A 57,671-nucleotide genomic window follows, 5' to 3' on the forward strand; every position below is an offset into this window, starting at 1 on the left:
GTCTGTGACGGAGCGAAGACCAACGAACTACGCGGATGTATGTATTTCCGGGCGCGACAACGAAAAGGCCCCCGAACCGTTAGCGGTTCGGGGGCCTTCGGCTAGGTCAGCGGAACTCGCTGCCGAAGCCGTAATCGTCGAGAGGAACGGCGGCACCGCTCGGGGCACCGAAGGTGCCGTCCGGGCTGTAGTAGGTGTCGTCGTAGGTCGGCAGAGCGTAAGCGGCTGCACGAGCCTCTTCCGTCGGCTGAACCTCGATGTTGCGGTAACGGTTGATGCCGGTACCGGCCGGGATCAACTTACCGATGATCACGTTCTCCTTGAGGCCGACGAGCTTGTCGCTACGGCTGTTGATAGCCGCATCGGTCAGCACGCGAGTGGTCTCCTGGAACGACGCGGCCGACAGCCACGAGTCGGTGGCCAGCGAAGCCTTCGTGATGCCCATGAGGACCGGACGGCCGGCAGCCGGCTCTCCACCCTCGGCAACCACGTTGCGGTTCGCGGCTTCGAACTCGGCGCGTTCGGTCAACGAACCCGGCAGGAACTCGGTCGCACCGGAATCGATGATCGTGACGCGACGCAGCATCTGCCGGACGATCGTTTCCACGTGCTTGTCGTGGATCGACACACCCTGGCTGCGGTACACCTCCTGGACCTCGTTGACGAGGTGGATCTGCACCTGACGCGGGCCCATGACGCGGAGCACCTCGTGCGGGTCGGCAGCGCCCTCAAGCAGCTGCTGACCAACCTCGACGTGATCACCGTCGGCGAGCAGACGCTCACTGCCGTCTTCGTGCTTGAAGACACGCAGACGCTGACGCTTCGAGAGCTTGTCGTAGACGACTTCCTCGCTCCCGTCATCCGGGATGATGGTGATCTTGTAGAAACGATCATCGTCTTCCATGCGGATGCGACCGGAAACCTCGGCGATCGGAGCCTTGCCCTTGGGGACACGGGCTTCGAACAGCTCGGTGACACGAGGCAGACCACCGGTGATGTCGTCACCGACGCCACCCTGGTGGAACGTACGCATCGTCAGCTGGGTACCGGGCTCACCAATCGACTGAGCGGCGATAATACCGACCGCTTCGCCGATGTCGACGAGCTTGCCGGTGGCCATCGAACGGCCGTAGCAAAGCGCGCAAACGCCGGTGCCCGTGCCACAGGTGAGGACCGAACGCACCTTGACCTCGGTGACGCCAGCGGCGAGGAGTGCCTCGATAGCCGGATCGCCCAAGTCATTGCCACGCTCAACGACGACGTTGCCGTCAGCGTCGACCGCGTCGGACGCCAAGGTCCGTGCGTAAGCCGACGTCTCCACGTGTGCATCGCGGATGATGGTGCCGTCGGCCTGCTTCTCGCCGAGCGTCACCAGGATGCCGCGCTCAGTGCCACAGTCGGTCTCGCGAACGATGACGTCCTGCGACACGTCCACCAGACGACGGGTCAGGTAACCCGAGTCAGCGGTACGCAGAGCCGTATCGGCCAGACCCTTACGGGCACCGTGCGTGTTAATGAAGTACTCGGCAACCGTCAAACCTTCACGGAACGACGACTTGATCGGGCGCGGGATGAACTCACCCTTCGGGTTTGTCACCAGGCCCTTCATGCCCGACAGGTTACGCACCTGCGTCATATTGCCGGTTGCACCCGACTTCGGGATCATCGTGATCGGGTTGTCGTCCGGGTAGTAATCCTCAAGCGCCTTACCGACTTCTTCGGTGGCCTGCTTCCAGATCTCAACTAGGGCGTCACGACGCTCGTCGGGGGTCAAGCCACCGCGCTGGAACTTGCGCTCCAGACCGTCGGCCCGCTCCTCGTAACGTTCCAGGATCTCGGCCTTGGCCGGGGGAACCAGAACGTCCGACATCGAGACGGTGACACCCGAACGGGTTGCCCAGTAGAAGCCGACATCCTTCAGCTTGTCGACAGTCTGAGCGACGACAATCATCGGGTAGCGCTCGGCGAGATCGTTAATGATCACGGCCTGACGCTTCTTCGGCATCTGCTCGTCGATGAACGGGTAGTCACGCGGGAGCAGCTCATTGAACAGCACGCGACCGAGGGTCGTGATGGTCTCCCACGCCTGTCCACGGGTCCAGCCGTCGGGGAACTGCTCGGCCTCAACATCGGCCGGCGGACGCTGCTCGGTCAGACGCACCTTGATGCGCGACTGAATCGACAGGGCGCCGCGGTCGACGGCCATGATCGCTTCAGACGGGGTCGAGTAGACGCCGCGTTCCACGTCGTCCTTGGTGGCCGGGGTGTATTCGCCGATCAACCCATCCTTCTGGGTCGTCAGGAAGTACAGACCGGTCACCATGTCCAGGCGGGGCATAGCGAGCGGGCGGCCCGAAGCCGGCGACAGGATGTTGTTGCTCGACAGCATCAGGATGCGAGCTTCAGCCTGTGCCTCCGACGACAGCGGCAGGTGAACTGCCATCTGGTCACCGTCGAAGTCGGCGTTGAAGGCTTCACAGACGAGCGGGTGCAGCTGAATTGCCTTGCCTTCAACCAGCTGGGGCTCGAACGCCTGAATACCGAGGCGGTGCAGGGTAGGTGCACGGTTCAGCAGAACCGGGTGCTCCGAGATGACCTCTTCGAGGACGTCCCACACGGCGGGGCGCTGACGCTCCACCATGCGCTTGGCCGACTTGATGTTCTGAGCCTGGTTGAGGTCAACCAGACGCTTCATCACGAACGGCTTGAACAGCTCGAGAGCCATCAGCTTCGGCAGACCGCACTGGTGCAGCTTGAGCTGCGGGCCGACGACGATGACCGAACGGCCCGAGTAGTCGACGCGCTTGCCGAGGAGGTTCTGGCGGAAACGACCCTGCTTGCCCTTGAGCAGATCGCTCAACGACTTCAGCGGGCGGTTACCCGGTCCAGTGACCGGACGTCCACGACGACCATTGTCGAAGAGGGCGTCGACCGACTCCTGCAGCATCCGCTTCTCGTTGTTGACGATGATCTCGGGAGCACCGAGGTCGATCAGTCGCTTGAGGCGGTTGTTGCGGTTGATGACACGACGGTAGAGGTCGTTCAGGTCGGAGGTCGCGAAGCGACCACCGTCGAGCTGAACCATCGGACGCAGCTCCGGCGGGATCACCGGCACGGCGTCGAGGACCATGGCCTGCGGCGAGTTGCCGGACTGCTGGAACGCCGCAACGACCTTGAGTCGCTTGAGCGCACGCAGCTTCTTCTGGCCCTTGCCGGTGCGGATGGTTTCGCGCAGCGATTCAGCTTCAGCTTCGATGTCGAAGGTCTCGAGCAGACGCTTGATGGCCTCGGCACCCATCGAGCCGGTGAAGTACTCGCCGAAGCGGTCTTCGAGCTCGCGGTAGAGGCGCTCGTCGATGATCAGGTCACCGAGCGACAGCTTGGTGAACTTGTCCCAGATCTCGTCGAGAGCTTCGACCTCACGGTTGGCGTGGTCACGCATGCGCTTGAGCTCACGCTCAGCGGCATCGCGCACCTTGCGCTTGGCGTCGGCCTTGGCACCTTCAGCTTCGAGCTCAGCCAGGTCGGCTTCGAGCTTCTGCTGGCGCTCGTTGAGCGCAGCTTCCATGTCGTCGAGGATCGCCTTGCGCTCCACACCGATCTCAGCTTCACGGGTCGACAGTTCCGCATGGCGGAGTTCGTCGTCGATCGCGGTGATCACGTAGGCGGCGAAGTAGATGATCTTTTCGAGATCCTTCGGAGCCAAGTCGAGCAGGTAGCCCAAGCGACTCGGAACACCCTTGAAGTACCAGATGTGCGTGACCGGGGCGGCCAGCTCAATGTGGCCCATCCGCTCACGGCGGACCTTGGCCTTGGTGACCTCAACGCCGCAACGCTCGCAGATGATGCCCTTGAAGCGGACGCGCTTGTACTTACCGCAGTAGCACTCCCAGTCGCGAGTAGGTCCGAAGATCTTCTCGCAGAACAGGCCGTCCTTCTCAGGCTTCAGCGTGCGGTAGTTGATGGTCTCCGGCTTCTTGACTTCACCGAACGACCAGTTGTGGATGTCGTCGGCCGTCGCCAGGCCGATCTTGAGTTCGTCGAAAAAGTTGACGTCGAGCACTAGTTGCCTTTCAGTGTCTCTTATTGTCAGCGGGCGGTGCGGAGTGTGAACTTCGCACCGGCCCTCCAGGTCGGTCGGTCAGGTCAGTTAGCGAGGTCGTCCACCGTGGCGGCCTCATTACGCGACAGGTTGATGCCAAGGTTGGCAGCAGCGCGCTCGAGGTCCTCGTCGTCGGTGTCGCTCATCTCGATTGCGGTGCCCTCACTCGAGAGGACCTCCACATTGAGGCAAAGCGACTGGAGCTCCTTCAGGAGCACCTTGAACGACTCGGGGATGCCGGGCTCGGGGATGTTCTCGCCCTTGACGATGGCCTCGTAAACCTTGACGCGGCCAACCACATCGTCCGACTTGATCGTGAGCAGTTCCTGCAGGGTGTAGGCGGCGCCGTACGCCTGCATTGCCCAGCACTCCATCTCACCGAAGCGCTGGCCACCGAACTGTGCCTTACCGCCGAGCGGCTGCTGCGTGATCATCGAGTACGGACCGGTGGAACGAGCGTGAATCTTGTCGTCCACCAAGTGATGCAGCTTGATGATGTACATGTAGCCGACGGAGACCGGGAACGGGAAGGGCTCGCCCGAACGACCGTCGAACAAGGTGGCCTTGCCGTCCGGTCCAACCATGACGTCGCCGTCGCGGTTCGGGAGGGTGGAGCCCAGCAGGCCCGCCAGTTCGTCATCCTTGGCACCGTCGAAGACCGGGGTGGCGGTGTTGGTGTTCGGCGGAGCCGAATGCATCGCCTCGGGCAGGCGCTTGGCCCACTCTTCTTCCAACTGCGCGGTGTCGATGTTCCAGCCGGCCTTCGAAACCCATCCGAGGTGGGTTTCGAGGATCTGGCCGATGTTCATACGACGCGGAACACCGTGGGTGTTCAGGATGATGTCGACCGGGGTGCCGTCAGGGAGGAACGGCATATCTTCCTGCGGAAGAATCTTGCCGATGACGCCCTTATTGCCGTGGCGGCCAGCGAGCTTGTCGCCGTCCTGGATCTTGCGCTTCTGTGCCACGTAGACGCGGACCAACTCGTTGACGCCGGGCGCCAAATCGTCGTCTTCGTCGCGGCTGAAGGTGCGGACGCCGATGACCTTGCCGGTCTCGCCGTGCGGAACCTTCAGCGACGTGTCGCGAACCTCGCGGGCCTTCTCACCGAAGATCGCGCGGAGCAGACGCTCTTCCGGAGTCAGCTCAGTCTCGCCCTTCGGCGTGACCTTACCGACCAGCACGTCGCCGTCGCGGACCTCAGCACCAATGCGGACAATGCCACGCTCATCGAGGTCCGCGAGAACCTCATCGGAGACGTTGGGGATGTCGCGAGTGATTTCCTCAGCACCGAGCTTGGTGTCACGCGCATCGATCTCGTGCTCTTCGATGTGGATCGAGGTGAGGGTGTCCTCTTCGACGAGGCGCTGCGACAGAATGATCGCGTCCTCGTAGTTGTGGCCCTCCCACGGCATGATCGCGACGAGCAAGTTCTTGCCCAGCGCCATTTCGCCCTGATCGGTGCACGGTCCGTCGGCCAGAACCTGGCCGGCCTCGACACGCTGACCTTCGTCAACGATCGGAACCTGGTTGGCGCAGGTGCCGTGGTTGCTGCGCTCGAACTTCCGCAGGCGGAAGCTGTCGCGGGTACCGTCGTCGGCCATGATCGTGATGAAGTCGGCCGAAACCTCTTCCACCACGCCAGTCTTGCCGGTGACGATGACATCGCCAGCGTCGACGGCGGCACGCAGTTCCATGCCGGTACCGACAAGCGGCGACTCGCTGCGAACCAGCGGCACTGCCTGACGCTGCATGTTGGCACCCATCAGTGCACGGTTAGCGTCGTCGTGCTCCAGGAACGGGATCATCGCGGTAGCGACCGACACCATCTGGCGCGGCGAAACGTCAAGGTACTCGACCGACTTGGCCGGAACGAACTCGACCTCGGCACCCTTGATACGAACGAGGACGCGCTCATCACTGATGCGACCGTCGGCGTCGTAGTTGGTGTTCGCCTGACCAATGAGGAAGCGGTCTTCCTCATCGGCGGTCATGTACTTGATCTCGTCGGTGAGCACACCGTCGACGACCTTGCGGTACGGCGTTTCGATGAAGCCGAACGGGTTGACCCGCGCATACACCGACAGCGAACCGATCAGGCCAATGTTCGGGCCTTCCGGAGTCTCAATCGGGCACATGCGACCGTAGTGCGACGGGTGAACGTCACGAACTTCCAGTCCGGCACGCTCACGTGAGAGGCCGCCGGGACCCAAAGCCGACAGACGACGCTTGTGCGTCAGACCCGACAGCGGGTTGTTCTGGTCCATGAACTGCGACAGCTGGCTGGTTCCGAAGAACTCCTTGATCGCAGCCACAACGGGCCGGATGTTGATCAGGGTCTGCGGGGTGATTGCCTCGGCGTCCTGGGTGGTCATGCGCTCACGCACAACACGCTCCATACGCGACAGGCCCACGCGAATCTGGTTCTGGATCAGCTCACCGACAGTACGCAGACGACGGTTGCCGAAGTGGTCGATGTCGTCGACCTCGACGGGCACCTCGACGCCGTTCGGGACGGTCATCATGGTCTGCTGGTGCGGGTCGGCCTCGTGCAGACGCACCAGGTATTCGACGGTCGCAATAATGTCTTCGGTGGTCAGCGTCGATTCGCCGACCATCGGGTTAGCCGTGAGACCAAGCTTCTTGTTGATCTTGTAGCGGCCGACGCGAGCGAGGTCGTAGCGCTTGTCCTTGAAGAACAGGTTCTCCAGGAGGCTTTCTGCCGACTCCTTCGTCGGGGGCTCGCCCGGACGCAGCTTGCGGTAAACCTCGAGGAGCGCTTCGTCCTGGTTGGTCGTCGAATCCTTTTCGAGGGTCGACATCATGATCTCGGAGAATCCGAAACGCTCGGAGATCTCTTCGGTCGTCATGCCGAGGGCCTTGAGCAGGATGGTGACCGGCTGGCGACGCTTGCGGTCGATACGCACACCAACGGTGTCGCGCTTGTCGACGTCGAACTCAAGCCAGGCACCGCGGCCCGGGATCACCTTGACCGAGTGGAGCGTCTTCTCCGTGGTCTTGTCGATGCTGGAGTCGAAGTACACACCGGGGCTACGAACCAGCTGGCTCACGACGACACGCTCGGTGCCGTTGATGACGAAGCTGCCCTTATCGGTCATGATCGGGAAGTCGCCCATGAAGACGGTCTGCGACTTGATCTCGCCGGTGTTGTTGTTGATGAACTCCGCGGTGACGAACAACGGTGCCGCGTAGGTCATGTCCTTGTCCTTGCACTCCTCAATGGAGGCCTTGACCTCGTCGAAGTGCGGGTCGGAGAAGGAAAGTGACATGGAAGACGAGAAGTCTTCAATGGGTGAGAGTTCGCGGAGGACTTCCTCAAGTCCGCCAACCGGGTTCTCCTCACCCCTTGCAATCGCCTTTGCGCGCCACTCGGGCGTACCCACGAGCCACTCAAAGGAGTCCAGCTGCAAATCAAGCAGACCTGGAACCTCTAGTGGCTCATCAATCTTGGCGAAGGAAGCGCGCTGCGGCGCGCCCGGGATTGAACCCGCTGTGGTTGAGGTGGACTGGCGGTCGAGTGCCAAGATGCGTCCTTCCAACACGAAGTTTCTCGGTGCGTTGGCCAATGTGGCCTGCGGCGGCTGTGCAACCTGCACAAATCACCACCCGAGGGCCCTCCCAAAAAGGGACGGCTGGAAGGATGAACGATCAGCGGACAGGAGGCAGCCAGCGCAACGTCCAACTGTATCAGAAATTAACGGGGATGTATACCACCCATTGAGTTAGCCTGTCTGCGGCTGCCTGCCCGTGACAATCGGCTGGACACAGATTGACTCGCCTAGGCCGCTACGTCAAGCCATACGCGCCGAAAAGTTCCGATAAAACCACCCGAACAGGCGAGTTTCGTCAGAAGTCGCCGACCTTGGCAATCCGCCAACGATCATCGATCAGTTTCATCGTCAACTGCACGTGCGGCGAAGCATTGCTCGCAATCAGGCCGTCTTGGGTCGTACTAACAAGCAACTGCGTGAGAACCACCGCGTCGTCGCCATTCAAGTACGACACCCCGATGGACTCCACCTGGCAATCCGAGCCGGACTTCGAGTCGACCGCAGCCTTGCGGTTGGTCGCCTCGTAGTCGCGGAACTGCTGAGCGGCTTCCCCGGTCAACGCGTCGCGAACCTTCGCATACGACTTGTCAATGGTGCGGTAGTCAAAGGCAAATGGCGTGCACGCCGCCTGGGTCGCCTCCGAAATCAACCGCGTGGTCGCCGATTGATCGACGAAGGCGACATTGTCGGTGACCGATGCCCCCGGATGGAAGGCGAAGACTGCGGCGATCGCGCCGATAACGGCCGCGATGGCACCCAGCAGGCCTGCCAACCGGTAAGTCGACGCGGTGTCGTGGGCTGCCGGGCCGGCTTCAATCTCGCTGTCCCGGACCTCTTGTTCGGCCTTGGCCGATTGCGCAGCCGCCGCCGCACGACGTTTGCGTTCGACTCCCGAAAGGGTCGAACCACTCGCCGTCGGTGCCGGCTTGTCTGCGCCACTTGCTTCTGGTTCGACAATTGCTGGTTCGGCCGCCGATACCGGATCGACGTCAGACTTAGAGACCGTTACTCGCGGGGCACCGCGACCGGCGACCTTCGGTGTCCGCTTTGAACCGCTGCTGCGTGGTTTACCGGTGGCCATCAGTTACCGCCCTCCGGTTGAGGCTGCTGTGAAACATCCGAACCCGCGTCGCTGTAGGCGACCGCCTGCAACGGGACCACTTTCTCTGCCTTCCGAATACCGTCCACTTCAACCATGGTCAGTAAGAAACCCATTTGGTTCGCCGCAGCCTGTTGGTTCGGCACGGTTGCCTTCACCTTCACGTACACGAGGACGGTGGCGCGATTCTCGTCGGCGTCGACCTCGGTCGCGGCGCTTCGCGAGACCTGCGATTCGATCTTGCCCGGCTTCGATCCGCTCGCCGCGACCTGTCGTTCCACATCGGCGACGACCTGCGCGTTAACTTGCTTCCAAGCATCACCGGTCAACGATGACTCGAGACGCTTCTTCCAGCCCTCGGGGTCGGACGGGTCAACGGTCGTGATGTTGATTGCCGCCTGCTCCGCCGCATCGACTGATTCGGTGCGGAGCGTTTCCCGTGCCGAGTCGGTGGTGTACGCGCGGATACCGGTGTACCCGAAGTAGCCAAGGCATACGACTGCCGCAACCAAAGCCGCAACCGCTGACGCTAACGCCAACGACGCCAGCGGAGACCTGGGCGAAGCGTCGTCAGGGTCCTCTTCGTCCCGGCCATCGTCCGCGGCATCCGTGTCGGCGTCGTCCGCATCCCCGTCATCCGTGTCATCGGCGTCTGCGTCATCGGCGTTTGGGGGATCCGCGGCCGACGCGTCGGCGGCCACCTCGGACGTGGCGTCCGCAACGGTCTCGTCGACGTTTGTCTCGTCCGGTGTGCTGTCGTCGTGTGTCATCGAGCGCAACTGTAGTCACGGCGGGGCTCGCGTCGCCAGTTGCCTGGCTGCGAGCTACCGCGCATGAACACCCATCAGCGCAGCGAGCTGCGTGGCAACGGGGTTGAGGTTGAGTTTGTCGGGATCCTTCTTTGGCTTGTTGTCCCACGGCTGCGGGATGTCCGGGTTCGCCAACGACGCGCGCTCAGCGCCGCGCACCGACGTCGGGTTGCCGACCGGCACGGTGCACTTGGCGTTGGTGTTGAACGGGAAATCGTCGTAGTTGACATCGAAGTTCGGATTCTTCTTCTTGATGTCCGCGATCATCTGCGCCGTTCCCTCGTAGCCGCGAGTACAGCTGACGGGGTTACCGGTCTCCAACACGATGCCAAAGTGGATTTGTCCATCGCCGGGAGCCGGACTGTGACTGCCCGCAGCGAGTGCCGAAAGCATCGCCACCGTGGCCGACGTCGCAAACGACGCAGGCGCCGCCGTATGCACCGTGACCCCGAGCTGATGGATCAGCTTGGTCGCATCCGCACCGTTGTCTTGAATGAACTTCGACAGGGCGGTCGCCGCGTTCGGAGCATTGTCGAGGATTCGTCGCAACGCCGGGTCGGAGCCGGCCAACTGCGCCGTCACCAAGTCCAGGTTGTGGCTCCACGCCAGGATGTCGTCGGACTGCTCGGCCTGGGTTGCCAGGACCGGATTCGAGTTGCGGATGAGTTCGGTGATAGGACCGATGTTCTCGACGCCGTCCTTCGACAGCTTGTCGAGTGAGGCCACCAGGCGGGTGAGGTCGTCGCCCTTGCCGTTGAAGGCCTTACCAAGCTCCTTCACCAACGAACTCAACTCGTCGACCGGAATGGTCTTTGTCAACGTGATGGTGTCGGCGATGACGTCCTGAAGTTTCGGCGGCGTAACCGCACCCTCGATGGTGTCACCGTTCGCCAGGTACGGACCAGCGCTCGATGACGGCTGCAGATCGATGAACTGCTCACCGATGGCCGACCGGTTCGCCAGCACGGCTTTCGCGGATGCCGGGACCTTGGGCGCATCGGAGTTCATCTGCAGGTTCACGTTGACACCGCCGGGAACCATCTCCATTTTGGAGACCAACCCGACTGGCACGCCCCGGTAGGTGACTTCGGCGTTGGTGAAGACACCGCTGGCGTCGGGCATGTGCAACGTGACGTTGTACGTCGAGATTCCCGCAAGTTTGTCTAGGCGGGCGTACTTGGCGCCAACGTAGACGATCGCAAGGAGACCGATCACCACGAAGGCAATCAACTGAATCTTGACAAGGCGGCTAGTCACTGACCTTCGCCTCCGATCATCTCAATGGTTCCGGCGAGGAAGTTCTGCTCCCCGGAAGGCAGCGTCGAGTACTGGTTCTTCTTGTTGGTCTTCTTCTTCGACGCCGGGTTCATCGGGTACGTGCCACCCGAAGGCGGCGTATTCGGTCCCGGTCGCGAGTTCGCGGCGGGCGGCAACAGCGAGATCGTTGGCCAGCCGTAGCGCGGTCCGTTGCCGTTGACGTACGGGTTATTCGGATCCACCTTGGGCGGACTCACCGATGGCGGCGTGTACTTCGGGGTGCCCTGACCGACACCGAGGGCCTCCAACTGGTTCAGCAGTCGCAGGTCGAGGGTCATGAACAGGTTTGTCGAGTCGCCCTTCACACCCGGAAGCAAGTCATCCGGGTAGGGGTGCGTCAGCATCAACGGTGCGGCAGTGACAACGTCCTGTGCCGACTTGGCCAGCTCCGACAGGATCGGCCGCAGTGCCTTCAGATCGTTGATGATCTGTTTGTGCGCCTTACCGAGGATGTCGGTACCGACCTCTCCCAGCGTGTCGAGCTTCGTCAGCAGGTCCACAAACTGCGGACGCTGCTGCTCAAGTACCTCAACGCCTGCGGGCAACTGCTTCAGGACCCGCTCGATCTGATCAGTCTGCTGGCTTGCGCGATCGGAGAGCTTTCCGACGCCGTCGATGGCGCGAACAATGTCGTCACGCTGCTTGTTGAGGCTGCCGATCAACGTCTCCGACTGCGTGAGCAGCGACCGGACCGCATTGGGTCGGTCGCCGAGCGCCTCGTTGAGAGACGTGATGATCGGCTCAAGCTGGTTGATGCCGCCGCCGTTCAACAGCATCGACAATGCCCCGAGCAGTTGCTCAATGTCGGTGACCGTCCGGGTCCGGTCGGAGTTGATTGGCGCCGACTCCGGCTGACGCGGGGTCGCCAGGGTCACGTCCTTCGGCTCCGACAGGGCCACAAACTTTTCACCCAGAAGGTTGGTCTGCTGCACCGAGGCCGACGCCTCGTCGGACAGGTTGACCTCGTTCTTCACCTTGATCGTGACCAAGGCATTCCAGGCACCCTCCGGTACCTCAACTTTGGTGACCTGACCGACGGGAATGCCGTCCATCTTCACCATCGACTGCGGAACCAGGTCGAGAATGTTGTCGAACTCCACCTTGTAGGTGCGCGGGTTGCTGCCAACGTCGACGCCACCGGGCAGCGGAACCGAGCTGATACCCGAGCAACCTGTCGTCACCGCGAGGACCGTGACGAGGGCGGCGCCCATACCGGCCGCGCGTGCGCGCACCGAGCGTTTCACCTTCATCGCTGTCCTCCGGGGAGTTTCGGATCCGGGTTACCCGGTACGGTGCCGGGTGCCGGGTACTTCTGTTCCTTGTTGCCGCTCATGATGCCGAATGGCAACACCGGCAGCATTGGCTCCAGGACACCCTTGGTGACCTGATTGGCGAGGCCCTCACAGCCGTTCACCAGCGGAGCCATCTTGCGACTGAAGTCGACAGCCATGGGATTACCCGGCAACAGTTTGCCCAGATCGAGCATGCGGCACTGGGCACCCAGGAGGTCTTGCAGGTCCGGGATGTTCAACCGCATGGCGAGTGTGCCCGACTCCGCGTCGTATGCGTTGATCAGGTTGTTGATCGTCACCGGCAAGACCGTCAGGATCTCGAGCAAATGATCCTTGTTATCCAGCAAGGCCTGTCCGGTCGGCTGCAAGTCGCGAATCGTATCGCCGATCTGGCTGCTGTTGTCGTTGATGAACCTCGCGACGTCCCCGAGGGCGTACGACAGCGTGTTGAGGGCGCTCCCCAGGTTCTCCCGCTCACCGGCGAGGAACGTGTTGAACGAGGCCATCTGCTTGTTGAACTGGCGGACCTGCGAATCGTTCTCCTTCAAGGCCCCGACAAAGACGTTGAGGTTCTTGATGGTGCTGACGAGGTTGTCGCTGCCATTGGCGAGCGTGCCGGCCGCCTTCGACAGGTTAGTGATCGCCTGACCGAGTTCAGCACCGTTGCCTTCCATGTTCTTGGAGAACACATCGACAAAATCGGTGACTGCGCCGTTCTGGTTGGCACCGTCCGGGCCGAGGGACTTCGACAGTTTCTGCAGGTTGGCGTAGATCGCGTCAATTTCGACGGGCACGCCGGTCTGCTTGCCAGACAATTCCACCTGGCTACCGGCCTCGGGGCCACCCGAGTAAGCCGGGGTCAACTGAACGTAGCGGTCGGCGACGATCGACGGGATGATCTGCACGGCCTTCACGTCGGTGGGCAACTTAACGCCCCGGTTGACGCGCATCTGCACATCAACCACGTCGCCGCGCGGCGTCACCTCGGTGACCTTGCCGACGTCAACACCGAGTATCCGGACATCGCTGCCCTTGTAGATGCCGACAGCACTGGAGAAGGTGGCCTTGACCTTGGTGGTACCGATGAGCGTTGAAGCCCACCAACCACCAGCCCCGATGAGGAGGAGCAGGATGGCACCGAGCGCGGTATAGACAATATTGCGCTTGGAGAACAGCCCGGAATTCTGGTCCTGAGAAGAAGGCGCTGCGTTAGTCATTAGCTGGCCCCCGTTCCACCGTTGTTGAGATTCTTAGTCATGTTCGGCGGGCGCGTCGTGTTCTGCTGCGGCAGCGCCGGCGGCAGCAGGTTCGTGACGGTCGATTCGAACCAGCGACCGTTGCCGAGGACGTTCGCGTACAGGCGGTAGAAGGGTGCCATGTACGTGATGGTCTGGCGAAGGTTCGAGTTCTGGCGAGTCAGCATGTCGGTGACACCCTTGAGCGAGTCGAGGGCCGGGCCGATCTGCGCTTCGTTATCGCGAACGATCCCGGTGAGCGCCTTACTGAGAGTCGTGGTGCTGGCCAGGAGCGCCGAGATGCTCTCCTGACGGGTATTGAGTTCCTTCAACAGGACACCTGCCCCAGCGATCAGCTTCGTGAACTCCTCATTGCGGTCAGCGAGGATCTTCGTCGAGTCCTTGGTTGCCGCCAGCAGCTTCTGGACTTCCTGATCGCGGCTGGCAATCGTGTTCGACAACCGAGAAATACCGGTCAGCGAGGAATTGATGTCCTCGGCGTTTGTTCCGGAGAACGCATTCGACAACGTGCGCAGCGATTTCGCCAGCTGGTTGGTATCGATGTTCTCGATCTGGTCCGCAGCATCACCAAAGGCCTCGATGACGTCGTACGGCGCCACCGTATCGGTGAGAGTCACATCGGGATCGGCCAGTTCACTGCCGCGCGGGTTCAGCGCCAGGTACTTCTGGCCCAGCACGGTCTTGATCTGGATCGACGCCTGCGTCTGATCACCGATCCACGTGTTGTTGGCACGGAAGGAGACGTCGACCTTGTCGCCGGCGAGATTCACGTCGGTGACCTCGCCGACCTTGACACCGGCGACGCGGACTTCGTTGCCCGGCTTGAGTCCCGCCGCTTCTGAGAACTGCGCGGTGTACTTGGCTCCGGCACCCACGAGCGGGAGGTCCTTCAGGTAGAAGGACGACACCGCAACCATGATCAGCATCAGCAAGCCCAGAGCACCAATGCTGACGGGACTGCGGCGACCGGCGAATCGGCGTGACTTCTTCGGTGTTGTCGGCACCGTCGGCTGTGTTTCTTCGCTCGTCATGCTCACGCCCCCGGCTTTCCGTCGCGCCAGCAACGCGTCGCGGCGCTGGTGTACAGGACGTGGTTGATGTTCGGTAGCGGAACCACCGGCTGAGTCAACAAGGTGGACTTGCCGTTACCGGCAACCACATCGATACCGCAGAGGTAGAACTGGAACCAAGAGCCGAAGGTCGCGGCGCGACCGATCTTCTCCAGCTTGACCGGCAAGTTCGTCAAAACCTGCTCGATGTCGCCGGTACGCGAGTTCAGCTGATCCGACAGCGACTTGATCCCGGCAATATCGCCCTGGATAGCCGGCCGCGTCTTGCTAAGAATCGAACCCGTCACGGTGGTCAGATTCGACACCGAGGTGATGGCCGACCCCACCGAGTCCCGCTGCGCGGCGAGACCGGTGATCAGCTTTTCCGTGTTCACCAGCAAGCTCGAGAACTGATCATCGTTCTTGTTCACCGTGTCGAGGACCTTCGTGAGGTTGGTGATCATGTCGCCAATCACCTTGTCCTTGTCGGCGAGCGCATTCGTCAACCCCGCGGTGTCGCTGATCAGGTCGCCGATGGTCGTGTCCATGTCGCCCTGGAAGACCTTGATCATGGTCTCGGCAAGCTTGTTCATGTCTTCCGGCGTGATCTGCTTGAAAAGCGGGCGGAAGCCGTTAAACAGTTCAGTCAAGTTCACTGCGTCGTGCGTGCTCTTATTGGTGGCCGTGTTCGTGAACGTGTAGCCCTTGTTCACGGTTTCGTTGGCAGGCCCGGGCCCCTTGTCGAGCGCCAAGTACCGCAGACCCGTCAGGTTGCGGTATCGGATAAACAACTGGGTGCTCTTGGGCAAGGTGCTGCGGTCGGCACTGAACGACACGAGCGCCTTGTTGCGGTCGGTGATCTCGACGCTCTCAACCTGACCGACGCGTACACCCGCGATGCGGACGTCGTCGCCGGGATTGAGCATCGCGGCATCGTTGAAGACACCCGAGAAGCTCGCCTTGCCGGAGTTGCCAGCGTTCGCGATCGTCAAGCCGAGCATGGCGGTGGCAAAGATGGTGACCAAGGCAAAAACAATCAGCTTTACCAGCGGTGGAACGATGCTTTTCACTTAATCGTCACCTCCGCTCCCTTCAGGGCTCCGCCACCGATGTAGGTGACCCACAGCGGCACGTTCTCCGGTAGTTCTCCGGCCGACGCGCCATAAATCAGACGTAATTGTTTCTGGTAATCGGTCTCGCCGATCGTTCCGCTCGGCGTAGCGCTGAACTGCGGCTGAGGCAGATCCGGCCAGGTTGTCGGGCCACCGTTGCGTGACGGCGGCTGGTACGAACCATCCGGAATACTGCCACCCGGGTACTGCGGGAACGGGCGACCATTCGACGCTGGCTCGTAGCAGCGTGCGGGCGGATCCTTCCACATCAGTCGCGGCTCATCCTGATTCGGCAGGTAACGGCCGCGCGGGTTCACGAACTGCAGGTTCACCCGGACACCCGGGTTCGGGGTGTCCACGCCGACGATCTTTTTCGAATCCGGAATCAGCGTCGCGAAGTTACGGAACGTGCAACCAAACACCGGTGACTGTCGTGCCAGTCCCTTGAGGAAGGGTTCCGAGTCGATGAACAAGTTGAGCATGTCCTTCTTGTTCGTCTTGAGGAACTTGCTGGTGTCGACGGCGGCCACACTCAACGTCGAGATCGTGGTTCGCAGGTCGCCTTGGCGTTCGACGATCGTGTTGCCGGTGACGCGCAGATTGTCGAGCGCATCAATGACATCGGGCAGTGCGTCCGCGTAGGTCTGCGAGAAGGTCGCCAAACCGCGGATCGTGCCCTGAAGGTCGTCCATGTTCGCGTTAACGCGAGTGAAAATCACGTTGAGCCGGTCGACGATCTTGCCGATTTCCTGCCCCTTGCCGCCGATGGCCTGCGAGATGGCGCTCAGCGTCACGTTCAAGTCCTCCGGCGGGATCGCCTTGATGACCGGGAGCAGCGCGTCGAACAGGTCCTCGACCTCAGCCGAGTTGCCCTTGGTGTCGGTGTTGATCTGGCTGCCGTTCGTGAGCGTGGGTCCGCTCGCGTTGGCTGGCACCTGGAGTGCAATGTAGCGCTCACCAAACAGGGTCTTCGGGAGGACCCGAGCCGTGGTCGACGTCGGCAGGTTCTTCAACTGGTCGGGCTTGATCCCCAGGTCGACCGTCACCTTGCCGCCGGTCTGCACGCTGACGTCCTTGACGGTGCCGACGACGACGCCGTTGGCCTTCACGTCAGCGTTCTTGACGAGCGAGTTACCTGCGCTATCTGTTGTCAGCTTCACGATCGCGTAATCGTCGAACGTGCCGCGGAACTTCAGCACCGAGGTTGCCAGCAACCCGAGCACCACAATGAAGAACAGCAGGCCCAGAAGTCTGCGTTTAAGCGTCTTCCCCACGTGCCTAACCTCCCACTCGGATCGACGTGGTTGTACCCCAGATCGCCAGGCCCAGGAAGAAGTCCATCACGGCGATCAGCACGAGGGCTGTTCGCACGGCGTGTCCCACGGCGACACCAACGCCGGCCGGGCCGCCACTGGCGTAGTAGCCGTAGTAGCAGTGGACCAGAATGATGACGAACGCGAAAATTAGCACCTTGCCGAACGACCACAGGACGTCGACGGGAGGCAAGAACAGGTTGAAGTAGTGGTCGTACGAACCGGTCGACTGTCCGTTGAACACGGTGTTAACCGTTCTCGACGCCAGATAGGCGGCCATCAGGCCGAGCACGTACAGCGGGATCACCGCGATGAAGCCCGCGATTACGCGCGAGGACACCAGGAACGGGATCGACGGCACCGCCATCACTTCGAGGGCGTCAATCTCTTCCGAGATGCGCATGGCACCGAGCTGGGCGGTAAAACCACAGCCGACGGTTGCCGACAACGCCAGGCCCGCCACCAACGGCGCAACCTCGCGGGTATTGACGTAGGCAGACAGGAAGCCGGTCAGGGCCTGCGAACCAATCTGGTCGAGCGCCGCATAGCCCTGCATGCCGACCACAACGCCGGTGAAGCCGGACATCAACACCATCACGCCGATGGTTCCGCCGATCACGGCGAGGCCACCGGAACCGAAGGCCACCTCGGCCAGCAGTCGCGTTACCTCACGCGTGTAGTGGACCAGCGTCTTCGGGATGGCCGCCAGAGCCCTCGCATAGAAGGACATCTGCTCGCCAGCACCGTCAAGCATCTTGAGCGGCTTGCCCAACTGCTTGCGAACCTCGTACCAGTAGTACTCGGGGCGACTCTTGGCAATCGTTACACCACGCGTCATTGCTAACCCACCTTCGGCGGAACGATCTGAAGGAACACGGCGGTAATGATCAGGTTGGCGAAGAACAGCAGCAGGAACGTAATCACGACGCTCTGGTTCACCGCATCACCGACACCCTTGGGTCCGCCTTTCGGGTTCAAGCCCTTGTAGGCGGCGATCACACCGGCAAGCACACCGAAGATTGCCGCCTTCAGCGTCGAAATATAGAGGTCCGGGAGTTGCGCAAGCGCACCGAACGACGCCAGGTACGCACCGGGCGTACCACCTTGAACCACGACATTGAAGAAGTAGCCACCGCCAATGCCGACGACGGCCACCAGGCCGTTGAGCAGGACGGCCACCAAAACCATTGCCAACACGCGTGGCACCACCAGTCGCTGGACCGGGTTGATGCCGAGCACCTCCATGGCGTCAATCTCTTCACGAATCGTTCGTGAACCAAGATCTGCCGCCACTGCCGAGCCCGCAGCTCCTGCGACCAGCAGCGACGTCACCAGTGGTGATCCCTGCTGAACAACGACCAGCACCGAAGCAGCACCCGTGTACGACTCAGCGCCGAGTTGCTTGATCAGTGAGCCGGTCTGCAGCGAGACGATGGCGCCGAACGGGATCGCAATGAGCGCGGTCGGCAGAATCGTCACGCTGGCAATAAACCAGGCCTGCTGAATGAATTCGCGCAGCTGAAAAGGCCGCACAAAGAGCTGGCGAGCGACATCGACGAACAACTGAACAATATTGCCGGTCTGGGCAAGTGCGCCCTCTCCAGCCTTGGTCAGCTTATCGACGCCACGCGAGGTGGCACTGGTCATGCCTTGGCACTCCCCTGTCCGTCTGACTCACGAACCGCGGTTTCGATCGCGGAGGTGTCGATGGGTTGCGTCTGCGCGTCGTCATATCCGGCCGCGGCGTCGACGACCTGTGTGTCCTTCTCCATGGCGGGAGTGGTCATCACCTGGGTGGCCGCATTAGCGGCCTGGGCGTCTGCTGCGGCCAGCGAGTTGTCGAGCGCACCCGCCTGACTGAAGTCGGTATTGGCGAGGGCAACGAGTGTGGCAACCGATTCCGGTGACGCTGCGGCGCGAGCATCTTCCTCGGCGATCGATGCACGGATTGCTTCCTGTGCGCTGACCGGGAGTGTCGGCATCATTTGCAGCACGTTGGCACGGTGGCGCAGGGCCGCCTTACGGACCGGCATATCGGGGTTCGGCTGAACCTGCGGAATGATCTCGGAGAAGTCTTCCTGCGTACCGCCGCCGGAAATGCCTGCAGCCTGGAGGGCAGCCTCGGCCGCGGCCACGGTTTCGTCCTTCTCCTCCGACATACCGATCGGTCCGAAGCGGTCACCGGAGAGGAACTGCTTGACGACCGGTTGCTCCGAGGTGAGCAGTTGCTCGCGCGGACCGAACATGACCAGTTCCTTGCGGAACAGCATGCCGATGTTGTCCGGGATGGTGCGGGCGATGTTGATGTTGTGCGTGACGATGAGGATCGTCGCATCGATCTCGGCGTTGATGTCGATCAACAGCTGCGAGATGTAGGCGGTGCGGACCGGGTCCAGACCGGAGTCCGGCTCGTCGCACAGGATGATTTCCGGGTCGAGGACCAATGCGCGGGCCAGGCCTGCGCGCTTACGCATACCGCCCGAGATCTCACCGGGGAGTTTGCCTTCGGCGCCAGCCAGACCGACCAGCTCCACCTTGTCCATCACGATGCGGCGGATCTCGTCTTCCTTCTTCTTCGTGTGCTCACGAAGCGGGAAGGCGATGTTGTCGTACAACGTCATCGAGCCGAAGAGCGCACCGTCCTGGAAGAGGACACCGAACAACTTACGGACTTCGTACAGTTCTTTGGCCGAAGACTGCGTGATGTCGGTGCCGTCGATGATGACTGAACCCTGTTCGGGATGCAGCAGACCGATCAACGTTTTCAGGAAGACCGACTTACCGGTACCTGACGGCCCCAGCAGCGCGTTGACCTCACCCGCGGGCAGGGTCAGCGAAACGTCCCGCCAGATGTTCTGCGAACCGAACGACTTGGTAAGCCCCTCGACCTTTACCTCAACACCCACAGTGTCCCTCCAGACCTTTCATGTGTACCGCGTACGAGATGCGAGGCAATTCCTTCGCCGCGCCCGTAGACGAGTTTTCGCCGCCACTTACCAGAGGCGGCTGTGGCTGCGGTCACTCTAACGCACAGGGAAGCGAAACTGCACTTCGGCCAAGGGCGAGAAAGCTGACACAAAACCGCCACTACCCATCGGTAACATCTTGCTGGGCTGAGAATACCCAAAGAATGGCCGTGGTCCAAAGCGAAATTCACCCACCATCGAGCCGTGGGTCACAGCTCGGATTTGCAGATATGAGCCAGAAGGCCCCCTCAGACTCATCGATCGCCAGGTCTCACAGACGCGCTGGCGCGCCATCTGAACGCCCGACACCAAAACAGGCCGGGAGGGTGCGCTACGCACGCATAGCGCTTTACGCACGAATTTGATCAACGTCAAACAGATGCACAAAAAGAGGCCCGCGGGTTTCCCCACGGACCTCTTTTGCACTCGCAGCTAAGCGGCGAGAAATGCTGTCAAGTTCAGATCACTTGAGCGAGATCTTGGCGCCAGCCTCTTCGAGCTTGGCCTTGGCAGCCTCAGCGTCTTCCTTGCTGACCTTCTCCAGGAGTGCCTTGGGAGCGCTCTCAACGAGGTCCTTGGCTTCCTTCAGGCCCAGACCAGCGACGACCTCACGGACGACCTTGATGACCTGGATCTTCTTGTCGCCAGCCGAGTCGAGCACGACGTCGAACTCATCCTGCTCTGCAGCAGCCTCAGCGGCAGCCGGAGCACCGGCAGCAGCGACGGCGACCGGAGCAGCAGCGGTGACCTCGAAGACCTCTTCGAACTTCTTCACGAAATCGCTGAGCTCCAGCAGGGTCAGTTCCTTGAACTGCTCGATGAGCTCGTCAGCGGTGAGCTTCGCCATGGTGGCGTCCTTCCGTTAAATCCCCGCTTGGCGGGGGCGCCTGCAGTGCAGGCTGGTATATGGGGTTGTCGTCGCCCGCCACAAAAGTGTCGACTGCAGCGGGATCCGAGGGTGGAGCAAAGGGGAACTACGCGGCTTCGCCGGCAGCTTCCTTCTTCTCCTGCAGAGCCGCGGCGAGACGCGCGACCTGCGATGCAGGCTGGTTGAACAGCCCTGCGGCCTTTGCCAAGTTGCCCTTCATGGCACCCGCCAGCTTTGCCAGCAGGACCTCACGGGTCTCCAGGTCGGCGATCTGTTCGATCTCAGCCACGGACAGCGCACGGCCGTCCATGAATCCGCCCTTGATGACCAGGTTCTTGTTGTCCTTGGCGAAAGTCTTGATCGCCTTGGCAGCCACGACCGGCTCGCCCTCAATGAAGGCAATAGCGGTCGGACCGGTGAACAGGTCATCGAGACCCTCGAGGCCCGCCTCAGTGGCGGCGCGCTTCGCGAGGGTGTTCTTGGCGACGGAGTAGGTAGCGCCTTCGCCGAGCGAGCGACGCAACTGCTGGAGCTGCGGCACCGTGAGTCCGCGGTACTCCGTGATCACAGCGGCAGTCGAACCCTTGAAGTTCTCGGTGATCTCTGCAACTGCAGAAACCTTGTCAGCCTTAGCCATACTTCGCCTCCTCTCGTGTCACATTCGTCGTGACCCGGTAAACCGAGCCACCTCTATCCAGAAGGCTCGATGGCCTGGAGTAATCGACGAAGACATCCTGCGAGAAAAGAAAAGCGCCCCGGCAGGAAGCACGGGGCGCACATGGCACGTACCGGAGTACGGCTAAAGTTTCACCACGTTCATCCTGCGCGGGCTGCCGACTCACATCGGGCCTTCGATCGGACTAATCCGATAACCAACGGTCTCTGGTTGAACTTGACGCAACGGGCCTGACTCCAACATCCCCTCGCGGAGACACCTTGCGCCATAACTCATTGCACCGACCAATAGGCTAACTGCCATGACGCGCGAATCCAAATCCCAGGTCGACCTCCTGCAGGCCCGCGCCGGGGCGGCCCAAGCGGCAATCGCCTCCCGCCACCTGCGGCGCATCGGTAAGTGGGTACCCGGAACACGCATCGGTCAGGTCGCGTGGCCGCCCGTCGGACGTCCCCTCTCGAAGGAACGGCTAACCGGCTCATGGAACTACTGGTGGCAGGCTCACCTGGTAGAACTGCTCGTCGACGGTGCCATCCACCGGGACGACCCACGTTGCGCGGCCGACGCCCTCGCACTGCTGCGCGGGATCCGGATTCGCAATATCGGCAAGTGGACCAACAACTATTACGACGACATGGCGTGGTTGGGGTTGGCCATTGAACGCGTCGAACGTCACCTCGGTCCATCACTGCTCAGCACCAGACGACGGGCCGTAAGGAAACTCTCCGACCGGATGTATCAGGCATGGTCGCCCGAACTCGGCGGCGGCATCCCCTGGCGAACGACCGACACGTTCTTCAACGCTCCCGCCAACGGTCCGGCCGCCATCCTATTGGCGCGCACAAGGCACGAGGGCCGCAGCGTTGCGATGACCGACTGGTTAAACCGCGAACTGTCGTTGCCGTCCGGGCTGATTGCCGACGGCCTGTGGATTCGACCAGGCGGCAACCGCGAACTGGATACGGCGGTCTTCACCTATTGCCAGGGCGTCGGGTTGGGGGCGGCGGTCGAAGCCCACCGCATCACCGGCGCGGACGTCTATCTGGAACAGATCGGCACGCTCCTGGACGCAATCGACAAGCACCTGATTATTGACGGCGTAATCAAGTCCGCTGGCGGCGGTGACGGCGGACTGTTTGCCGGGATCCTCGCCCGCTACCTCGCACTCGTAGCCACCGACCTCCGCGACGGTGTCGCCGACAGCCTGCGGGCCCGCGCCAGCCAAATCGTTCTCACGAGCGCCGAAGCCGCCTGGGACCACCGCGCAACGGACCCCGAGGGCCTCCCCGTCTTCGGCCACAACTGGCGACTCGACGCCGTCGTCCCCGACGGAACCGGCACCGCGGCACGAAAATTCGGTGGTGCCGTCGCGGCATCGAGCATCCCCGAACGCGATCTTTCGGTCCAGATTTCGGCCGGAATACTGCTCGAAGCAGCGGTTTCCGTAACAAACCGGTCAAGCGAGCACACCTATTCGGCAACCCTGGATTAACAATCTGGATGCTGATCGTTTTAGATTGGGAGGGAGCTTTGCGTGACTCACACCACATGAGTCATCGAATCGCCCGCGACCTCGCGCTTGTTAACGCAATTAGGGGGACCAGAGTATGACGCTTCAGTTTGACGTGAACGACGACAGTTTGAGCCGCGACCATCTCCACCGCGGGTCCATCTCTGCGCCACGCCAGCAGTCCACGCTGATCTCTGCGCCCAACTACCGCGATGCAGCGGGCGGTGTCCCCGGCCTCGAATGGCGGCGCGCCGTCGACGAAGCGCAGACCTACCCTCGTGTCCACATCGACCGCAGTGTCCGGCTCACCATGAGTGACGGCATCGCACTCCGCACCACCATCGTGCGGCCAGCGAACAGTTTCGGGGTTCCGGTCGCCACGCCGTTCCCCGTGATTCTCAACGTGAACCCTTACAACCGCGCGGTTCTCGACGGAATCGACCATGCCTTGCACGCCCCCGTCATCGGCAAGGCCGTCAAGACCCTCAGTTCCACCCTCACCACCGACGAAGGTCCGCTAGCCGGTGCCACCCGCATTACGCGCAGCCTTTCCAAGGGTCTGTGGGATGTGTTCGGCGTCAACCGGAACCTGGTGCGCTCCGGCTACGTCCAGGTCATCGTCGATGTCCGCGGCACCGGCACCTCCCACGGCAGGTGGGAAATTCTCGGCGCCCGCGAACAGCAGGACAGCGTCGAGATCATCGACTGGATTTCCAAGCAGGACTGGTACACCGGCGGCGTCGGGATGACCGGATGGTCGTACTCGGCCATCAACGCCCTGCAGGCTGCCAGCCATCGACCGGAAGCACTCAAGGCCGTATTCGCGGTTGAGGGCAGCGAGGACGTCGTCCGGGACATCTACATCACCGGCGGCATGCCCTCGGCATTCATTCCGTTCTGGCTGGCCTTGGTGAACGGCATGAAGTGGCTCCCGAACCCGGCCACCGCAGTCGCGGACCTGCTCCGCGGCGACGCCTACCGGTGGCTGTCGTCGCGCATCAAGTCCCCAGCCACCGAGATGCCTTCGCTCCTGTGGGGTTTCCTCACTGCCCGCGACGACCGGATCTTCGACGATCCCTACTTCGACGAACGTGACCCGAAGGTCGAGAACATCGAATGCCCGACGTTTACCGTCGGCGGCTGGCACGACCTGTTTGGCCGCAGCGCCACCCGCGTCTACTCCAAGCTTCAGATGGAACCGGGCCGCAAGCAGATGCTGATCGCCAACGGCTACCACATTGATCCCGGATGCGACCACGAACGTCCCTACTCGCCGCCGCGCCTCGACGTGTTGCAGCGCGCATGGTTCGACCGATGGCTCAAGGGCATCGAGAACGACGTCGACTCGTACGGACCGGTCACCCTCGAACAGCAGGGCGGCGGATGGTCGTGCGGACCGTCGTTCCCGCGCCGCGAGGTGGCGCCGCGCCGTCTGTTCCTCACCGAGGAGCCGACCGGCACCGCAATGCACACCCAGCACGACGGCAGTCTGCGTTCAACACCGGCCGTCCGCCGCCGCTCGCTGCGTATCGTCCCCAGCCTGAAGGGCTTCGTCTCCCGCGATCTTTCCCAGGTCACTGCCGGCCTGGCGATCGTCCTCGGTGAAAAGTTCTCCACCAACGCCCACTACCAGGAGACGAGCGGGTTGTCGTTCACGAGCGAGCCCGTGAAGCGGGCCACGCAGTTGTCCGGCGAGATGAATCTGCGTCTCAACGTATCGACGACGGCGCACGAGGGGATTTGGGCGGTTACCGTCAACGACGTCGCCCCCGACGGGACGTCGACGGTCCTTACCAACGGTGCCTTGACGGCGTCCAACCGCGCGCTGGATCCATCGCGGTCCACCTACACTGCGGACGGTGTCCTGCTCGACGCCTACCATTACCTCTCGCGTGATCGGCGCCTGCCGGTTCCCGCCGACGAACCGGTACGCATCGACATCGACATGGTGCCCACCGACGCCGTACTCAAGCCCGGCCACCGGCTGCGCGTCGACGTGTACGCGGCGAGCCTGCCGCGCTACCTGACGATTGTGCCGGACCTCATCAAGGCCCGCGGTCGTCGCCAACAACTGGTGCTGGACCCGGCGAAGCCGAGCTACCTGACGTTCCAGACCGACGGTGACCTCGGCACCTTGCCGGTCCCGCTCGTCACCGCGGCCAACAACATCGTCTAGAGAAGCCCGCTGTCGCCGAAGATGACGCGGTAGACGAGCGCCGATTCCGGACCGAGAACGGCATCGACCAAATCGATGAGCGTGGTGACGAACGACCGGCCGTGCGAAGGGTCGCCAACCGGGTCCAGGTGATGTGCCAGTTCGTGCACGACTACCAGCTCGCGCAACGCCCAGCGCCCGTCTGAGTTGTCGGGAACAGCGATGGTGCTGGTCAACCGCTCGTAGTGAGCGGCACGACTGCCGCGACGCGCTCGAACCACGACGGGCAACTTCGCCCGCTCAAAACCGTCACGAACTGACCGCAATGCGAGCACGCGGTCGACGTAGACACGCACTTCGTCGAGCGAACCGAACCGCACTTCGGCGGGCACCGTGATTTCGGCGCCGGCGATCTGCACTGTGTGCGCGCCGCCTGCGCGTTCAAACAGCCGGTACACCATCGCCTCCGCCGCATAAATGCGGCCACGTAGCTGGTCCTTGCTCACGACTCGAGCGCGCCCCGAGATCCACCCAGTTCCGGATTGGCACCGATGCGGGCCCGACGACCGGCACGATCGCCCGCTTCACGGGCCGCCGCCGAAAACCCTGCGGTCGCACGGTTTGGTCGCCAACTCCCCCGGGCCTTCGATTCCGCCTTGTAGAAGTCTTTGACCTCGAGTTCCTTGTTACGCATCGCGACGGCCGTCGACACTGGCCTGGCCGCGGCCACGTCGTCGATCCGGGCCTGCTCACGTTGCTCGTCGCGGGCCGCGCGGAGTCGTTCGCCGATCCGTCCGGCAAATGCCGACTGGAAGTTCAATCGCGCGGTGATCGGCGACAGTGCCTTCTCTTCGACAAAGCGACGTCGAACGTAGCCGTTGGTCTTGGTGACCATCTGCTGCGCAGTCTGTCCCTTGTAGGCACCGGACTTCAGGTAGGCGTCGCTGGCTGCCACCATCTGAATCACCAGCGAGGTGTATAGCGCCTCGCAGGTGTCAATGTCGCTCTCGAAGCCGTAGGCGATCACGAACGTGGAGTTGGAGGCGACATCGCACGTGATGTCGTTAGCGACGGCAATCTGCACAAACAGTTGGACGTACGTCTTGAGCCCGCGTTTGCCTGCCTGCCCGATGGCAATCTGCCGGGTGACTGGGACAGCGGTCCGCATGGCTTTGGGATCGTGTGCTCGGGCTAGTGCCAGATCGATCGATGCTGCTGTCGCCAACCGCTGGGCCGCCGCCATGAACGCCTCGGCCTCGTGCTCATTGTCGGTCCCCTCCGCCTGCCGAAGCAGTCCGCCGATCCGGGTTAGGAGTTTGTCGTCGCGCATGCCTGCAACGGTAATACCTGGATCACCGCTGGCCGAGTCGGCCATCCACAGGCTCCCGCACACCGGCTTCGGCCCCCGCATCGCGTCGCATTTCTCGCCGCACGAAGCCGATAGCTCGCTGAATGTCCTGCGCGACGTCTTCAGCCCGGCCGAGCGACATCGCCGTTCCGCCCTTCGTGAGAATGAGCCGAGCGGCGACATCCACCTCGACGCAGTCGCCGAAGTAGGCGTACAGATGTTTCTGATCGATGCGGTCGGGTTCGATCGAGGGGACACGAATCTGCATGATCAGGCACCTCTCATTGCTGAGATCTCGAGACACGGAAAAGGCCGGGACGGATGTTGACGCATCCTTAGAAGCTGAAGAACCACGGACTCGACGAGCACACCAGCTTCGGGTAGCGCTGCGGGTCAAGCGTGTGCAGAGCAATTGACAAGGCGCGCGGCGAGTACGACATCGAGATGTGATCGGAAGTGTCCTGCTCGCAGCCGTTCTGCAACGTGATGTTCTTGACGTTTCGGTAACCGGGCAGGAACGTCAGGTCGTATGGGGTGGTCACCTCGTCGTAACGCGATCCGACGATCGTGTACTCGACGTCCGGGTAGACGCGCTTCTGCCCACTGTCATGGAAAGGTGCCCGATTGTTGACGTACTTGACCGTCGGAGAATCGATGGTCTGATCGATGCCCGCAGAACCAACCAGCAGGGTTACCGGGGCGAGGACGTCGAGGCCGACATTGTTAATCGATCGACCAAGCCACCCAATACCGTCCAGAGTGGTGCCGTTGTTGGTCGCACCGTAAGTGATGAGCTTGTCGACCTTGAGGTGGCCGTTGAACCGCTTCATCCAGTAGCGCGCAAGGAGTCCGCCCTGGGAATGCCCGATGAGATTGATCTTCTTGGCACCGGTCTTCGCCAGGACCTTCGTGATGTACGGGTCGATCTGTTCAGCGGAGCGGCCGACTTTGGCTACCCCATTGGTTCCGGGGAGGATGGTCCCCAGACCGCCGACGTCGAGCAGATCGGTGCGGCCATAGTTCGGGGTGAAGACGCAGTAGCCTGCCTTCTTCAGTACTGGTGCGAAGGCCGCCCAGTTGTCGTACGCGTTCTCCCAGGTTCCGTGCAGCAGCACGACCGGGTTCTGCCCGGCCTTGGGCTTGCAACTCCAGTCGTTCGCGCCGGGCGGCGCGACCCGGGGATTCACCTGACTGTAGGCGAATGCCGGCCAGAATCCGGTCTGCCGCGGCCCCACCCCCACCGTCGATGGGATGGGCGGAAGCTTCCTGGTGGGACCCGACCAGTCGGCATCGTGCTTGAAGCCGTTGACCGCGCGACGCCCGGCGGGCGAGCCAGCGTTGATGTAATCGGTCAACCGCTGCGCCGCAGCGGCATCTGCCGACTCAGCGCCCGGTACCGCCAATGCCGGGCCCGCCTGGGCCGCTGCACCGCACATCACGATGACCGAGACTAACGCGACGAGACTTCCTCGCAAAGTCGACCTCATGCTCAAGCTCTCCTTCAATCCAGCAACAACTACTGGCCAGTAACCTACGGAATAGTAAGAGAGGTTAGCGACAGAATTAGGATCGCGTCAAGCATTTGAGTGCATAAGTGTTCACCGGTTTAGACAATCTGATGTTCCACATTTCAGCAGGTTAATGTGTCATCATCGACGGGTCTGCACAATCAGTGAACGGTTAATCACTCACTTTCTTGATCGAGATTGGGCTCCGCTGCGGCGATATCGGTGGAAGTCATCGGCGCAGAGGCTGGCAAAGGGGACACAACGATCGTGTGCTGGCGCTAGATCGTGCCCGGGTAGCTGCCCGCGGGTCAAGAACGACGAAAGGCGCCACCCTTGCGGGTGGCGCCTTTCGTTTCAAGCTGTGAAGGGGAATTACTCCGCTTCGGTGAAGTTCCGCGAGACGGAAGGATCAACCTGGATGCCCGGACCGGTGTTGGTCGAGACGGTGATCTTCTTCAGGTAGCGACCCTTGGCTGCGGTCGGCTTCGCACGCATGATCTCGTCGTACGCAGCGCCGTAGTTCTCAGCCAGCTGCGCGACGTCGAACGATGCCTTGCCGATCACGAAGTGCAGGTTTGCGGCCTTGTCGACACGGAAGCTGATCTTGCCGCCCTTGATGTCGTTGATGGCCTTGGCGACGTCGTTGGTGACGGTGCCGGTCTTCGGGTTCGGCATCAGGCCGCGCGGTCCGAGGACACGTGCGATACGGCCAACCTTGGCCATCTGATCCGGCGTCGCAATTGCGGCGTCGAAGTCCAGCCAACCACCCTGGATCTTCTCAATCAGATCCTCGGCACCGACCTCGTCAGCGCCAGCAGCGGCAGCTTCGGTGGCCTTGTCGCCAGCGGCGAACACGATGACGCGGGCAGTCTTACCGGTGCCGTTCGGCAGGTTGACGGTGCCGCGGACCATCTGGTCAGCCTTGCGGGGGTCGACGCCCAACCGCACAGCAACCTCAACGGTCGCGTCAGTGTTCTTCGACGACGTCTCTTTCGCGAGTGCCACAGCCTCCAGCGGGCTGTACAGGTTGTCGCGATCGATCTTTTCAGCGGCGGCCCGGTAGGCCTTGCTCTTCTTGCTCATGCTCTGTTCCTTCTCTCCCGCATGCACGGGGAGTTAGTGGTTAGTGGGCCGAGCGCGGCCCTCCCACGGGGTCAAACTGATCGGGAAAGATCAGCCTTCGACGGTGATGCCCATCGAGCGCGCGGTACCGGCGATGATTTTCGCGGCGGCGTCGATGTCGTTGGCGTTGAGGTCTTCGGTCTTGGTCTTGGCGATTTCGCGCACCTGATCCATGGTGACCTTGCCGACCTTGTTGGTGTGCGGCTCGCCCGAACCCTTCTGCAAGTTCGCAGCCTTCAGCAGCAGCTTGGCTGCTGGCGGGGTCTTGAGCTTGAAGTCGAACGAACGGTCTTCGTAAACGAAGATCTCGACCGGGATGACGTTTCCACGCTGGGATTCCGTCGCGGCGTTGTACGCCTTGCAGAACTCCATGATGTTCACGCCGTGCTGACCGAGCGCCGGACCCACGGGCGGGGCCGGGTTGGCCTGGCCTGCCTGAATCTGGAGCTTGATGATTCCGGAGATCTTCTTCTTCTTAGGAGGCATCCTAAAATCCTTTTTCCTACAAATCCGCGCACGCTGGATACGCGGAAGTCTCTTCGATGGCGCGGCGCGCGGCCGCGGCCAATGGTGTGGGCAACTCTGTGTTAGAGCTTCTCCACCTGGTTAAACCCGAGCTCGACCGGGGTTTCGCGGCCGAAGATCGAGACGAGCACCTTCACCTTGCGCTGCTCTGTGTTGACCTCGCTGATCGACGCCGGGAGCGTAGCGAACGGGCCGTCCATGACGGTGACCGATTCGCCGATCTCGAAATCGACCTCGACGAGGTTTCCGGCAGCAGCTGCGGCAGCCTCAACACTTTCGCCCGCGGCGGCGGCAGCCTTGGCGGCCTCGGCCTTGCGGACTTCTGCGCGCGGCATCAGGAACTGAACGACTTCCTTGATGGTCAGCGGCGACGGACGCGAGGTCGTCATGCCGATGAAGCCGGTAACACCCGGGGTGTTGCGGACGGCGCTCCACGATTCGTCGTTGAGTTCCATGCGCACCAGGATGTAGCCCGGCAGAACCTTGCGGTTGACCTTCTTCTGCTGGCCATTCTTGATTTCGGTGACTTCTTCGATCGGAACTTCGACCTGGAAGATGTAGTCGCCGACATCCAAGTTCTGGACACGGGTTTCGAGGTTGGTCTTGACCTTGTTCTCGTAGCCCGCGTACGAGTGCACGACGTACCATTCGCCAGGGAGGCGACGCAGTTCGGCCCGCAGCTTTGCGACCGGATCGACGACTTCGGGCGCAGCTTCGTCAGCTACGGTCTCCGCGATATCCGCCTGCGTGGCCTCGGGGGTCTCGTCACCGATCTCCGGCGATTCGATCTCATTCTCCGGGGTGCTCACTGCCCCACGCTCCTTCATTGGTCACTTCGGGCTGCAAGCCCGAGGTAGTTGCCTTATCAGCCGAACACCAGCAGGGTCAGCTTTGCAAACCCGATGTCCAGTCCCGCGATCAACGCCGTAATCAAAACGACGAACACCAGCACTGCGATGGAGTAGTTGACCAGCTCACTGCGGGTCGGCCACACCACCTTGCGCATTTCTGAAACAACCTGCTTGAGGAAGATCCAGATCCGCACGAACGGGTTCCGGCTGGCACCGGTATCCGTCGCGGTGGACTCGGTCGTGCGCTCGGCGACCGCAGTCGTCGAACCGGCACCTGCATTCCGTCGGCCACGCGCCGAGCGCTTACCGCTCGGACGTAAATCCGAGGCATCGGACAAATCGACGTCGTCGACCGCCAGATCGTCGTTAACGTCTGAAGAAGCCTTGCGATCACGCCTGGCCATCTTCATCACCGATCCCTTCGTCTGCTAGTGCCCTCGTGGGCAGGGGCGACAGGACTCGAACCTGCAACCTGCGGTTTTGGAGACCGCTGCTCTACCAATTGAGCCACGCCCCTTTGCGAGTGCCCGTCGGCTCTCGCTGGTGGTCTAACCCTAACAAGACCAACGCGCCACCCTCAGGCAGCGCGCAAGTCTAGAAGCATCAGACTCAAACGAGTGTAGAGCAAAGCTGCCACTCACCCCAACTCGCCCTGATCTTCGGCGACCGCCGTGGCTAGTTGAACTGAACCATTGCCTGTGCACGACCAAAGATTTTACGCCCGTCCTGCTTGCCGACGAGTGCAATCACACCGCGACGGGTCACCGGGTCGAGGGACTTGATCTTGCCACTGAACTCAACCTCCGCAGTCCCGACCGCCGGCACGTACACCGGCGACGTGAAGCGAACGTTGTACTCGTGAATAGCGGCGGGATCGCCGACGAAGGCACCGAGAACGCTGGCTCCCAGCCCCATGGTCTGCATGCCGTGAGCCACGACGCTATCGAGCCCAACAGTCGCGGCCACTTCGGGTGAGAAGTGAATCGGGTTGGGATCGCTGGCGACGCCGGCGTAATTCGTCAAGTTGCCCAGGGTGAGGGTTTTGGTCACGACGGGCAGTTCCTGGCCAACTTCGAGGGTGTCGAAGTTGATCGCACCGTAAGCCTTGGGCTCAGTTGACGGGTCGGGGTCGTTGTAACGGTCAAACGGGCCGTGCACAGTCTGGCCGATGACCGGCTCCGAATCGACCTGCATCATGACCGCGTTGAGCTTGGCGACGAGTTCTTCGTCAACCTCAACGGAGGCGCGCGCCACGATCGAGGTGAAGGTGGTCATCACCGGTTCGTCGTACTGGTTCCAGATCACGTTCTTGGTCACCAGGAGGTCAGCGCCCATCGACTGGCGGAACGATTCCAGCGAGACATCGCACACCAGGCGGTCGCCGACCTTAATCGGTTGGTGGTAGATGATTCGCTGATCTGTCTGCATGATCTGCCACATGTCGTAGCCGGTGATGATGTCGTCGAACAGTCGACGCTGGGCGATCAAGCCCAACACCGCGACGAAGGTCGGCGGCGCGATCATGGTTGCGTGCCCATGTTCGGCGGCGGCCGTCTCGTCCCAGAAGATCGGGTGGTCGTCCTGCACTGCTCGCGCGTACTTGCGGATTTCCTGGCGGCCGACCTCGTAGTAGTCGTCGACCGTGTAGGTGTAGCCAACGAGCGACTTGGTGTGCTCGCCCACCTCTTCGGGGGACATCTTGCCCGGCTCGAGATCCGCGATCAGTTCGTCGAGCTCAACACCTTCAATTGAATCGGCAACAGCCGTCATCTCTAAACCTCTCCGGCGGCACACCGTGCCGCATCCACCACAGTCAACGAACCCTTCGTTCAACTGACAATGGCTCGTCCAAGATTGAACACCCTTTAGGGGTGTCAAAGGAAAATAAGCGAGGCACCTCACACTTGTGAGGCGCCCCGCTTAGTAAAGTTATTTATGGTCGCAAGGCGACCTGCGCGCTAGCGCGACTCCTTGTGAGCCTGGTGCGTTCCGCAGTTCGGGCAGAACTTCTTCAGCTCGAGACGGTCGGGGTCGTTACGACGATTCTTCTTGGTGATGTAGTTGCGGTGCTTGCACACCTCGCATGCCAAGGTGATCTTCGGCCGTACATCCGTTGAGGAAGCCACTTTGTTGCCTACTTTCGCGTCTTGCAGTTCTTCGGTCCCACGCTTTAAGGTCCGTAGTCCCACCAGCGTAAGCGGTTTGTGTAGCGGTGGGGGGACTCGATCCCCCGACCTCACGATTATGAGTCGTGCGCTCTAACCAGCTGAGCTACACCGCCCTGATCAACCGGCACCATTTAGTGACCGGCTAAGCGAGCCCCCTGACGGAATCGAACCGTCGACCTTTTCCTTACCATGGAAACGCTCTACCGACTGAGCTAAGGGGGCGAACATCTGACCTCAGAATTGTCCCAGCGGGGGATTCATCTGTGATCGTTGAGCCTCAACGAGGTTACACACAGGCATCGGGAATAACCAAAACAACTGGTTAACCCACTTGCGCAGCGTGTAGCTCGCAGTGGCAGATGAAGGATTCGAACCTTCGTAGCTTGCGCGACGGATTTACAATCCGCTCCCTTTGGCCGCTCGGGCAATCTGCCGATTCGCTACGTTCGACAGTCACACAGACGCGGTCTGAGTGCTGGCGAAAGCAACGGGAATCAGAATACAACGACCTCCCCCGGTACATGCAAACCGGCTGCTCAGCGCACTGATAGTGTGGGGCTATGGCTGATTCTTCGTTTGACGTCGTAAGCAAGGTCGACCGCCAGGAGGTCGACAACGCCCTCAATCAAGCGGGCAAGGAACTTTCGCAGCGGTACGACTTCCGCGGCACCAACACCGGCATCGACTGGTCCGGCGAGGAGAAGATCGTCATCACCTCCGACTCCGAGGAGCGCGCCGTGGCCGCCCTCGAGGTCTTCAAGGAGAAGCTGATCCGCCGCGACATTTCCCTCAAGGCGTTCGACGCTGGCGAGCCGGTCGGCTCCGGCAAGGTTTACAAGATTTCCGGCGACATCGTTCAGGGCATCGACTCCGAACACGCCAAGAAGATTTCGAAGAAGATCCGCGACGAGGGCCCCAAGGGCGTCAAGGCACAGATTCAGGGCGACGAACTCCGCGTCTCGTCGAAGAAGCGCGACGACCTCCAGGCCATCATCGCCCTCCTCAAGGGCGAAGACTTCGGCATCGCCCTCCAGTTCGTCAACTACCGCTAGCTCACCCCGCCCCTCCCCGCGCCGTTTCCCGGCCCTCTACCCGGGCCTCTCCCCAGCGGCATGTTCCGCTTTTCTGTCACGATTCGACCAAACCGTCACCGATCACCTCGATCGGCGACGGTTTGGCTTATTTCTGGGCTGCGAATGTGACAGAAAAGCGCAGATCCGCCGGGACGACGAACCCAAATGTCAAAGATCCTTGACATCTTGTGACAAGTGGACTTGACTTCAATCATGTCCGACGACACCCCGGTGAAGGCCGCACGCACCCGTGCGGGAATGCGACAGGCCGACCTTGCCACCGCCGTGGGGGTCAGTCGGCAGACGATCGTCTCCCTGGAACGCGGCGACTACTCGCCGTCGGTCTACCTGGCGATCCGAATTGCTCGTTCGTTGGCAAGCACAGTCGAAGAACTCTTTCCACTACCGGAGGAAGACCGATGACCGCACGCCCTGCTGGATCCACCACAACCCTGCCAGGCCTACTACTCGGCAAGTCCAGCGACGCCTGGGGCGACGAACGCGAACGCTCGGTGATGCTTGAGGCCTACGCCTACGTGTTCGTGCTCGCGACCATCGTGTTGTGGACAGCGGCCGCCGTCATCGCCTGGTTTGTCCCCTGGTGGGTCACGCTGGTGCTATTCCTCGCGCTGATCATCCCGTCGATGGAGTGGCAACGGTATTGCAAGGCTCGCGACGTTGACGCCAACCTCCTCGCCTACGGCGGCTCGTCATGGCTTCGAGCCACCCTCATCGGCGTCTATTTTGGCGTGTGCGCCATCTCAATGACCGTGGCGGTCCTGACCGAAATCGGTCGCGGCAACTCCGTCACTGGCGGCCTCATCGGCGGCGTCCTCGGCATGATTGGGGCGGTCACTGGCGCGCGTTGGGCGGCCAGACGTAAAGCTCAACGGCTCCTCAACGACGACGACGCGCAGTAACGCCGATCAGTTCCGCTGGCCGCCGTTGCGGGCCATTTCCTGTAGCCGCGCAATGCGCTCCGCGGTCGGCGGGTGCGTCGAGAACAGCTTCGACATCTTCTCGCCCGCACGGAAAGGGCTCTCGATCATCATGTGCGACTGATTCGCCAACTCCGGCGTCGGCGGCAGCGGCGCGGCCGCAATCCCGCCGGAGATTTTCGACAACGCCGACGCCAGGGCCAACGGATCGCCGGTGAGTTCGGCACCGGATGCGTCCGCTTGGAACTCGCGCGCCCGCGATACCGACATCTGGATCACCATGGCCGCGACCGGGCCGAGGATCGCAATCAGAATCATCGCCAGCGGGTTGGGACCGTTGCCGCGGTTACCTCCAAAGGCACCCATCCACATGGCCATATTGGCCAAAGCGCTGATCACCGCGGCCATGGCACCGGCGACCGAGCTAATCAGGATATCTCGGTTGTACACATGCGACAGCTCATGGCCGAGAACCGCACGGAGCTCCCGTTCGTCGAGCAGGTCCATGATCCCCGTCGTACAGCAGACGGCCGCATTCTTCGGGTTGCGTCCGGTCGCGAACGCATTCGGCGACTCGGTGGGGCTGATGTACAGGGCAGGCATTGGCTGTCGTGCTTGCGTCGCGAGGTCGCGGACAATTCCGTACAACGCTGGCGCTTGCACTTCGGTCACCGGTTGGGCATGCATGGCACGCAACGACAGCTTGGCGCTGTTGAAGTAGGCGTAGGCATTTGTTCCGATGGCGAGCAACACCGAAAACACTAGGATCGTCGGATTCCTGAAGAGCGCTCCAATGCCGACGATGATCGCCGACATCAAGCCCATCAGTGCCGCGGTCTTGAGCCCATTGAAGTTCAAGAGGACCTCACTGTCTAGGGAAACAGGTTCACTACGACAAACGCGCCGATGCGCCGGGAAGTTCCAGCAAACCAACAACAACCCACGTAGCTGTTGCGGATATTACGTGAACTAGGTCCGATTCCGGCGCAGACGTAACCGAACTTAGCCCACGCGGTCGACGGTGTAGCGAACCAGCGCGCCGAAGGCATCGTTTGCCGGGCCTGCGGGCAAGCGTGCCAGGAGTTCGTCGGCCTCGGCAGCCATCTGTTCTAGACGAACTTGCGCTTGCTTCATGCCCTCGGAGTTCACCAGCAGATGCAGCGCTTCGTCGACCTCGGCATCATCGACCAGGGCGCGTGCCGCGCCGGTCTCGGCGTCGACGAGTAGTTCCCGGAGACGATCCTCGGTTGCGCCTTGGCCGGCCAAAGCGAACAGCACCGGTAGCGTGTGAACGCCCTCGCGCAGGTCCGTTCCCGGAGTCTTTCCCGATTCGCCCGTCACCGACGCAATGTCGATGAGGTCGTCGGACACCTGGAAGGCCGTGCCAACGACGTCGCCTAGCCGAGCCAGCGTCTCGACGGTCTTTTCGTCTGCCCCGGCGGTGAAGGCACCAAAGCGGCCAGCCGTCGCGATCAACGAGCCCGTCTTTTCCCACACGACCTTCAGATAGTGCTCGACGGGATCGGCACCGGCGGTCACACCGACGGTTTCCCGCATCTGCCCGGTGATGAGTTCGGCGAACGTATCGGCGATGATCCGCACCGCTTCCGGGCCCAACGTCGAAACCAGGCGCGAGGCGCGGGCAAACAGGAAGTCGCCAGCGAGGATCGCGATCGAGTTCGACCATCGGGCGTTGGCCGAGGGTGCGCCGCGACGCAACGGGGCTTCGTCCATCACGTCATCGTGATAGAGCGTCGCCAGGTGGGTCATTTCCAGGACCGTCGCGGAGGTAATGACCTCCTCGGAGCCCGGCTGCGGACCAAAGTGCGACGACAAGATCGCGAACATCGGCCGGAATCGCTTACCGCCCGCTTTCGCGAGGTGCGTTGCGGCTTCGACCAGAATGTCGTCGCCAGACGACAGCTCACTGATCAGCAGATCCTCGACCCGCTGCAGCGACTCCTGCACCTGATCGGCGAACTCGCCGGTCCCGAGATCCAGTCCGGCAAAAGTGGACTTCACGTGTTTGGCCCAATCCCATCGGTGATCCGAACGGCGTGGATTCGTCGTTCGGCGACACCAGAAGCGTAACTGCTACCCACGACAGACATACTTGTCGGGTGACCAGCGCAACGCCCGGCGAGGCCATTGACGATTCCGCAGACCTCCTCGTGGTGGGTGCCGGACCAGCAGGTTCGGCAGCCGCCGCGCAGGCCGCAGCGCGTGGTGTCGACGTCCTATTGATCGACGCCGCACACTTCCCGCGCGACAAGACCTGCGGCGACGGCCTCACCCCGCGCGCAGTCGCGGGCCTGCACAAACTCGGGATGAGCAGCCTGCTCGACGACCGTCCCCGCATCCGCGGACTGGAACTCAACGGCTGGGGTGTCCGACAGCGCGTCGACTGGCCGGGGGCGGATCATTTCGGGCATTACGGCAGTGCCATCGCCCGCACGGAACTCGACGACGCAATCCGACAGTTCGCGGTCGGACAGGGTGCCCGAATGCTGTCGGGCGCCAAAGCGATCGGCGCGCAACTGGTTGGTGGCCGGATCGAGTCGGTGACCCTCGTGCACAACAGTCAGCGCAAGCAGATCAAAGCTAAACATGTGATCGTCGCAGACGGGGTGCGGTCGGCATTGGGCAAGTCTTTGGGACGGACGTGGCATCGCGATACCGCCTACGCGGTCGCGGCCCGCTCGTACGTCGATTCGGATTTGGCCGATTCGGCATGGATGGGCTCGCACCTGGAGCTGCGCGACCCGCAGGGCGCATTGTTGCCCGGCTATGGCTGGGTGTTCCCGCTGGGTAACGGCACTGTGAATGTCGGCGTTGGCGCACTGGCCACCGCCAAACGCCCGGCGTCGATGGCGCTGCGGTCAATCGTGGAGCATTACGCCGCGATGGTGTCCGACGATTGGCAGCTCACCTCGCCGCCTCGCGCGATTGCGTCGGCAATGCTGCCGATGGGCGGCGCGGTCAGCGGAATCGCCGGTGCCAACTGGATGCTGATCGGCGACGCCGCAGCCTGTGTGAACCCCCTTAACGGCGAGGGCATCGACTATGCGTTGGAGACCGCGACGATGGCTGTCGACATGCTGACCGCCCAGAATGATTTCACCGGCGCCTGGCCAGCCATGTTGCGCGCCGAGTATGGCACCGCGTTCGCCGCAGCACGTCGGGCCGCGGGACTGCTGACCATGCCGCAAACGGTGCCGATCTTGGGTCGCCCCGGCATTCGTTCGGCGAAACTGATGTCGACGGTGGTGCGCGTGATGGGCAACCTGCTGACGGCCGACGACGCCGACCTGATTGCCCGCGCCTGGCGCAGTGCCGGGCGGGTGACGTCGGGGCTCGAGAACCGTCCCCCGTTTACCTAGGCTTTTGTTGCCTAGGCTTTCTTGATGCCCTTGTGGATCGCGACGATGCCGCCGGTCTGGTTTTCCCAGGCGACGTCCTCGAAGCCGGCGTTGGCGATGAGCTTGGCGAGACCTGCCTGATCGGGCCATGCCCGGATCGACTCGGCGAGGTACACGTATGCGGCCGGATTGCTGGAGACGGCGGTCGATACCGACGGGAGCGCCTTCATCAGGTACTCCATGTAGACCTTGCGGAACGCCTTCATGGTGGGCGTCGAGAACTCGCAAATCACGAGGCGACCGCCCGGCTTGAGGACGCGACCGAGCTCCGAGAGCGCCAGCGGCACATCGTTGACGTTGCGCAGACCGAACGAGATGGTCGCGGCGTCGAACGAATTGTCCGCGAACGGGAGGTGCTGGGCGTCGGCGGCGACCTTCGGGACGTCGCGCTTGGCGCCGGCGCGCAGCATGCCGAGCGAGAAATCGGCGGCAATGCAGGTGGCCCCCGACGATGCGAGTTCGACCGTCGAGACGGCAGTTCCCGCAGCGAGGTCGAGGACAATGTCGCGCGGCTTCAAGTCCAGCGTGCGGCGCGTGGCCCGACGCCAGCGGCGGTCCTGCCCAAACGACAGCACCGTGTTAGTGATGTCGTAGCGGCGAGCGACACCGTCGAACATCTCGGCAACCTCGGACGGCTCCTTGTCGAGGCTCGCGCGGGTACCTGCGCCCCCGTCGTGGATCTGGCCGTCGTGGATCTGGCCGTCAGTGCTGTCAGTCATGGTCTCCAGCCTAAACGCGACGGCTGCGACGACCGGTCTCGGCCACCCCAACCATAAGCAGAATCACCAGCACCCACCCGGCGGCGATGACCGAGAGCGCAGGTAGTAGCGCCAGGCTCGCATCACGTCCGACGGGACGCGCCAAGTTATCGGGGTCGGTCATGTCGTAGTCGACGAGAATCCGCTGCCCGGTCGATAGCTGCGTCGGGTACAGGAGTCCAAGTTTGGGGTTGCGGAGGACCCCGTCCGGCGTCACGAAGTTGACAGCCGCGTGCAGCCGGTCGGCGGAGATGACGTCGGCGACGGCCGTTGCTTTGTTCGCGTCGATCTTCGCATCATTGCGGTAAGCGCCGACGATGATCACCGTGCCAATCAGGGTCACGATGACACCGAGCGCGGCCAGCGCGATCTGAACGCGCCGCTGCACGATACGAGTCATGGTTGCCCAGGGTAGTCGGAAGCCTCGGGAAGTCGTGCAGCGATGCGCGCATGCAATTGCCGCAGGCCGTCGCGGCTGGTCCGGACTTCCACCACTTCGATGCCGCCCGCAGGTGCGGGCTCAGCGAGGACGCCGGGAAGTTCGTCGATCCTCGCGACGCGGTAACCGATATTGAAACCGGCACACATGGCGGCGAGGTCGGTGCGGTGCGGTGTCCCGAAAATGCGGTCGTACACGCCGAGGTAGGCATCCCGCGCAAATCGGGGATCCCCCTGTTCGAGGAGCGCGAAAATGCCTCCGCCGTCGTCGTTCGCGACGACGATCCGCAGGTCGGCGGGGCGCGGTTCGTCGGGTCCGATGATGAGTCCGGTGGCGTCGTGGATAAACGTGAGGTCGCCCATGAGTGCGACGGTACGACTGCCGCTGGCGAGGGCAGCACCGATTGCGGTGGCGTTGGTGCCGTCGATGCCTGCGACGCCCCGGTTCGACATCACCTTGACGGCCGGGTCGACTCGTCCGGCGAGTGCGACGTCGCGGATCGGGTTCGACGCCCCCAAGACCAGGGACTCTCCGGGGCGCATTGCGGCGGCCACGGCACGCGCCACGTGCAGTCCGGTGACCTCGGCGGTGGCGTCGAGTTCGGCGGCGACGGCGGCGTCGACTGCCCCGCCGAGCTCCGCCGTGTGCCCGAGCCAGTCGGGTGTCGGATCGTTGGTTGCGATGGCGCGAGTGCCGGTGGCGCAGACATTGCCGGACACATCGGGCCAGCGCGGCCCAGTGGTGAGCGCATACACATCGACGGCCGGATCGGCGAGCAGCCTCGACACGGAACGGTGCAGGGTGGGGCGCCCGCAGATGATCGCCTGCTGCGGTTTGAGCTTTCCCAGCGCCAGCGGATGCAGCGGATTCTCCGGATGGGGGGCGGTCGGTTCGGCGACCGTCGGTAGCGCCGCGAGTTCGGGGTGTACGCCCGCACCATGCCCGGAGACGACGACGGTGTCGCGTGACAGGTCGATCTCGAGCGGGATATCGAGTTTGCCGACCGGCGACATGGTCCACGGTGCATCCCCGGGTCGACCGGCGAACCGGCCACCGTCGGCGACTGCGAGGTCGGTACCGGGGTCGTCGTCGACGTCGGGAATGAGGGGTTCGCGCAGCGGGATGTCGAATTGGACGGGTCCGGGGTTGCCGGTGCGGGCACCGCGAGCCGAGGCGAGGACGCGTCCGACCGCCGACCGCCATTGCGAGTTGGTGTCGAGGACTTCTTCGGCGAGTCCGAGGCTGATGGCTGCCCGGACCTGCGTGCCGAACATGCCGAACTGTTCGATGGTCTGGTTGGCACCGGAACCCAGGAGTTCGTAGGGCCGGTTGGCGCTGATCACGACCAGCGGCACGCGCGCGTAGTTCGCCTCGAAGACGGCGGGGCCCATGTTCGCGACGGCGGTACCCGAGGTCATGACGATCGGCACCGGGTGTCGGGAGGCGACGGCGAGACCGAGGGCGAGGTACCCGGCCGACCGTTCGTCGATGCGCACATGCAGTCGCAACCGCCCCTGGGCATCGGCGGCGTGCAGGGCGAAGGCGAGCGGCGCATTGCGCGATCCGGGGCACAGGACGGCTTCGGTGACGCCGCCGCGGATCAGTTCGTCGACGATCACGCGAGCCTGCAGGGTGGACGGATTCATGTCCTAGAGCCTAGGTGTCGACCGCACTAGGCTGGACACATGGGCATTTACTCCGAGCACGTCCTCCCCCGAATCATCACCAAAACGTGCGGGATGCCGGGCATGAACAAACTCCGGCGACAGGCGTGCGCACCGCTCACGGGCGAAGTGGTGGAGATCGGATTTGGCTCGGGATTCAACGTCGGCCAGTACCCGGCGGCGGTGACGCGTGTGTCGGCGGTGGAACCGAGCGATGGAGGCTGGCGGCTTGGCACCAAGCGGGTCGCGACATCGAATATTCCGATCGAACGGGCCGGGCTGGACGGGCAGCGTCTCCCCTTCGACGACAACTCGTTCGATTCAGCGCTGTCGACGTTCACCATGTGCACCATCCCCGACCTTCCCGCGGCCCTCGCTGAGCTGCGACGAGTCGTCAAACCCGGTGGGGTCTTGGCTTTTCTGGAGCACGGTCGGGCACCGGAGGCGGGGGTTCGACGCTGGCAGCGTCGGCTTGAGCCAGTGCAGAAAAAGCTGGGTGGCGGCTGCCACTTGACTCGTGACATTCCCGAGATGATTGGCGAATCCGGCTGGGAGGTAGTCGATCTCGATTCGTTCTATGCCGAAGCCGCACCCAAGCCGTTCGCCGCTTTTTCACTCGGCTGGGCCCGCAACTGACGTGCCTTCCCGCGCGCGGTCGGTCGATTCTGTGGACTACTTCACAGTAGGGTCAATCCCATGAGTCGCGAATTCGACATCGTCGTTTATGGAGCCACCGGTTTTGTTGGCGAACTGACCGCTCAGCACTTGGCCGACCGGGCGCCAGCGGGCACCAAGATCGCGCTGGCTGGCAGGTCTGAAACGAAGCTGGCGGCGGTCCGACGACGACTCGGCCCGGCGGCGCGCGAATGGCCGCTGATCGTTGCTGACTCGGAGTCCCCGTCGTCGCTCGACGCGATGTGCGAACGCACGCAGGTCGTGTGCACCACGGTGGGTCCGTACCTGCGGTATGGCGAAAACTTGGTGATTGCGGCGGCTACCGCAGGGACCGACTATGTGGATCTGACGGGCGAGGTCCCTTTCGTTCGGTATTCAATCGATAAGGCCGATGAGATTGCGACCGCGACGGGCGCGCGCATTGTGCACTCGTGCGGTTTCGACTCGATCCCCTCGGATTTGGGCGCCTACCTGCTCCACCGCACCATCGCCGAGGACGGCGCGGGCGAGATGACCGACACCACCATGGTTGTCACGTCGTTGCGCGGCGGCGTGTCCGGCGGAACCGTCGATTCGATGCGGGTGATTGCCGAACTCGCTAAGGACACCGAGATGCGGCACCTGATTATGAATCCGCAGGCGCTGTCGGGCGACGCTGGCGAAACGCCGCGCGCCGGCATCAATTCTGAGCCAAGCGACATGAGTCCGGTTGATGCGAAAAAGGTCGATCCCAGCTTGCGCGGCACCCTCGCCCCGTTCTTCATGGCGTCGTACAACACGCGCGTGGTTCGGCGGTCGAACTTTTTGCTCGACGGTGCCTACGGCGACGGCTTCCGCTACCAGGAGACGATGTCGGTCGGCGGTGTTCGCGGCGTGTCGGCGGCGCTCGCCGGTGTGGTGACGGTCGGCATTGGCGGCTTCTTGGGCGCGATGAGCTTTGCCCCGACTCGCAAGGTGATGGACATGGTGCTGCCGAAGCCCGGCACCGGTCCGAGTGAAAAGTCCCGCGAGACAGGCAATTTCGCGACCCAAACGTTCACGACCACCACGTCGGGCCGCCGTTACCGCTCGCAGATGCGCGCGCACGGCGACCCCGGCTACAAGGCGACCGCCGTGATGCTGGGCCAGAGCGCCCTGGCGTTGGCGCTCGACCGCGACCGTCTCCCCGACCGCAAGGGCGTCTTAACCCCCGCCGTCGCCATGGGCGACGCCCTCATCGACCGCTTGCAGACCGCAGGCTTCGTCGTCGAAGCCCACGAACTGAAGTAACCCCGCCACACAGGCACACCCGCTGGAGCTAGGCTTGGCCCGGCTTGAGTGCGATGAAGAGGGCGTCGACTTCGGCGCAAAGGCGGTCGCCGTCGTGGATGGTGCCTACGACGTAGTACTTGCGTCCTTCGAAGCGGTCCACCCAGACGCGCAAGTCGAGGGGTTTGTCGAGCGGTGTCAGCGACCGATACTGCACGGTCAGATATGCCGTGCGTGCGACGCCGCGCAACTTAAGCGCCGCCGCCATGCCACCGAGATCGTCGAACGCAACCGCCACGTGGCCACCGTGCGCGACGCCGTTGCCGCCCAGGTGGAACCGACGGAAAGTGACCGCGGCATGTACCCCGTCGGGGCCACCGTCAATGATCTCGTACGGCGGCAGCGTGATGTTGCCGCGCGACGGCAAATCGATCCGGGTACCCGACGGCGTGGTCCATTCATCGACGGCAACCGCGTCAAGCTTTTCGTTGAGACCCCGAAGGTTCGCGATCACCTCGTCAGCCAATTCGGGCGACGGCGCGGCGTAGCGCACTTTATCCATCAGGGTGCGAACCTGCTCGATCATCTCCCCGTAATGGGGGCCACCGATCTCGGTGGTCACTTCAAAATCGGCTCGGAAGCCGCCCTCGTGCCGTGAACGTTCATCGGCCGGGACATTCCAGTCTTGCTCGGGCGCACCCTTCATCGTCTCACCGTATCTTCTAGCGCCGACATGCTCTGCAGTCGGCGTCCGCTCACCGATCCTGGAGTTCCAGAAGCCGGTCAATTTTCGACTCGATTGTCGCCAGCCGGTTGTCCGACGCCTTTCCCGTTCCTATCACGAGGTCGACGATTTGCCGTCCTACACCGGCCGTGTGCACGGTGCGACCGGCATACATTTGTCCGCGTGCGCTGTGCTCTAGGGTTCCGAAGATCATGTCTCGGACCAGCGCGGTCGGCAGTGCCGGGTCCATCTCGCCCGCGGCTTTCATCTCATCGATGACAGCCGCATACAGCCGCGTGTACTGCCTGTTCGACTCAATAACGACCGTCGCAAGTTCGGTCCCGGGGAACGCTTGCGCGGTGTGGATGAAGACCTGAACGAGCGGCCACTCACGTGTCATAACTTCGCACCAGTCGTGGACCAAGCGGCGCAGCCGCTCAGTGGGAGTCGCCTCGGATTCGGCGACGACGGTGGCCCCCCGCTGCTGTATCGCGTCATAGAAGTCGACGGTGACAGCAGTCAGTAACCCCAGCTTGCTGGCGTAATGCACAAACACGGTGCCTTCGGAGACCCCGGCGCGGCGGGCAATCTCGGCGGTCGTCGCCGCCTGGAACCCGGAGTCGGCAAAGCAGGCGGCGGCCGCAGCGCGCACGGCGCTGCGGGTCCGCTCACTCTTGCCCCCAACCGGTTTCATCGTCTTAGCGGTGAGTGAAGGTCGGTTCGCGCTTCTCGGTGAAGGCCGCCATACCTTCGGCTTGGTCTTCGGTGGCGAACAACGAGTAGAAGAGGCTGCGTTCGGCGCGGACGCCTTCGGTCAGACTCGACTCGTAGGCGCGGTTAACTGCTTCCTTGCCGTACGACGACGCGATGAACGACTTGCTCGCGATGGTTGCCGCGACCTCGCGGGCCGTCGCGACGACGTCTTCCTTCGGGACAACGCGCGAGACGAGGCCGAGACGCTCAGCTTCGTCGACCTTCATCTGGCGGCCGGTAAGGATCAGGTCCATAGCCTTGGCCTTGCCGATGGCGCGGGTAAGGCGCTGCGAGCCGCCAATACCGGGGATCACGCCTAGATTGATTTCGGGCTGACCGAAGCGAGCGGTGTCGCCTGCGATGATGATGTCGCAGAGCATGGCGAGCTCGCAGCCGCCGCCGAGGGCGTAGCCGGACACGGCTGCGATGATCGGGGTCCGAGCGCGGGACAATTCGTCCCACGCGGCGAAGAACTGCTCTCCGGTGACGTCGGCGAAGCTCTTAGACTGCATTTCCTTGATGTCGGCACCTGCGGCGAAGGCCTTTTCACTGCCGGCGATCACGATGGCGCCGATGCCTGCGTCGGCGTCGAATCCGCGAACTGCATCAACGACCTCACCCATAAGTTCCGTGTTGAGGGCGTTGAGGGCCTTGGGGCGGTTCAGGGTGATGACCGCGACGCGGCCGTCGGTCTCGGTGAGGATGGTGTTGTAGTCGGTCATGGGGTCTCCAATGCGGTTGGTCGGGGAGGTCTTACGGGTTGGTGATGACGAGTTCCAGGCCGTCGGCGAGCGGAGCAAAGAAGCCATCGACGTCGCTGGTGTTCACGGCGTCGAGGGTGGCCGGTTCCCAGGTGGGGTTGCGGTCCTTGTCGATGACCTGCGCACGGATTCCCTCGGCCATGTCGTGGTTGCGGATGCACCGTAGCGAGACGCGGTACTCGCGGTGCAAAGTCTCGTCGAGGGTGTCGAGAGGCTCGCGCAGGGCGCGCAGTGTGACCGAGAGCGTGGTCGGACTCTTGCCAGCCATCGCGGCGGCGGCCTTGGTTGCGGCTTCGTTTCCAACAGCCTCGCACCGGGCGATGATCTCGGCGACGGTGTCGGCGGCGAAGGCCTCGCGGAGCCAGTCTCGCTGGGCGTACAGCTCAGACTCGGGTGGCGTTTGCGCGTAGGTGGCTAACGCTTCGTCGAGCGAGGTGTCGGCAATCGCGGCGACGAACGCTTCCAGGTCAGCACCCAGAACATAGTGGTCGGCGAGGCCGAGCGCGATGGCATCGGCACCGTTGATCGACGCGGAAGTGAGGCCGAGGTAGATGCCAAAGTTGTCGACGATGTGCGCCAGCAGGTGGGTTCCGCCGACGTCGGGGACGAAGCCGATGCCGGTCTCAGGCATGGCGAGACGTGTGCGGTCGGTGACGATGCGTGTGTTGGCATGCGCGGAGACGCCAACACCGCCGCCCATCACAATGCCGTCCATCAATGCCACGTAGGGCTTCGAGTACTTCGCGATCTCGGAGTTCAGTTGGTACTCCTCTCGCCAGAACACGGCAGACGGGCAGGCTGCGGCTTCCACGTCGCCTACACCGGCCTCGAGCAGTGCGGTGGCATCGCGGTGGATGGACACGATGTCGCCACCGGCACACAGGCCGCGCTCACCAGCTCCCGACAACACGACGGCCTTGATGGCTTCGTCGTCGCGCCAGGCGCGCAGGGCGTCGGCCATGATGGCCACCATTTCGTCGTTCAACGCGTTGATCGCCTTCGGGCGGTTGAGCAGCAAGTGCCCAACCCCTCCGCGCTGCGTCACCAGAACCGGCTGTTCCATTCGTCTATGCGCTTTCATCCGTGCGGCAGTCGCTCCCATTTATGAAGCAACACTCAATTTTCGAACCTAACACTTGACCCGGCATGACAGGAACTATGCCCGCTGAAGATGCTAAGAAATTGAGCATCACTTGACCACTGTTGACTGTCTCTCCCCCGCGCTGGCGACGGCATCGGCAACGCGACGCCGGGTAGCAACTAAGGTCAGGTGGCATGACACCGCAACAATCGCCATTTGACCCGACCCAATGGAAGGGCGTCGCAGGCTTCGACAACCTCACCGACATCACCTATCACCGGCACGTCGGCGAGGGCCGAGCCAATGGCATCGTCCGCATTGCATTCGACCGCCCCGACGTCCGCAATGCCTTCCGCCCGCACACGGTCGACGAGTTGTACCGCACACTCGATCACGCACGTCGCTCCCCCGACGTCGGGACCATTCTGCTGACCGGCAACGGCCCGTCCACCAAGGATGGCGGTTGGGCCTTCTGCAGTGGCGGCGACCAGCGCATCCGCGGCCGCAGCGGCTACCAGTACGCCACCAGCCACGACAGTGACGTCGCCGCGGCGACCGTCGACGGCGTCGACGAAGGCCGAGTCAAGGCCGAGGGCGGCCGCCTGCACATCCTCGAAGTGCAGCGCCTGATCCGCACCATGCCGAAGGTAGTTATTGCCGTCGTCAACGGCTGGGCAGCAGGTGGCGGGCATTCGCTGCATTCCGTCGCCGACCTGACGTTGGCATCCCGGGAGCATGCGCGCTTCAAGCAGACCGACGCCGACGTGGGCAGCTTCGACGCCGGCTACGGCAGCGCCTACCTGGCCAAGCAGGTCGGGCAGAAGTTTGCCCGCGAAATCTTCTTCCTCGGTGAGGCCTACGACGCCGAAACCATGCACAAGATGGGCGCGGTGAACCGCGTTGTCGACCATGCCGAGCTCGAGAACACGGCCATCGAATGGGCGCGCGCCATCAACTCAAAGTCGCCGACCGCGCAGCGCATGTTGAAGTTTGCCTTCAACCTGGTCGACGATGGCCTGATGGGCCAACAGGTGTTCGCCGGCGAGGCGACGCGCCTGGCGTACATGACCGACGAGGCCGTCGAAGGTCGCGACGCTTTCCTCGAAAAGCGTGACCCAAATTGGGACGCGTACCCGTACTACTACTAGGCATCCCACAAAACACGACGCCGATGGGTTGAAATCGACACATGTCAGACGTTCGCGATAAATCTGACAACGCCGAAATCGTTCAGCCGCCGACACGCCGCGAATGGATTGGGCTCGCAGTCCTCTCCATCGGCCTCGGACTGATCGTCCTCGACGGCACGATCGTCGGTGTGGCACTGCCGGTAATCATCGCCGACCTGAAGCTCGACCTCACCGACGCCCAGTGGGTGAACAGTCTCTACGCCGTGGTGCTGGCTGCGCTGCTGCTATCGACGGGACGACTGTCGGACCGGTGGGGCCGGAAGAAAATGTTCCTGTTTGGCCTCACGATCTTCGTCGGCGGCAGCCTGCTTGCCGCCGAGGCCGGGTCTGCGGGCATGTTGATCGGGGCCCGCGCCGTGCAGGCCGTTGGTGCTGCGTTCATCATGCCGTCGACGTTGTCGACGGTGAACACGGTGTTCCGCGGCAAGTATCGAGCCGCCGCATTCGGCGTCTGGGGTGCAGTGATTTCCGGGGCCGCGGCGATCGGCCCGCTGGCCGGTGGTGCCCTGACGCAATGGGCTTCGTGGCATTGGATCTTCTTGGTGAACTTGCCGCTGGGCATCTTGGTTGCCGTAGCGGCGATCTTCACCGTGCCCGAGTCGAAGGGCCGCAGCGACCGTCCCGGTGCCGACGTCGACGGCGCGCTGCTGAGCATCATCGCCTTTGGAGCCCTTGTTTTCGCGGTCATCGAAGGACCTGACCTGGGCTGGTGGAAACCGATCAATGAGTTCCGCGCCTTTGGTTTGACGTGGTCCACCAATGCTGCGATTTCGATTGTTCCGGTCGCATTCGCTATCGCGGCGGCAGCACTTGGCCTGTTCCTGATCTGGGAGAACCACCGCCGCAAGAATGGCCGGTCGGCGCTGCTCGATCTTCGACTGTTCCGTCTTCCCACGTTCTCGTGGGGCAACCTCACGGCTACGACCGTGGCGGTCGGCGAATTTGCGCTCCTGTTCGCGCTGCCGCTGTACCTCATCAACGCTCTAGGTTTCGACGTGATGGAGGCCGGTCTGGTGCTGGCGGCGATGGCTGTCGGCGCGTTCGTCTCCGGTGCCTTGGCTCGACATCTCGCCGCCCGGTTCGGTGCCGCCACGACCGTCCTCATCGGCCTCGGCTTAGAACTGATCGGCGTGCTAGTTCTGGTCCTGGTAATCCACGGGACCACCTCCGGCTGGATCATTGCGCTCCCGCTGATCGCGTACGGTCTGGGCCTCGGGCTCGCGTCCGCCCAGCTCACAAGTACTGTGCTGCGTGACGTTCCGGTCGACGATTCGGGTCAGGGGTCGGCCACGCAGAGCACTGTCCGCCAGGTCGGTTCGGCGTTGGGCACCGCCTTCTCAGGTGCGGCGCTGTCCATCGCCCTCGCGATCACCCTGCCCTCGTCGTTGACCAGCGCGGGAATCTCCGGGCCGGAGGCAGACCACCTCGCCGACGCCACCCGAGAGTCGGCGGGCACGACCATCTCGATGCTGCGTGTGGAAGGCACCCATAGTCCGGTGGGCGAGCAGACCAACGATGCCGTCCACGCGCTGGCTGACGGATTCGCCGACGCCACCCGCTGGTCGATGCTCGTCGGTGCGCTGTTCCTGGCACTCGGCTTTATCGCCGCGACTCGACTGCGTCGTGCCAGTGCCACCACGAAAGCTAGTCGACGGCGTCCGACACCGTCGTTCACTCACGAATAGAGGACCTTCATGCGCTTGCGCGACAATCCCATCATTCAGGTCAGCCGGAATCTGCCGTGCACCCCGGAGCAGGCGTGGGCGCTCGTCACCGACATCGCGCTCCCCACACAGGTCGACGGCGAATTGCAGCGCGCCGAATGGATCGACGGCGCCGACGGTGTGGCCCCCGGGGCCCGTTTCCGTGGCTTCAACGCCAGCGACGCGATGGGCGAATGGACGACGCTGTCGGAGGTCGTCGACTTCGAGGACGGTCGTCGTTGGGTGTGGTCCGTCGGCCCCGACTCCGCTGACACCGCCGGTGCCTCGTGGGCAACGTGGGGATTCGAGGTCGACCCCACGCGCGACGGCTGCGTCGTCCGACAGTTTGCACGCGCCGGCGACGGCGACTCCCCCTTCGCGGCGGTCGTAGCTGCTACCCCAGAGAAGGAAGGCCGCATCATCGACTACCGCCTCAACGTGTGGCGTCAAGGCATGGAAGCCAACCTCGACGCCGTCGAAGCTGCGCTCGCACCGTGACTAGGCCGAACCCAAAGTTGTGACCGAGCATTTTCGGCAACTCTCGACCATGAACCTGAATCGGATTCGCATTTTCGGCATTCTTGGGTAACGGATGGAGTGTCGCTGCTGCCCTAATAGTTTCCGTATCTGCCAGATACAGGCAGCTACGGAAGCTATTAACGTTCGACGAGCCTCGACGGCGCGCGACCTAGCCGATGAGTTCCTTCATCACGGCCATGTCGTCGACGCGCTGCTTGTGGGTGCTCGCGACGGCGGAGCCGAGGATGACGCTGGCGCCGCTACCGCGGAAGCGGTCGACCTGCTCGGCAACCTTGGCGCGCGGGCCAATGAAGCTCATGGCTTCAATCAGTTCCTGCGGGACGGCCGCGGCTGCCTCGTCCTTGCGGCCTTCCAGGTATAGGTCCTGGATCAGCTTGGCCTCTTCGACGTAGCCGTACCGCTGCACGAGGGCGTTGTAGAAGTTCTTGCCGCGCGCACCCATGCCGCCCACGTAGAGAGCCGTGTGGTGGCGGACCGCGGCCTGGGCGTTCGCGATCTGGTCGGCGTCCTCGGTAATCAACACCACGGCCTGCACGACGATCTTCAGATCCGGCAACGACGGATCGCGCTTAGCCTTGCCCTCGGCCAACGACTCACCAAACGCCGCGTCGACGTGATCGGGATGGAAAAGGAAGGGCTGCAGTTCCTCAAACATTTCGGCAGCGAGCGACACGTTCTTCGGGCCAATAGCGGCAAGGAGCATCGGGATGTTGTCGCGCACCGGATGGTTGATGATCTTCAGTGCCTTACCGAGGCCACTGCCACCGTCTTCCTTGGTGAGCGGCAACTGGTAGTGCTTGCCGCGATGCTCGAGGCGTTCACGACGCCACACCTTGCGGCAAATCTCGGCGTTCTCGCGGGCCCGGCCCAGCGGGTAGTCGTACTTGACGCCATGAAAGCCCTCAATCACCTGCGGTCCCGAAGCCCCGATACCCAAAACCGTACGACCGCCGCTCACATAATCGAGGCCGGCCGCCGTCATCGCGAGGTTGGTTGGCGTCCGCGAGTACATCGGCAGAATGCCGGTCTGCAATTCCATGGTGTCGGTGCGGGCCGCAATGTAGCCAAGCTGGCTGACGGCGTCGAAGGTGTAGGCCTCGGCAACCGCGATACGACCAACGCCGACCCCCTCGTAGTCACGGAGGTTATCAATGGTCTCGCGGAAATCTCCCGCGTAATTGATCGGCATTCCCAGCGTCATCTGCGTCATGGGCCGATTCTGGCACATCGTCTCAATCCCCATCCGACGACGCGCAACACCCGCGGATGCCCGGCACCGGTTCACCTGCCGGACACCTGCGTTCCACCTGGACTTCCCAATCACCTAACAACACCCGGTGACCCGTTACCCACCAGCAGATGAACTTTGAGTTAACGAGGTAGCTGAATGTAGATATCCGCAGGTCAGAGGACTAATGACTACGTCACACCGTCTTGACTCGGACCAGGCTGGAACCGTCATAGTGGTGGTCATGACCGCAGAGATGCTCATCCTCGTGCTGTTGATAGTCACGGCCCTCGGCTTTGACTTCACCAACGGGTTTCACGACACCGGCAACGCTATGGCCACGTCCATCGCCACGGGCGCCCTCAAGCCCAAGGTTGCCGTTGGTCTGTCGGCAATACTGAACTTGGTCGGCGCGTTCCTTTCCGTTGAGGTTGCGGCAACCATCACCAAGGACGTGCTGAAGATTCAGCAAACATCCGGTGACGACAAAGGCGACCTCGTCGCCGGGCTCGACGCCAACAAGGCGTTGATCATTATTTTCGCCGGCCTTATCGGTGCCATCCTGTGGAATCTCTTCACCTGGCTGTTCGGTCTGCCGTCGAGTTCGTCGCACGCCCTGTTCGGTGGCCTGATCGGTTCCGGCCTCGCGGCCATCGGCTCGTCGGGCATCAACTGGCACGGCATTCTGGCAAAGATTGTGGTCCCCGCACTGTTTGCCCCGGTCATCGCTTGCATCGTCGCCGCCCTCGGCACGCTCCTGATCTACGCGATCACCCACGGCATCTCCGACCGCAAGAAGGAGAAGGGCTTCCGGAACGGCCAGATCGCTTCCGCGTCGCTCGTCTCCCTCGCTCACGGCACCGGTGACGCACAGAAGACGATGGGTGTTATCGCCCTCGCCCTGATCGCGACCGGTCACCTCGATGCCAGCAGCGTGGCCCACGGCCTCCCGTTCTGGGTTGTCCTCTCCTGTGCCGGAGCGATTGCCCTCGGCACGTGGCTTGGCGGCTGGCGCATCATCCGCACCCTCGGCAAGGGCCTCGTCGAAATTAAGGCCCCGCAGGGGATGGCTGCCGAAGCTTCATCCGCGGCCATCATCCTGACTTCGTCGGTGTCGGGCATGGCACTGTCGACCACGCACGTCGCCACCGGCTCGATCCTTGGTTCGGGCCTAGGAAAGAAGGGCGCCGAAGTCCGCTGGGGCGTGGCAGGCCGGATGGCCGTTGCCTGGTTGACGACACTCCCCGCCGCCGCCCTTGTCGGCGCACTCTGCTTCTGGCTCGCCAACGCTGTCGGCGGCGCTACGGGCGCCATCGTGATCTTCCTGGTCCTCGTCTCCATGTCCGCGTACATCTACTTCCGCGCCCAGCGCCAGAAGGTCGACGCCGACAATGTCAACGCCGAATGGGACGACTCCACCAACTCGCCAGTGCCAGCCGCGGGTGACCCCGCAGGCCAGGCCTAATCGTCGAACCAGAGAAAGGCACTACTTCCTCATGGACATCGTCACTTCCATCACCCGGGTCCTAGCCATCGGACTCCTGTTCGGTGCCGGCCTGCCCGCACTGTTCGCGGTTGGCATGCGACTAGAAGCCATCGGCCACGGAGACACCGGTAAGGAGCCGAGCGCGGGTCCCCGCATTCTCGGCTACGTGCTCTTCGCCATCGCTGGGCTCGTGATCGCGATCGCCATCCTGTGGATCACGCGGCAAACGCTCTACTACTACTTTGACCTGAAGATTTTCCCCGACTTCGCCTACAAGAAGTGACGGCCCCTCAAAAGCTTGCCAACGGTCTGAAAGGCACTGGTTAACACCATGGCACCATCGCTGTTCGACAACGTCATCAAGTGGGTTCGCGCGGGATACCCCGAGGGTGTCCCGGCATCGGATTACCCACCGCTCCTGGCTCTGCTGACTCCGGTCCTGTCTGAAACTGAAATCACCGACATTGTGCTGACGCTCGCCCTCGAGCACGGTGCCGACACTCCGGCCTCCCCGGAACGAATCCGCGACGCTATCCATGCGGTCACCGAAACTGCACCGTCCGAAGATGAGACCCGCCAGGTGGCCGCTCGACTGGCCGCCGCCGGTTGGCCGCTGACCGACCACGTCATCGTCGCCGAATAACGCCGCTGATCCCGGTATGTCTGCGCGCGTCCTTCGGCCGCTAGTTTTGCCCGCAAATCCCGCCGTGCTCGATGCCCGGCGGGATCTGTTGGCTCTGCTCAACGGCGAGGCCGCCTACTTGCCACTCCCCGCTGATTCGCCTGCCGAAGTGCAACGACTGTCACAGGCATTGGCTGTCGACGAACCCATCCGGGACGACGCAGTCCTCGTCGTATCGACATCGGGCACCACGGGTACTCCCAAGGGCGCGATGCACACGGCGGGCTCATTGCGGGCCTCCGCCGACGCCACCGCCGAACAGCTCGGCGGCCCCGGCAGTTGGCTGCTGGCCCTCCCCCCGCACCACATTGCGGGGATGCAGGTGATGCTCCGGTCGTTGGCCGCGGGCCACGACCCGGTCGTCTTAGACCTCACCGAGGGATTTAACCCGGTCACCTTCGCTGAGGAACTTCGGTCCATGCGCGGCGAACGTCGCTACACCTCGCTGGTCCCGGGACAACTGTGGAAAGCGCTCAGCTACCAACCGGCCGTCGAGGCACTTCGAGATGTTGATGGCATCCTCGTCGGCGGTGCCGCCACCGGCCCCGACCTGCTAGCCGCCGCATTCGACGCGCGCCTACCGATCGTCCGCACCTACGGCATGAGCGAGACCGCTGGCGGCTGCGTCTACGACGGCTCCCCCCTCCGCGGCGTCCAGATCAAAGTCAGCGACCCCGACGACGCCGGCATCGGCCGGGTCGCTCTTGGCGGGCCGACCCTGGCCCTCGGCTACCGCAACCTCCCCAACCATCCGGCATTCGCCGAACCCGGCTGGTTCCAGACCGATGACCTTGGCCGATTTACCAGCGCCGACAGCGGCGATCTTCTCGAAATCGTCGGCCGGGCCGATGAAGCGATTTCCACGGGCGGTCTCACCGTAATCCCACAGATCGTTGAATCGGTGCTGCAAGCGTTCGGCGAAATCGCCGAGTGCGCCGTGTTTGGACTGCCAGATGATCGACTCGGCGAGAAGATCGTCGCCGCAGTCGTGCTGACACCAGGTTCAGACCTGGACGTGGCCGCGGTTCGTGAACTGGTGACGAAACGGCTCGACCGCTACGCGGTACCGCGCAAAATCTTCTACGTCGATGCACTCCCACTGCGCGGGCCCGGCAAGGTCGATCGCCGGGCACTCGTCGAGCAGTTCTCGTAACGCACCGACTTATGCGGCGGGAAGGAGCGCGTCACTGTCGGACGGAACGTTAGCGCCGACATCCGCAATGGCCGGTGTCTCCGCCGCATCATCACCGATGGCCGGGGCTGGCACCCCCTCAACAGTCGGCAACTCGGGCGCCTCACTGGGCGCGACCGTGTCGGGCACCGCGGGCGCACTCGGCTCTGCCAGGTCCGGTCCATCTTCGCTGTTGGGCAGCACGATCGGTGCCACCGCTGGCTGCGGATTCACCACCCCCGGCAGCGCCGGGTCGACGGCCGTCGGGTCGGCAACCGGCACCGTCGGGTCAGGGGTCAGCGGCACCTCGTGAAGTTTCACCGTCGCATCGGTATTCACCGCCGTAATCTCCTGGGTTGGGAAGAACCATTCCGCCAAGGCATCCCAACGCTCAAGTCGCGCCAGCGACACCGGGATACCCAGCCAGCCGTAAACCATCTCCCGGAACAGCGCGATCGGGTGGAAGGTGTCGTAAATCTCGTAGGTGCTGTTGCCCTCGTAACTCTTGAAGGTTTTGATGTGCTTGAGGTTCTCGATGTGCGCGTACGTGTATGGGCCGGTACCCGTATGGATCACCGAGTAGCCGAGCAGATTCACGACCAGCGACGTCACCGGCCGGTACCAGGTCCATTGGGCGTGAGCGATAGTGTCGCCCTGCACGATGACGTGAATCACGGTGGTGTCGCCGGTCTTGCCCGGGTCGCGAGCACCGTCGTTCTGGACGCCGAGCAGGCCCAACAGCAGACCGGAGAAGGGCACATTCTTGAGCGCCCCCTTTACTCCCCAGGGGCTACGCGGATCGGAGATGATCAGGACCGTGGTGTTAGGGCCCAGCGAACCGGCTTCCTCTGCGGCATTACCCAACGCGTCGGCGCCTTGCGAGTAGCCGGTGTAGACGATGACCTCGCCCGAATCTTTGAGCGTTTTCATCACTTCCACGGTGTGTGCCACTGCCACCGACTTCGATTCGTCGTACGTGGGTGCCCACAGCGGTAGCCACGCACCAGACTTACCTGAGATCGCTGGCCAGAATGATTCCGGGTAGCGGATGATCAGCGATTCGCGGTCGCCGATGAGGTCGTTGATGCGCGGGGAGCGATTGTCGGTGGTGCCTGGAACCACCACGACGAAGGCATCGTCCGAGTTGGGAACCCACATTCCGAGTTGATTGTGATCGGCGTGCAGGGTGTCCCCCGGAAACGCGATCGTGTCCTCGAAACCGGCAGGCATCGGACTCGCCGACACCAGCGCGCCTGGCACCACCAGCCCCAAACTGATTCCGAATGCAGCAATTGCCGACGCTACTTTATTGCGCTTCACAGTAATCTCCACGACTGAAGTCGTCCCCCGACGAGACGATGTCCACACATCGTCCCGCCTCGGCGGCAAAAGCATGCCTCGTTTGCCGTAAATGTCGATTATTCAGAAGCGCATAATTGGCAGCCGTGCCCGCAACGCAAGCAAAGGCAGCGCTCAACCCTGCAGTTAGGCAGCGGGCGTGAGGGATTCGTCGCTGGATGTGTCGCCGGCAGCATCGACACCCGCGATATCACCGACCGGTTCAACTGGCGCTTGAGCGTCCGAGGAATCCGAAACTGGGCCCTGCTGGCTCAAGTCTTCAGTGACCGGAGCATCGGGTGCCGCATGACTCGGGGCGGTAAATCCGGGCCCATAGTCGTTGGTAACCGGGTCGCCCTGTTCGTCGACCAATTGGTGCTTCGGCTCCGACGCCGAGCGCAATGTCGACTCACCGTCAGAGGCGTCGGTCGCCGGATCGCCAGCCTCGGGAACAGTTGGCGCGGATACCGGCGATCCCGAGGACAACGGCACCTCGTGAACCTTCACCTTCGGGTCGGCGTTCGATACCGAAACCTCCTGGGTTGGATAGAACAGTTCGGCACTCGCATCCCAACGCTCCAACTGCGTTTGTGACACCGGCAAGCCCAGCGCGTCGTAGATCATCGCGTTGAACAGCGCGATCGGGTGGTAGGTGTCGTAGATCTCGTAGGTGCTGTTGCCGTCGTCGCTCTGCAGAGTCTTGACGTGATTGAGATTCTCGGTGTGCGCGTACGTGTACGGGCCGGTCCCGGAATGGATCGTCAGGAACCCCAGCCCATTCACAGCCAACGACGACACAGGCCGGTACCAAATCCACTGGGTATTGGCGACGGGATCGCCCTGCACAATCACGTGGACTACCTTGGCGTCGCCCGCCTTTGCGGGGTCGCGAGCACCGTCGTTATCGATGCCGATGACCTTAAGCACCTGGTCCGCGAACGGCACCTTCTTGCCGAACGACTTTATCCCCCATGGGCTGCGTGGATCGGAGACTAGCACGATGGTCGAGTTGGGCCCCAACGTACCGGGCGGTGCCTGCTCAACAGCGTTACCCAAGGCGTCCGAACCCTGCGAATAGCCGGTGTAGACAATCACGTCGTCGGCGTCCTTCAACGCCTCCATCACCGCGAGGGTGTTGTTCGTGGCGACCGAACGTGACTTATCGTAGGTCGGCGCAAAGAACGGCAGTTTGCCAGACTTACCGGCGATCACCGGGAAGAACGATTCAGGGTAGTTGACGATCAGCGATTCGCGCTCCCCGACCAAGTCGTCAATGCGCGGCGACCGATCATCATCGGTGCCGGGTACCACCACGACAAAGGCATTGTCGGCGTTGGGAACCCAATCCCCGAGTTGGTCATGATCGGCAGTGAGTTGCTCGCCGAGCGTCCCGACCGATTGATCGAAGCCGGCGGGTAGCGGGTTCGCTGTCGCCAGCGCCCCCGGAACCACAAGTCCCGCACAAATTCCGCATGCTGCTACCGACGTCGCAATTCTTCCGCGTTTCAAGGCACGTCCCCCACTGAATGTCACTTAATGGCGAGACGTGTCCTCCGCATCGTCGCGCCGCAACAATAAAAACATGCCGCAATCTCCCAAAAACAGTCCTTCCTACAGTGACGTATGAACGGCTGTCACCTGTTCTCGTGACACCTACGGAGTCGTTCCCAGTGGGCCAACTCCGGGATGAGAGACTGATCCCGTGGCAACCGTGACTCAATGGATCGAAGGCGCTCGACCGCGCACCCTCCCCAACGCAATCGCTCCGGTGATCGCGGGCACGGGTGCCGCCGTGCACCTGAGCAGCATCGACGGGCACAACGACGTCGTCTGGTGGAAAGCCGCACTCGCGCTCGTCGTCGCACTGGCACTCATCGTTGGCGTGAATTACGCAAACGACTACTCCGACGGCATCCGCGGCACGGATGACGATCGAGTCGGCCCGCTGCGACTCGTCGGATCCGGGGTCGCTTCCCCCGGGTCGGTAAAGGCCGCGGCGTTCACCTGCCTGGGCGTCGGTGCCGTCGCCGGGTTGGTGTTGGCCATCGCGACAGCGTGGTGGCTGGTGCTGATTGGTGCGGTCTGTATCGCTGGCGCATGGTTCTACACCGGCGGCAAACGTCCCTACGGATACTTAGGCTTTGGCGAGATTGCCGTGTTCGTGTTCTTCGGTCTGGTCGCC

General features: G+C 62.8%; 53 protein-coding genes and 4 tRNA genes (1 of these 57 running past the window's edge). 16 read left to right on the plus strand and 41 right to left on the minus strand.

What is annotated here, in order from left to right:
- Positions 1–106: 106 nt before the first annotated feature.
- From WBA38_RS02765 to rplJ, 15 genes are all read right to left on the minus strand, one after another.
- Positions 107–4,063, minus strand: a complete 3,957-nt coding sequence (locus tag WBA38_RS02765) for a DNA-directed RNA polymerase subunit beta' (RefSeq protein WP_424297178.1) — start codon at positions 4,061–4,063, stop codon at positions 107–109.
- A gap of 83 nt (positions 4,064–4,146) precedes the next feature.
- A complete protein-coding gene (locus WBA38_RS02770) occupies positions 4,147–7,647 on the minus strand; it encodes a DNA-directed RNA polymerase subunit beta (RefSeq protein ID WP_424321993.1) in 3,501 nt (1,166 codons plus the stop codon).
- 322 nt (positions 7,648–7,969) lie between these two features.
- The gene (locus tag WBA38_RS02775; protein ID WP_424294579.1) at positions 7,970–8,755 is read right to left on the minus strand and encodes a hypothetical protein; all 786 of its coding nucleotides are present in this window, start codon (positions 8,753–8,755) and stop codon (positions 7,970–7,972) included.
- The gene (locus WBA38_RS02780; protein ID WP_424294578.1) at positions 8,755–9,543 is read right to left on the minus strand and encodes a hypothetical protein; all 789 of its coding nucleotides are present in this window, start codon (positions 9,541–9,543) and stop codon (positions 8,755–8,757) included. Before WBA38_RS02780 ends, WBA38_RS02775 begins: the two co-directional genes overlap by 1 nt.
- Positions 9,544–9,597: 54 nt before the next feature.
- A complete protein-coding gene (locus WBA38_RS02785) occupies positions 9,598–10,839 on the minus strand; it encodes an MlaD family protein (protein WP_424294577.1) in 1,242 nt (413 codons plus the stop codon).
- Positions 10,836–12,149 (minus strand): MCE family protein, encoded by a 1,314-nt coding sequence (locus WBA38_RS02790; protein WP_424294576.1) that lies wholly within the window; start codon positions 12,147–12,149, stop codon positions 10,836–10,838. Before WBA38_RS02790 ends, WBA38_RS02785 begins: the two co-directional genes overlap by 4 nt.
- The gene (locus WBA38_RS02795) at positions 12,146–13,408 is read right to left on the minus strand and encodes an MCE family protein (RefSeq protein ID WP_424294575.1); all 1,263 of its coding nucleotides are present in this window, start codon (positions 13,406–13,408) and stop codon (positions 12,146–12,148) included. The genes WBA38_RS02790 and WBA38_RS02795 overlap by 4 nt, the downstream gene beginning before the upstream one ends.
- Positions 13,408–14,478, minus strand: a complete 1,071-nt coding sequence (locus tag WBA38_RS02800; protein ID WP_424294574.1) for an MlaD family protein — start codon at positions 14,476–14,478, stop codon at positions 13,408–13,410. The genes WBA38_RS02795 and WBA38_RS02800 overlap by 1 nt, the downstream gene beginning before the upstream one ends.
- 2 nt (positions 14,479–14,480) lie before the next feature.
- Entirely contained in the window at positions 14,481–15,566 is a 1,086-nt protein-coding gene (locus WBA38_RS02805; protein ID WP_424294573.1) for an MCE family protein, read from the minus strand.
- Positions 15,563–16,882: an MCE family protein gene (locus WBA38_RS02810; protein ID WP_424294572.1), complete on the minus strand. Its 1,320-nt coding sequence runs from the start codon at positions 16,880–16,882 to the stop codon at positions 15,563–15,565. The genes WBA38_RS02805 and WBA38_RS02810 overlap by 4 nt, the downstream gene beginning before the upstream one ends.
- Positions 16,883–16,886: 4 nt before the next feature.
- Positions 16,887–17,759 (minus strand): MlaE family ABC transporter permease, encoded by an 873-nt coding sequence (locus WBA38_RS02815; RefSeq protein WP_424294571.1) that lies wholly within the window; start codon positions 17,757–17,759, stop codon positions 16,887–16,889.
- A 2-nt stretch (positions 17,760–17,761) separates the two neighbouring features.
- Positions 17,762–18,568 (minus strand): MlaE family ABC transporter permease, encoded by an 807-nt coding sequence (locus WBA38_RS02820; RefSeq protein WP_424294570.1) that lies wholly within the window; start codon positions 18,566–18,568, stop codon positions 17,762–17,764.
- Positions 18,565–19,827 carry an ABC transporter ATP-binding protein gene (locus WBA38_RS02825; RefSeq protein WP_424294569.1) on the minus strand — a complete coding sequence of 421 codons (1,263 nt, stop codon included), beginning with the start codon at positions 19,825–19,827 and terminating at the stop codon, positions 18,565–18,567. Before WBA38_RS02825 ends, WBA38_RS02820 begins: the two co-directional genes overlap by 4 nt.
- A 523-nt stretch (positions 19,828–20,350) precedes the next feature.
- Positions 20,351–20,734: a 50S ribosomal protein L7/L12 gene (gene rplL / locus WBA38_RS02830; protein WP_424294568.1), complete on the minus strand. Its 384-nt coding sequence runs from the start codon at positions 20,732–20,734 to the stop codon at positions 20,351–20,353.
- A 127-nt stretch (positions 20,735–20,861) separates the two neighbouring features.
- Complete coding sequence (rplJ, locus tag WBA38_RS02835) at positions 20,862–21,392, minus strand: 50S ribosomal protein L10 (protein ID WP_424294567.1); 531 nt, start codon at positions 21,390–21,392, stop codon at positions 20,862–20,864.
- Positions 21,393–21,732: 340 nt separating this feature from the next.
- Here rplJ and WBA38_RS02840 point away from each other — a divergent pair, with 340 nt between their 5' ends.
- Both WBA38_RS02840 and WBA38_RS02845 read left to right on the plus strand, forming a co-directional pair.
- Positions 21,733–22,923 (plus strand): glycoside hydrolase family 76 protein, encoded by a 1,191-nt coding sequence (locus tag WBA38_RS02840; RefSeq protein WP_424294566.1) that lies wholly within the window; start codon positions 21,733–21,735, stop codon positions 22,921–22,923.
- A gap of 115 nt (positions 22,924–23,038) precedes the next feature.
- Positions 23,039–25,117: a CocE/NonD family hydrolase gene (locus tag WBA38_RS02845; protein WP_424321994.1), complete on the plus strand. Its 2,079-nt coding sequence runs from the start codon at positions 23,039–23,041 to the stop codon at positions 25,115–25,117.
- Here the strand turns inward: WBA38_RS02845 and WBA38_RS02850 are convergent.
- The 14 genes from WBA38_RS02850 to WBA38_RS02915 all read right to left on the minus strand — a co-directional run bounded on the left by WBA38_RS02850 (position 25,114) and on the right by WBA38_RS02915 (position 33,052).
- On the minus strand, positions 25,114–25,602 hold the full coding sequence (locus WBA38_RS02850; protein WP_424321995.1) for a TIGR04338 family metallohydrolase: 489 nt from the start codon (positions 25,600–25,602) through the stop codon (positions 25,114–25,116). The two genes, WBA38_RS02845 and WBA38_RS02850, sit on opposite strands and share 4 nt — an antisense overlap.
- Positions 25,599–26,426, minus strand: coding sequence for a DUF2786 domain-containing protein (locus WBA38_RS02855; RefSeq protein ID WP_424321996.1), 828 nt, complete (start codon positions 26,424–26,426; stop codon positions 25,599–25,601). The genes WBA38_RS02850 and WBA38_RS02855 overlap by 4 nt, the downstream gene beginning before the upstream one ends.
- Positions 26,427–26,448: 22 nt before the next feature.
- The gene (locus WBA38_RS02860; RefSeq protein ID WP_424321997.1) at positions 26,449–26,712 is read right to left on the minus strand and encodes a hypothetical protein; all 264 of its coding nucleotides are present in this window, start codon (positions 26,710–26,712) and stop codon (positions 26,449–26,451) included.
- Positions 26,713–26,779: 67 nt separating this feature from the next.
- Positions 26,780–27,931 (minus strand): esterase/lipase family protein, encoded by a 1,152-nt coding sequence (locus tag WBA38_RS02865; protein ID WP_424321998.1) that lies wholly within the window; start codon positions 27,929–27,931, stop codon positions 26,780–26,782.
- Between the two features lie 393 nt (positions 27,932–28,324).
- A complete protein-coding gene (gene rplA / locus WBA38_RS02870; protein ID WP_424294020.1) occupies positions 28,325–29,035 on the minus strand; it encodes a 50S ribosomal protein L1 in 711 nt (236 codons plus the stop codon).
- A 90-nt stretch (positions 29,036–29,125) separates the two neighbouring features.
- Entirely contained in the window at positions 29,126–29,560 is a 435-nt protein-coding gene (gene rplK / locus WBA38_RS02875; protein ID WP_424294019.1) for a 50S ribosomal protein L11, read from the minus strand.
- Positions 29,561–29,661: 101 nt separating this feature from the next.
- Positions 29,662–30,408, minus strand: a complete 747-nt coding sequence (gene nusG / locus WBA38_RS02880) for a transcription termination/antitermination protein NusG (protein ID WP_424294018.1) — start codon at positions 30,406–30,408, stop codon at positions 29,662–29,664.
- Between the two features lie 56 nt (positions 30,409–30,464).
- Positions 30,465–30,854 (minus strand): preprotein translocase subunit SecE, encoded by a 390-nt coding sequence (gene secE / locus WBA38_RS02885; protein ID WP_424294025.1) that lies wholly within the window; start codon positions 30,852–30,854, stop codon positions 30,465–30,467.
- A 40-nt stretch (positions 30,855–30,894) separates the two neighbouring features.
- A tRNA-Trp gene (locus tag WBA38_RS02890) sits at positions 30,895–30,967 on the minus strand.
- A 158-nt stretch (positions 30,968–31,125) separates the two neighbouring features.
- The gene (locus WBA38_RS02895; RefSeq protein WP_424294017.1) at positions 31,126–32,220 is read right to left on the minus strand and encodes a fused (3R)-hydroxyacyl-ACP dehydratase subunits HadA/HadB; all 1,095 of its coding nucleotides are present in this window, start codon (positions 32,218–32,220) and stop codon (positions 31,126–31,128) included.
- Positions 32,221–32,408: 188 nt separating this feature from the next.
- Positions 32,409–32,576, minus strand: a complete 168-nt coding sequence (rpmG, locus tag WBA38_RS02900; protein WP_246992217.1) for a 50S ribosomal protein L33 — start codon at positions 32,574–32,576, stop codon at positions 32,409–32,411.
- A gap of 81 nt (positions 32,577–32,657) precedes the next feature.
- A tRNA-Met gene (locus tag WBA38_RS02905) sits at positions 32,658–32,731 on the minus strand.
- A 36-nt stretch (positions 32,732–32,767) separates the two neighbouring features.
- A tRNA-Thr gene (locus WBA38_RS02910) sits at positions 32,768–32,840 on the minus strand.
- A gap of 131 nt (positions 32,841–32,971) precedes the next feature.
- Positions 32,972–33,052: transfer RNA gene (locus WBA38_RS02915), tRNA-Tyr, on the minus strand.
- Positions 33,053–33,178: 126 nt separating this feature from the next.
- Between WBA38_RS02915 and WBA38_RS02920 the strand changes: the two genes are divergently transcribed.
- From WBA38_RS02920 to WBA38_RS02930, 3 genes are all read left to right on the plus strand, one after another.
- Positions 33,179–33,670 carry a YajQ family cyclic di-GMP-binding protein gene (locus tag WBA38_RS02920; protein ID WP_424321999.1) on the plus strand — a complete coding sequence of 164 codons (492 nt, stop codon included), beginning with the start codon at positions 33,179–33,181 and terminating at the stop codon, positions 33,668–33,670.
- A gap of 234 nt (positions 33,671–33,904) precedes the next feature.
- Positions 33,905–34,114 carry a helix-turn-helix transcriptional regulator gene (locus WBA38_RS02925; protein ID WP_424294015.1) on the plus strand — a complete coding sequence of 70 codons (210 nt, stop codon included), beginning with the start codon at positions 33,905–33,907 and terminating at the stop codon, positions 34,112–34,114.
- Entirely contained in the window at positions 34,111–34,611 is a 501-nt protein-coding gene (locus tag WBA38_RS02930; RefSeq protein ID WP_424322000.1) for a hypothetical protein, read from the plus strand. Before WBA38_RS02925 ends, WBA38_RS02930 begins: the two co-directional genes overlap by 4 nt.
- A gap of 6 nt (positions 34,612–34,617) precedes the next feature.
- On the opposite strand, the gene htpX is transcribed toward WBA38_RS02930, so the two are convergent.
- Positions 34,618–35,487 carry a zinc metalloprotease HtpX gene (gene htpX, locus WBA38_RS02935; protein WP_424294013.1) on the minus strand — a complete coding sequence of 290 codons (870 nt, stop codon included), beginning with the start codon at positions 35,485–35,487 and terminating at the stop codon, positions 34,618–34,620.
- Positions 35,488–35,631: 144 nt separating this feature from the next.
- A complete protein-coding gene (locus WBA38_RS02940) occupies positions 35,632–36,651 on the minus strand; it encodes a polyprenyl synthetase family protein (RefSeq protein ID WP_424294012.1) in 1,020 nt (339 codons plus the stop codon).
- Between the two features lie 98 nt (positions 36,652–36,749).
- On the opposite strand from WBA38_RS02940, the gene WBA38_RS02945 reads away from it, so the two are divergent.
- The gene (locus WBA38_RS02945) at positions 36,750–38,009 is read left to right on the plus strand and encodes a geranylgeranyl reductase family protein (protein ID WP_424322001.1); all 1,260 of its coding nucleotides are present in this window, start codon (positions 36,750–36,752) and stop codon (positions 38,007–38,009) included.
- Between the two features lie 11 nt (positions 38,010–38,020).
- Here the strand turns inward: WBA38_RS02945 and WBA38_RS02950 are convergent, their stop codons facing one another.
- The 3 genes from WBA38_RS02950 to menD are packed head-to-tail and all read right to left on the minus strand — an operon-like array spanning position 38,021 to position 40,891.
- Entirely contained in the window at positions 38,021–38,767 is a 747-nt protein-coding gene (locus WBA38_RS02950; protein WP_424294010.1) for a demethylmenaquinone methyltransferase, read from the minus strand.
- 10 nt (positions 38,768–38,777) lie between these two features.
- Positions 38,778–39,206, minus strand: coding sequence for a hypothetical protein (locus WBA38_RS02955; RefSeq protein ID WP_424294009.1), 429 nt, complete (start codon positions 39,204–39,206; stop codon positions 38,778–38,780).
- Entirely contained in the window at positions 39,203–40,891 is a 1,689-nt protein-coding gene (menD, locus tag WBA38_RS02960) for a 2-succinyl-5-enolpyruvyl-6-hydroxy-3-cyclohexene-1-carboxylic-acid synthase (protein WP_424322002.1), read from the minus strand. The genes WBA38_RS02955 and menD overlap by 4 nt, the downstream gene beginning before the upstream one ends.
- 39 nt (positions 40,892–40,930) lie before the next feature.
- Between menD and WBA38_RS02965 the strand changes: the two genes are divergently transcribed.
- Both WBA38_RS02965 and WBA38_RS02970 read left to right on the plus strand, forming a co-directional pair.
- Positions 40,931–41,545 carry a class I SAM-dependent methyltransferase gene (locus WBA38_RS02965; RefSeq protein ID WP_424294007.1) on the plus strand — a complete coding sequence of 205 codons (615 nt, stop codon included), beginning with the start codon at positions 40,931–40,933 and terminating at the stop codon, positions 41,543–41,545.
- 60 nt (positions 41,546–41,605) lie between these two features.
- Positions 41,606–42,853, plus strand: coding sequence for a saccharopine dehydrogenase family protein (locus WBA38_RS02970; protein WP_424322003.1), 1,248 nt, complete (start codon positions 41,606–41,608; stop codon positions 42,851–42,853).
- A 28-nt stretch (positions 42,854–42,881) separates the two neighbouring features.
- On the opposite strand, the gene WBA38_RS02975 is transcribed toward WBA38_RS02970, so the two are convergent.
- Genes WBA38_RS02975 through WBA38_RS02990 form a run of 4 tightly spaced genes read right to left on the minus strand, consistent with a single transcriptional unit; the run spans position 42,882 to position 46,133 of the window.
- Positions 42,882–43,538, minus strand: a complete 657-nt coding sequence (locus WBA38_RS02975) for a PaaI family thioesterase (protein WP_424294005.1) — start codon at positions 43,536–43,538, stop codon at positions 42,882–42,884.
- Between the two features lie 49 nt (positions 43,539–43,587).
- Entirely contained in the window at positions 43,588–44,250 is a 663-nt protein-coding gene (locus WBA38_RS02980) for a TetR/AcrR family transcriptional regulator (protein ID WP_424322004.1), read from the minus strand.
- Between the two features lie 4 nt (positions 44,251–44,254).
- Positions 44,255–45,031: an enoyl-CoA hydratase gene (locus WBA38_RS02985; RefSeq protein ID WP_424322005.1), complete on the minus strand. Its 777-nt coding sequence runs from the start codon at positions 45,029–45,031 to the stop codon at positions 44,255–44,257.
- Between the two features lie 31 nt (positions 45,032–45,062).
- Positions 45,063–46,133 carry an enoyl-CoA hydratase/isomerase family protein gene (locus WBA38_RS02990; protein ID WP_424322006.1) on the minus strand — a complete coding sequence of 357 codons (1,071 nt, stop codon included), beginning with the start codon at positions 46,131–46,133 and terminating at the stop codon, positions 45,063–45,065.
- A gap of 212 nt (positions 46,134–46,345) precedes the next feature.
- On the opposite strand from WBA38_RS02990, the gene WBA38_RS02995 reads away from it, so the two are divergent.
- The 3 genes from WBA38_RS02995 to WBA38_RS03005 are packed head-to-tail and all read left to right on the plus strand — an operon-like array spanning position 46,346 to position 49,542.
- Positions 46,346–47,299 carry a 1,4-dihydroxy-2-naphthoyl-CoA synthase gene (locus WBA38_RS02995; RefSeq protein WP_424293232.1) on the plus strand — a complete coding sequence of 318 codons (954 nt, stop codon included), beginning with the start codon at positions 46,346–46,348 and terminating at the stop codon, positions 47,297–47,299.
- Between the two features lie 41 nt (positions 47,300–47,340).
- On the plus strand, positions 47,341–49,026 hold the full coding sequence (locus WBA38_RS03000) for an MFS transporter (protein ID WP_424322007.1): 1,686 nt from the start codon (positions 47,341–47,343) through the stop codon (positions 49,024–49,026).
- A 9-nt stretch (positions 49,027–49,035) separates the two neighbouring features.
- The gene (locus WBA38_RS03005; protein WP_424293234.1) at positions 49,036–49,542 is read left to right on the plus strand and encodes an SRPBCC family protein; all 507 of its coding nucleotides are present in this window, start codon (positions 49,036–49,038) and stop codon (positions 49,540–49,542) included.
- 190 nt (positions 49,543–49,732) lie between these two features.
- Here WBA38_RS03005 and WBA38_RS03010 read toward each other — a convergent pair whose 3' ends face one another.
- A complete protein-coding gene (locus WBA38_RS03010; protein WP_424293235.1) occupies positions 49,733–50,794 on the minus strand; it encodes an LLM class F420-dependent oxidoreductase in 1,062 nt (353 codons plus the stop codon).
- A gap of 262 nt (positions 50,795–51,056) precedes the next feature.
- On the opposite strand from WBA38_RS03010, the gene WBA38_RS03015 reads away from it, so the two are divergent.
- From WBA38_RS03015 to menE, 4 genes are read left to right on the plus strand one after another with little or no spacing between them, the layout of a single operon-like run.
- Positions 51,057–52,277, plus strand: coding sequence for an anion permease (locus WBA38_RS03015; RefSeq protein ID WP_424322013.1), 1,221 nt, complete (start codon positions 51,057–51,059; stop codon positions 52,275–52,277).
- Between the two features lie 31 nt (positions 52,278–52,308).
- Positions 52,309–52,581: a hypothetical protein gene (locus tag WBA38_RS03020; protein ID WP_424322008.1), complete on the plus strand. Its 273-nt coding sequence runs from the start codon at positions 52,309–52,311 to the stop codon at positions 52,579–52,581.
- Positions 52,582–52,629: 48 nt separating this feature from the next.
- Positions 52,630–52,941: a DUF3349 domain-containing protein gene (locus WBA38_RS03025; RefSeq protein WP_424293237.1), complete on the plus strand. Its 312-nt coding sequence runs from the start codon at positions 52,630–52,632 to the stop codon at positions 52,939–52,941.
- Between the two features lie 16 nt (positions 52,942–52,957).
- Positions 52,958–54,133 carry an o-succinylbenzoate--CoA ligase gene (menE, locus tag WBA38_RS03030; RefSeq protein WP_424322009.1) on the plus strand — a complete coding sequence of 392 codons (1,176 nt, stop codon included), beginning with the start codon at positions 52,958–52,960 and terminating at the stop codon, positions 54,131–54,133.
- A gap of 9 nt (positions 54,134–54,142) precedes the next feature.
- On the opposite strand, the gene WBA38_RS03035 is transcribed toward menE, so the two are convergent.
- Both WBA38_RS03035 and WBA38_RS03040 read right to left on the minus strand, forming a co-directional pair.
- Positions 54,143–55,471, minus strand: a complete 1,329-nt coding sequence (locus WBA38_RS03035; RefSeq protein ID WP_424322010.1) for a PE-PPE domain-containing protein — start codon at positions 55,469–55,471, stop codon at positions 54,143–54,145.
- Between the two features lie 165 nt (positions 55,472–55,636).
- On the minus strand, positions 55,637–56,998 hold the full coding sequence (locus WBA38_RS03040; protein ID WP_424322011.1) for a PE-PPE domain-containing protein: 1,362 nt from the start codon (positions 56,996–56,998) through the stop codon (positions 55,637–55,639).
- A gap of 193 nt (positions 56,999–57,191) precedes the next feature.
- On the opposite strand from WBA38_RS03040, the gene WBA38_RS03045 reads away from it, so the two are divergent.
- A protein-coding gene (locus WBA38_RS03045; protein ID WP_424322012.1) for a 1,4-dihydroxy-2-naphthoate polyprenyltransferase crosses the window boundary here: on the plus strand, positions 57,192–57,671 show its 5' portion. It continues 408 nt past the right edge of the window; the window shows 480 of its 888 coding nt (coding positions 1–480); it begins with the start codon at positions 57,192–57,194; its stop codon lies beyond the right edge, outside the window.

The organism is Gordonia sp. (in: high G+C Gram-positive bacteria), assembly GCF_049647785.1.
Taxonomy (GTDB): Bacteria; Actinomycetota; Actinomycetes; order Mycobacteriales; family Mycobacteriaceae; genus Gordonia.

Excerpts from the sequence above, each read along its gene's own strand:
- WBA38_RS02775 (WP_424294579.1), bottom strand. The coding sequence starts at position 8,755 with ATGGCCACCGGTAAACCACGCAGCAGCGGTTCAAAGCGGACACCGAAG.
- WBA38_RS02780 (WP_424294578.1), bottom strand. The coding sequence starts at position 9,543 with ATGACACACGACGACAGCACACCGGACGAGACAAACGTCGACGAGACC.
- WBA38_RS02790 (WP_424294576.1), bottom strand. The coding sequence starts at position 12,149 with ATGAAGGTGAAACGCTCGGTGCGCGCACGCGCGGCCGGTATGGGCGCC.
- WBA38_RS02795 (WP_424294575.1), bottom strand. The coding sequence starts at position 13,408 with ATGACTAACGCAGCGCCTTCTTCTCAGGACCAGAATTCCGGGCTGTTC.
- WBA38_RS02800 (WP_424294574.1), bottom strand. The coding sequence starts at position 14,478 with ATGACGAGCGAAGAAACACAGCCGACGGTGCCGACAACACCGAAGAAG.
- WBA38_RS02815 (WP_424294571.1), bottom strand. The coding sequence starts at position 17,759 with ATGACGCGTGGTGTAACGATTGCCAAGAGTCGCCCCGAGTACTACTGG.
- WBA38_RS02820 (WP_424294570.1), bottom strand. The coding sequence starts at position 18,568 with ATGACCAGTGCCACCTCGCGTGGCGTCGATAAGCTGACCAAGGCTGGA.
- rplL (WP_424294568.1), bottom strand. The coding sequence starts at position 20,734 with ATGGCGAAGCTCACCGCTGACGAGCTCATCGAGCAGTTCAAGGAACTG.
- rplJ (WP_424294567.1), bottom strand. The coding sequence starts at position 21,392 with ATGGCTAAGGCTGACAAGGTTTCTGCAGTTGCAGAGATCACCGAGAAC.
- WBA38_RS02840 (WP_424294566.1), top strand. The coding sequence starts at position 21,733 with ATGACGCGCGAATCCAAATCCCAGGTCGACCTCCTGCAGGCCCGCGCC.
- WBA38_RS02845 (WP_424321994.1), top strand. The coding sequence starts at position 23,039 with ATGACGCTTCAGTTTGACGTGAACGACGACAGTTTGAGCCGCGACCAT.
- WBA38_RS02855 (WP_424321996.1), bottom strand. The coding sequence starts at position 26,426 with ATGCGCGACGACAAACTCCTAACCCGGATCGGCGGACTGCTTCGGCAG.
- WBA38_RS02860 (WP_424321997.1), bottom strand. The coding sequence starts at position 26,712 with ATGCAGATTCGTGTCCCCTCGATCGAACCCGACCGCATCGATCAGAAA.
- WBA38_RS02865 (WP_424321998.1), bottom strand. The coding sequence starts at position 27,931 with ATGAGGTCGACTTTGCGAGGAAGTCTCGTCGCGTTAGTCTCGGTCATC.
- rplA (WP_424294020.1), bottom strand. The coding sequence starts at position 29,035 with ATGAGCAAGAAGAGCAAGGCCTACCGGGCCGCCGCTGAAAAGATCGAT.
- rplK (WP_424294019.1), bottom strand. The coding sequence starts at position 29,560 with ATGCCTCCTAAGAAGAAGAAGATCTCCGGAATCATCAAGCTCCAGATT.
- secE (WP_424294025.1), bottom strand. The coding sequence starts at position 30,854 with ATGGCCAGGCGTGATCGCAAGGCTTCTTCAGACGTTAACGACGATCTG.
- WBA38_RS02895 (WP_424294017.1), bottom strand. The coding sequence starts at position 32,220 with ATGACGGCTGTTGCCGATTCAATTGAAGGTGTTGAGCTCGACGAACTG.
- WBA38_RS02920 (WP_424321999.1), top strand. The coding sequence starts at position 33,179 with ATGGCTGATTCTTCGTTTGACGTCGTAAGCAAGGTCGACCGCCAGGAG.
- WBA38_RS02925 (WP_424294015.1), top strand. The coding sequence starts at position 33,905 with ATGTCCGACGACACCCCGGTGAAGGCCGCACGCACCCGTGCGGGAATG.
- WBA38_RS02930 (WP_424322000.1), top strand. The coding sequence starts at position 34,111 with ATGACCGCACGCCCTGCTGGATCCACCACAACCCTGCCAGGCCTACTA.
- WBA38_RS02950 (WP_424294010.1), bottom strand. The coding sequence starts at position 38,767 with ATGACTGACAGCACTGACGGCCAGATCCACGACGGCCAGATCCACGAC.
- WBA38_RS02955 (WP_424294009.1), bottom strand. The coding sequence starts at position 39,206 with ATGACTCGTATCGTGCAGCGGCGCGTTCAGATCGCGCTGGCCGCGCTC.
- menD (WP_424322002.1), bottom strand. The coding sequence starts at position 40,891 with ATGAATCCGTCCACCCTGCAGGCTCGCGTGATCGTCGACGAACTGATC.
- WBA38_RS02965 (WP_424294007.1), top strand. The coding sequence starts at position 40,931 with ATGGGCATTTACTCCGAGCACGTCCTCCCCCGAATCATCACCAAAACG.
- WBA38_RS02970 (WP_424322003.1), top strand. The coding sequence starts at position 41,606 with ATGAGTCGCGAATTCGACATCGTCGTTTATGGAGCCACCGGTTTTGTT.
- WBA38_RS02975 (WP_424294005.1), bottom strand. The coding sequence starts at position 43,538 with ATGAAGGGTGCGCCCGAGCAAGACTGGAATGTCCCGGCCGATGAACGT.
- WBA38_RS02980 (WP_424322004.1), bottom strand. The coding sequence starts at position 44,250 with ATGAAACCGGTTGGGGGCAAGAGTGAGCGGACCCGCAGCGCCGTGCGC.
- WBA38_RS02985 (WP_424322005.1), bottom strand. The coding sequence starts at position 45,031 with ATGACCGACTACAACACCATCCTCACCGAGACCGACGGCCGCGTCGCG.
- WBA38_RS02990 (WP_424322006.1), bottom strand. The coding sequence starts at position 46,133 with ATGGAACAGCCGGTTCTGGTGACGCAGCGCGGAGGGGTTGGGCACTTG.
- WBA38_RS02995 (WP_424293232.1), top strand. The coding sequence starts at position 46,346 with ATGACACCGCAACAATCGCCATTTGACCCGACCCAATGGAAGGGCGTC.
- WBA38_RS03000 (WP_424322007.1), top strand. The coding sequence starts at position 47,341 with ATGTCAGACGTTCGCGATAAATCTGACAACGCCGAAATCGTTCAGCCG.
- WBA38_RS03005 (WP_424293234.1), top strand. The coding sequence starts at position 49,036 with ATGCGCTTGCGCGACAATCCCATCATTCAGGTCAGCCGGAATCTGCCG.
- WBA38_RS03010 (WP_424293235.1), bottom strand. The coding sequence starts at position 50,794 with ATGACGCAGATGACGCTGGGAATGCCGATCAATTACGCGGGAGATTTC.
- WBA38_RS03015 (WP_424322013.1), top strand. The coding sequence starts at position 51,057 with ATGACCGCAGAGATGCTCATCCTCGTGCTGTTGATAGTCACGGCCCTC.
- WBA38_RS03020 (WP_424322008.1), top strand. The coding sequence starts at position 52,309 with ATGGACATCGTCACTTCCATCACCCGGGTCCTAGCCATCGGACTCCTG.
- WBA38_RS03025 (WP_424293237.1), top strand. The coding sequence starts at position 52,630 with ATGGCACCATCGCTGTTCGACAACGTCATCAAGTGGGTTCGCGCGGGA.
- menE (WP_424322009.1), top strand. The coding sequence starts at position 52,958 with ATGTCTGCGCGCGTCCTTCGGCCGCTAGTTTTGCCCGCAAATCCCGCC.